The sequence below is a fragment of the Bacillus sp. UMB0728 genome (genome assembly GCF_002858875.1).
In the GTDB taxonomy this organism is placed as follows: Bacteria; Bacillota; Bacilli; order Bacillales; family Cytobacillaceae; genus Bacillus_AB; species Bacillus_AB infantis.
This window is the reverse complement of the sequence record NZ_PKLA01000001.1, coordinates 577467-631957: the sequence shown is the minus strand read 5'-3', so window position 1 is coordinate 631957 and position 54491 is coordinate 577467. Positions and strand designations below refer to the sequence as shown.

The window sequence follows — 54491 nt, the reverse complement described above, 5'->3', positions numbered from 1 at the left end:
TCAGCACTTCCTGTATCCTCCCGCAGCACTTTTAACCCGATTATTTCTTTATAAAAAAGAATCGATCTTTCAAGGTCACTGACCTTGAGTGTTATTTGGGAAGCATAAGTGAGTGGTGCTTCATGGAAATTCATAATAGTAGCTCCTTTGTAATCTACTTACTTTATGTAAGTTAGTGTATGAAAATAACTTCATTCAGTCAAGAAGAATGCCATACGAAAAGCAAAAATTTTATAATTGTTTTTTTTTATGTATACTGTAGCTATAGGAGTGAATTCAGATGAACGCTTCAAAGATTTGCCCCAGATTTGAAAAGGCTATGAGCATACTCAGCCAGAGGTGGACAGGGCTGATCATATATCAGCTTTCACAAGGGCCGCAAAGATTCTGCACTATAGAATCTTCTATTTCTATAAGCGGCAGAGTTTTGTCTGAGCGGCTGAAGGATTTGGAGAAGCAAGGTGTAGTCCATCGGCAGGTATTTCCGGAAAAACCCGTCAGGATAGAATACTCGCTGACCCAAAAAGGGGAGGCGCTTAAACCAGTACTCTATGAAATTGAACAATGGTCTCAGAATTGGATAGAGGAAACCGGGGGCGAATAAAAGCCATGCTTAACCGCATGGCTTTTATTAAATGGAGTATAGATCATAGTAAACTCAGCAATTGGCTGTTTTCTATTTTTCAGCAGAAGAGAGGAAAAGCATGGACCAAGCATATCGATGCCTGTCCCAAATTCAGCTAGACCGCTAAAACTGCCTGTTTTCCTCCCAGGCTGAATAAAGCCCGCTTCCGCTGCAGCCAGGGCATTCTAGTGAATTGGTATAATACACATATTCATTTGCATGGAACGCATTGAACCCGCGGCCAAAGCAGTCAGGGCATTTGTCGACCGCCCGCATCCCGGCAATCCGGTTTTCTTCCCTTGCAGCCAGCCAGTCCTGGAAGGATTGTAGAAGACCCATGCTGTTCACCTCCTTTTCTTTACATATTGTTATAGCATCGGCATGTTTTTATACCTTATTTTTCTATATTATATTCAGAATATTTAGAAATGTTAAGGGATTTTTGTATTTTACATAAAAAATTACTTGTCAGCACATTCATTTTTGCCTCAATTCGAAAAAGGAGGTAGTATGCTGATAGGGATTGGATACCCAATCTTGATAATCCCTAATAGGAGGAGCTATATACCCAGCATGGCTCCTCTTTTTAGGATATCAGTTTCCTGAATGCGGTTACATGCGGCAGCCTGATACAGGTGCCGTTTTTCTTTGATCTTGGCTTTGCTGAAATACATATTAACCATAGTTTTACGATAATGAGTTCAAAACAATCTGATGCACTGATAGACCTTGTTCATAATGGTTTTTGATTAGAAAAAATTTGTGGTAATCTTATATAGAGATTTCAAAGAGAAGGGAAACACGAAAGATGATAGTGAAAACTGAAGAAGATATTAATGGAATTAAGGAGATCGGCAGCATTGTTGCAAAAATCCGAGATGAACTGATTGAGAAGACAGTGCCTGGCATTACTACAAAAGAGCTTGATGAGCATGCCGGCAGGCTTTTCGAACAATACGGGGCCATATCCGGTCCAAAGGGAGAATATGACTTTCCCGGCTACACATGCATCAGTGTAAATGAAGAGGTTGCTCACGGAATACCGGGCAGCCGCATCATCAAGGACGGTGATCTGGTCAATATAGATGTCTCGGGATCAAAGAATGGCTATTTTGCGGATACAGGCCTTTCTTTTGTGGCAGGAGACGAAGCTGATGACACCTTGAAAAAGCTTTGCAGGACAGCCCAGCTGGCATTTGATGCCGGCCTTAAAAAAATCAGGCCGGGAAAAAAGCTGAACGGAATAGGAAAAGCTGTTCATCAGACAGCTGTCAATGAAGGATTTACAGTTATCATGAACCTGACTGGCCATGGAATCGGCCGTTCACTGCATGAAAAACCTGACCATGTCCTTAATTATTTTGATTCATGGGATACAGGGCTTCTCAGGGAGGGGATGGTCATTGCGTTTGAGCCGTTCATTTCAACAGCAGCTGAGGAAGTAGTGGAGCTTGGTGATGGATGGACCTACGTTACCGAAGAAAAAAGCTTTGTCGCTCAAATCGAGCATACCCTTATAGTGACCAAAGAAGGCCCGGTCATTGTTACATTATAGAAGAATAGGAAAATCCCCCGGATCATCCGGGGGATTCTTCGCGCTTAATAGGTTTCTGTGTTTACAGTAACTTCTATATTGCCTCTTGTAGCTCTGGAATAAGGGCAGACACCATGTGCCTTTTCTGTCAGCTCCTTCGCTTCCTCAAGGGATACGCCGCTGACTGCCGCATTCAAAACCACCGCAAGGGCAAGGCCGCCATCGTTTTCTTTCCCGATTGTCACTTCAGCTGTTACCTTTGATTCAATTTTCTTACGGTCCTGCCGGGCTACTAGATTAAGGGCACCATCAAAGCAGGAGGCATAGCCGGCTGCGAAAAGCTGCTCAGGATTCGTTCCATTTTCTGTTCCATTTCCGCCTAAAGACTTTGGCATGGATAGGTTAAAATCAAGATTGCCGTCATCAGTACGTACCTTCCCGCTGCGTCCGCCCTCAGCCGTTGCTTTTGCTGTGTACAATTTGTCCATGTTCCTCACTCCTGTCCATTTTCTTTCACTATATTGTTCCCTAATCACGAAAAGCGAAACCGGGGAAACATATTGAGGTTCAAAAGTGCAAGCTGAGCCTGATCATGTCCCGGCAGACTATTCCGTTTTCACAGATTTCATCAGGGTAACGTCTGGTGAAATAATCAAAATCGATTCCTGTTATCCGGAATCCATGCTTCTGATATAATCCAAGCTGCTGTACGCTTGAATTCCCTGTTCCGATTTCCAGGGTAAGGCATCCTGATGACTCTGTATATTTAATCGCATGCTTCAATAGCTGTGTCCCAATTCCACGGCTCCGCGCATGTTCATATACGGCCAAATTGATGATCTCTGCTGTTTTTGGCCTGGTAAGAAGAAGGATGCAGCTTCCTGCCAGATCTTCCCCCTCGTACGCTCCCCAGCAAATCCCTTTAGCTGCATACTCCCTGACAGCTTCAGCAGAAGGATCTGCCAGCAGCAGCAAGTCCAGCGGAGGCTGTTCCAGCATTTTTATAATAGCAGCCATCTTATCACCTTTCTTTTCAGTTTATAAATGATTATAAATTCTGTTTAGCTTTCACGATTATTTGCCAAGATGATATCAGGCAGAAAGCAGGTGAGAAAGCATGGAAAAAACAGAAGTTTTTAAAATACTAATGTTAATAGAAAGCAGCTATCCATTATGCCGCTTTAGAAATGAAACGGTCGAACAGTGGTTCAGCCAATGTAATGCCCTTATATATGAAGATGTTCTCCAGCATGTTTGCGGGCATATTCGAAGCAGGCCGTACCCGCCAAGTTTTCGGGATGCGGCAGGATTTACTGCAGAAGGAAAGTCTGCTGATTGGATGGAAGAGTACATACTGCCTAAAGAAATCTAAATACATCTTGCCGCTGTCATATCTAAAAATGTGTTCAGCTGCAGGAATCGCTGGTCCTTACTGCTTCCTTGAATTTGCGGCAAGCGGGGCTAGGATGACATGAAGGACGATATCTGCACAAAAATGGGACAGCATGGCCATTTCAATCCCATACTTCCAATATAAGTAGCCAAAAAGGATGCCGGGCACCATATTGAGGAGAATAGTCCGCAGCGTCACGATGAGTGATTTCCCGTATATCTGATAGCTTGCCGGAAGATGGCCTGCACCGAACAAGAAGGCAGCCAAGATTATTCCAGTCCAGTAGATCCAGCCTCCACTGGACAGGAATGAAAGCATATAGACAACCAATGTCATCAGAAACAGCCTCATCAGCACTTCTTCCGATATTCCGCCGTAAAAGGAAGCAAGAAAAGCTTGTTTTCTTGTCGGTGTTTCCGCTTCCGCTTGAGGCATCTTTTTGCTGAATATCCGGTCCAGCAGCAGGATTGCCAAGGCGGATGCTGCACCGCCAAGGATACTAAGCAGCATAACAGGCCATATTGAAAAAGATATCCTCGTGCCATATAAATAATAGTCCAGCAGCGGCCATTGCAAATCTGTCTTTGGAGCCAGATAGGTGCCTGTAAATGAGGCTGCCCCCAGGAGGACTCCAGTCTGCACTGCACCAATCAGTGCAAGCACCGGGAGGGGAGGCAGCTTCTTTTTCGGCTGCTTTTCTGCCGCTTCCTGGATGCGGCCATGCAATATTTTGGTCTGATAAGGAATGACAAGTATGGCTCCAAATACCGAAGCCAGCCAAAAGATATAGAATTCTGTCATCATGAACACCTCTTAAAATTTATAAGTACAAAGATAAGACGGTTCAAAACTGAATTCGTTCATTTATTTTTAAAAATCCACAAAAAAATGAGGCTATCCTGTCCGGGACATCCTCAATGAATATCCTGCTTCTTGAATCTTCCTCCCCGAACCTCGGCAATGTCTCCGACGGCAAGGAAAGCAGAAGGATCAAGCCCCTCAACTATTTCTTTCAGCTTTGCTTCTTCCAGTCTGTTAATGACACAAAATATCACTTTTTTATCATCCCCGGAATAGGCGCCTTCTCCAGAAAGATAAGTTACACCCCGCCCAAGGCGGCTGTTGATGGCATCCCCGATCTGCCTGTAGTTGTCGCTGATGACCCATACTGATTTGGATTCTTCCAGTCCTGTAATTGTAATATCAATGGTTTTGAAAGCAACAAAATAAGCAATGAGAGAATACATAGCCCGGTCCCATGTAAAGACAAACCCTGCACTTCCAAGTATGAACAGATTGATGAACATGATAATTTCCCCAACTGAAAATGGAAGTTTCTTATTGGCCAGTATGGCGAGAACCTCACTTCCATCAAGGGAGCCTCCGTACCGGATGACAATGCCGACCCCGATTCCAAGCACGATTCCTCCAAATACAGATGCCAGGAGGATATCCTGTGTGAAAGCAGGCACTGGATGAAGGAGGGCAGTTGTAATAGAAAGGATGAAAATACCGTAAAGTGTGGAAATCGCGAATGTTTTTCCGATTTGCTTGTAGCCGATAAAGAAAAAGGGGATATTGAGCAGGAAGATGATCAGTCCGAGCTTAACGCCTGTAAGATGGGACAGCATGATTGAAATGCCGACTATTCCTCCGTCAATGACCTGGTTGGGAACGAGGAAAATCTCCAGCCCGACTCCCATAAGGATTGCTCCTATCGTAATGAGGAGAGCACGTTTGAGAATTTTTCCTTTTGTCATTTTCCGGTGTGATTCTCTCAATAGAACTGCCTGCTGTCCAATTTCCAATTCCGTCACCCGCATCCCTCCTTTTCTTTCCTGGCAGCTGGCTGTACTGCCGGCAGCAGGATTATACACTCATATCTTAAACAGTATATTCAATTGTGTTCATCCTAAAACCTTTGAGCAGAATAATAAATAGTATTCTAATCGCCTGTATTTATTATATCCTCATTGGCGTAATATTCACACTATTTAACCTTCAGGCTGATAACAAAAATGCCCGGCTTTTTGGCCGGGCGGGAAAATCCTTAACAGAAGGATAAGGGAGGTATTCATTTGCTTGCCCGCCTCTATATCCGTTAGCAAAGATAAAGAGGCAGGGCCATATTAAAAAGGGGAAAAGCAGGCGGCCTGCAGCCACAAGATCAGTGTATCGTTAAAGTATGAACAAAATATGACCCTTTTAAGACGAAGCCATGAATATGAAAAAAATATAATCTTAACTGATCCAAATTCCTTTTCTTTTCGTTTTTTGCATAGAGCGGGCAGATTTGATTTACTTCCTGCACAGTACTTTCCGATATAATGATAGAGCTAACCTGAAAAGAAGGAGGAATACGATGAGCAGAAGCAATGACAGCTTGCTTTATGAAAAGATACTTCGTAAAGATAAGCAGGCACTAGAGGATCTGTATGACAAATACGAGAAAATCCTATTCTCTTTCTTATATAAAATGACAGAAGACAGAGATTTGTCAGAGGAAGCCCTTCAAGAAGTGTTCTTAAAAATCTGGCGAGGCAAGGGACATTATACCGAAGACAAAGGAAAATTCAGTTCATGGCTGTTTACAATGGCGCGCAATACAGCTATTGATATCATCCGGAAAAAGGAGAAGGGTCCTGTTCCTATTGACGAAATTCAGCCGGCCGCCAGCCTGGAAAGCTCGGCGGAAGAGCAGACAGAGTGGAAAGAAGAAAGAATGAAGGTACATAGTGCAGTCTCAAAACTGTCTGAAGACCAAAAAGGGATTATTGATCTTATTTATTTTAAAGGTTTCACACAGCAGAAAATTTCTGAATCCTGCAATATTCCACTTGGAACTGTCAAAAGCAGGGCAAGGCTGGCACTTAGGAATCTCCGAAAATTTCTTGATGCTGCGGAAGGGAGGGAGAAGGCATGAACAAAGATTATTGCGAACTATCAATTGACTACTTTAATGGCACACTCTCAGAGGAAGAAAAACAGGCATTCGAACAGCATCTGCTGACTTGCGAAGAATGCAGGGCAGAAATGGAGGATTTGAAAATGCTATCCGGCCATCTTCCCTTCCTTTCAGAGGAAGTCCAGCCTCCAAAGGGCATGAAAGACCGTATATTTAAAGAAATATTCCCAAATGAAGAAAAGCAGACAGCAGCTAAGGAAGACAAAGTTGATGAGCCGGCAGGACTGACTTCAAAACAGAAGAGAAAATGGCAGATGCCAGCATTAGCTGCGGCACTCCTTCTATCTGTCATTGGAAATGGCTATGCAGTAATAAAGCTCTCTGAGAAAGAGCCTGTACAAAGGGCGGAAGAAAAAATCTCTTCTATTGCCCTGCAGCCTGGGGAAAACTTCGACGGCAATGCTGAAGCCTATCTCATACAGGAGAGTAATGGCTTGAAAGTCATTGTTAATGCAGAAGGGCTAGAACAGACTGAAGGAGAACAGGTATACCAGGTGTGGCTGATTAATGGCGGCAATCCTGTTCCAGCAGGTTCATTTGTACCAGACAGCACCAGTAAAGGTACAGCCTTTTATCAAGCAGCAGACAGCAGCAGTGAAAACTGGGATACCATAGCAGTGACATTGGAGCCAAGAGCAGGCAACTCCCTGCCAGAGGGGCAGATCGTCTTAAGCTCTGAATTATAGCAATAAAAGGCCGGCTTTCCGAATAGGGAGCCGGCTTTCTTTATATGCCGGTGGGCAGGTTGAAGCATCCGGCTTCTTAGATAGAAATGAAGTGTAAATGGCTCTATAAAAACTTCCTGCATGTTTTCATATTGAGAAAATATTAAAAAATGTCTCTATAATGTGATCCAAAAGAAAATCCGCTGCGTTTAGTAGATGTAATCAAAAAAATAACTTATGAAAAGGAGAGTGCATCACATGAATTTGAAACAAAACCTGAAAAAAATGATTATTCCTGTACTGGGGCTTTCACTTTTATTCCCTTCTGCAGGATCTGCCGCAGAACAGACACCAACGGTAAAAACACCAGCAGCCGATCTAAGGGCAGCACTTGATCAGCTTTTATCAGAGCATTATATACTTGCCGTTTCGTCCATGACCAAATCCTTTGAAGGTGCCACGGATGCGGAAGCACTTACAAAAGCGCTGGACCAGAATGCACTCGACATGACACCGGCAATTGCCTCCATATACGGTGAGGAAGGAGCTGCTGAGTTTGAAAGGATTTTCCGGGGACATAACGGCTATGCATACACCTTCGTGCAAGCAGCTAAGAATAATGATGAAGCTGCCAGACAGGAAGCAGAAAAGGAAGTGGAAGAATTTGTTGAGGAATTTTCCACCTTCCTAGGCAAGGCAACAGAAGGGAAGCTGCCGGCAGAAGCCGCTGCAAAAGCAGTCAGCCTCCACGAAGACCAAGTCATTCAAACCTTTGATCATTATGTTGAGGGTGAATACGAGGAAGCATACAAAAGCTTCCGTGAAGGGTACAAGCATATGTTCTCCATCAGCAAAGCACTTTCATCAGCCATCACAGCTCAAATGCCGGAAAAGTTTGCAAATTCTTCTTCTGACACGCCAGCGGCCGATTTGAGGTCAGCCCTTAATAGCCTCGCTTCCGAACACTTTGCATTGGCAGTCATGGGAATGGAAAAAGGATATACTCAGTCAGAGGATTATGATTTCATCACTTGGGCAGAAAATGCCAACACTGCAGACTTCAAGGCGGCCATAGGCAGCATTTACGGTGAAGCTGGTGCACAGCAGTTTGAAAAAGTTTGGCAGACTGACCACATTAATGCCCAGGGCAAAATTGCAGCAGCAGAGCTTGAAGGAGATAAAGAAGCTGCCGAAGCAGCCAGGGCACAGCTTGACAAATTTGCAAAAGATTTCGGCGGATTCCTCGGTGCGGCAACAGATGGCAATCTTCCTGCAGCTGACGCTGAAGCAGCTGTAAAAGCCCATGAAAACCAGGTCCTCATGGCTTTTGACCAATATAAAGCCGGCAATTATGAGGAGTCAGCAGGAACTTTCCGTGAAGGATTTGCTGCTATGTTCACGATCGGGGAAGTACTGGGAAATGCAATTGTCACACAGATGCCTGATAAGTTTGCAGAAGCAGCCATGCCGGAAACTATGCCCAAGACAGGCTTGGGCGGAGCAAGCAATCCTGCAGATGCAGCCACAATTTTATGGAGTGTACTCGGTGTGATGCTTGCAGCAGGAGGAGTATTTTCTCTTAGAAAAAAAGCAGTAAAATAATTGCAGCAAAATTGGGAAGTTCGCTGGCCTCTTCCCGGTTTTGATTTAACCGCGACATAGAGAGGTGAAGCCATGAAAAAACCAGCCGTATTGCTTGCCGGCAGCCTGATCTGTTTTATCATCGGAGGCTTTAGCTATAAGGACAGCAATGAATTAGAGGATCCCCCCATAATTAAACAAAAGCAGGAGCTGGAACTAAAAAAGTCACAAATTAAAAACGAATTCCATTCAGTAGATATAAAGATTCAAACCAAGGAAGAAGAGAATTTGAAAGGGATAGAACCAGCAGCAATAAAAATCCCTTCTCTGGGAATCGAGGCCCCGGTCGGCAAGGTAGGCGTCCTGGAGAATGGCGCAATGGGGGTTCCTGATGACAACGAATCCGCCGGATGGTTCGAACCGGGAATAAAACCTGGAGAAAAAGGAAGCAGTGTCATAGCTGGGCATGTAGACAGTAAAGCAGGACCCGCAGTTTTTTTCTATTTAAAAGATCTTGTAAAAGGGGATGCAGTGATTGTAACAGCACAGGATGGACTAAGCTATACGTTTGAGGTTCAGGAATTAAAAAGCTATCCTTATGACCGCGCACCCATCAGCGAAGTGTTTGGTCCTTCAGACGAACGGAGGCTTAACCTTATAACGTGCACAGGTACTTACAATCGTAAAACAAACACGCATGAAGAAAGGCTTGTTGTTTACACAGTACTTAAGTCAGGACAGGAAGACAAAGCAGAAACCTTGGTAGTACCGCCACCGCCTGAACATGTAAAAATAAGCGGGGGCCTGCTTACCTGGCATGCAGTCAGAAGCGGTGAGATTTCAGGATACCGCATTTACAGCAGCACAGAAAATGGAGACTTCATCCATGCAGCCAGTATTTCATCTCATGACAGAAAGAGCATGGTTATTGATAATGAAGAAGCAACATCCTTCTATATCACAGCAGTCAGCTCATCCGGCAATGAATCTAAACCATCTGAGATTGTCACAAAATAGTATCCATTCAGTATATTTGCTGAGATTATATTAATGAGGAAGATCAATACTTTCTTTTCCGATGTTAGTTTTTCAGCGAATCAGGGAATAAATGAACGAAAGATTTTATTCCTGGGAGAGATTATAATGGCAGAAACAGCAGAGAAAAACCTGTCTGAGCGCTTTGAAGCTGCGTTCAATCGTATTCACAAAGCATTGAAGCAATCAGTTAAAAACGCGCGCACTGACAAATTCCATAAGCTGGTCGATTTGGGGAAAAGCCATTCACTTGTAAGAAGTTACGAGGTTGATCTTTTCCAATTCGCCAAGCTGAGAAACGCAATCGTCCATGAAAAAATAGATCTTGGCTATTATATTGCAGAGCCCCATCTGGAAACAGTTGAAAAGATCGAAAAGATTGCCGATTATTTTGAAAAGCCTAAAACTGCAATCTCGGTAGCAGCCAAGCCGGTCTTTTATTTTTATGAAGAAGGGAAGCTTTCAGATGTGCTTTCGGTTATCAATAGTTTCTCGCATTCACAATTCCCAATTTATAACGAAAAAGAAGAATACAGCTGGCTCCTTACTTCAGCAGAAATCGTAAAATGGATGTCTGAGCATTTCTCTGAGGATACTGTCAGCCTTAAGGAAGTGAAAATCAAGGAACTGTATAACAAGAAATTCAAGCATCAAATCGCCTTTGCTCCAGCAGATTTAGATATCTTTGAAATTGAAAATATGTTCGAGGACCATCATGCAAAGAATGAAAAGCTGGAAGGGATCATTGTTACAGAGCATGGCGGATATAATGAAAAACCGCAAGGCTTCATTACTTCCTGGGACCTCCTTGAAGTGGATTCATTTGAATGAGGAAAGAACGGGCTCCTAAATAGCCCGTTCTTTATTTTCGTAAAATTTAGTACCAGATACTAATAATTGGTGTTAAAATAATGATAAATCTTGTCAACAAGGGAGGGTCAGCATGATGTATAATTTTTTTGCCCGGCTGGCTAATGCAGTTTTTAAATCAAGAGGGAAGTTCATTATAGAAGGGAAGGAAAATCTGCCGGATGAAAAAGGGTATGTAATTGCCTGTACACACAGGAGCTGGGTCGATGTAGTCGCACTTGGTGCTGGAGTTTTCCCGGAGCAGATTCACTTCATGGCAAAAAAAGAACTGTTTGAAAAGAGTTTGGCAGGCAAGTTCTTGACAAGCATCAATGCTTTTCCTGTTAATAGGGAAAACCCTGGCACAAGCACACTGAAGATTCCTCTCCAGCTTCTGAGAAAGGGGAAGACAGTCGGGATTTTTCCATCAGGCACAAGGTCGAGCGAGGAGGCATCCCTGAAAAGGGGGGCTGTCACAATTGCAAGCATGGCAAAGACGGTGATCGTGCCTGCTGCCTTTTATGGACCTGAAAGCGTCAAAGCACTGCTGTCAGGCAAGCCTATCCTGCTTAAAATCGGACAGCCTATCGACCTGAGCAGCGGCAAAAAAGATAAAGATGAACTGTCGCAAATTACGATGCAGCTCTCTGAAACGATGCTGGCTTTGGAAGAAGAGCTGAAATCCAATAAAATAAGCAGCCGGAAATAGTTTCCGGCTGCAATTCAATTTACTATTCCAAGCTCTTTCAGCCCATTAAAAATGCCGGAATCTGACACTGTGGTCGTCTTTTTGTCTGCATACTCCAACAGGTCAGGATGTGAATTGCCCATTGCGATTCCTACACCGGCATATTTCAGCATTTCTTTATCATTCATTCCGTCGCCAAAAGCAATCGAGGCCTCCCGGGGGATGCCAAGCTCTTTCATGACGACCTCCAGGGCATAACCTTTATTGACTGTATCGCGGATCACGTCATAACAGTCGCGCATTCCATCTACATTAACCTGGGAAAGGTGAATTCCATTCCTTTCATAAAGATGCTGTTCTCCTTCTTTAAGAGAGAGGACTGTCATTCCAAGAATCTGATCGAAGTGCTCAGGCTTGATCAGTGCGTTTTTGTTAAGATGGAACTTGGCAAGGAAGTCTTTCATTTTACCGGCATCTTTGTCGGTCAATAAGTTTTGTTCACTCGAATAAAGCACTGCTTGATGATTATACTCTATTGCCGTCTGCAAATACTCTTCAATCACTGGCCGGTCCATCGGCTTATCCAGGACCGTTTTGCCTTTGTGGACGGCAAAGGCCCCATTATATCCGATAAAAGAGGAAATGTTCAGCTCTTTTCCGATTTCTGCTATTTCATGCAATGGCCTGCCGGTGGCAAGGAACACTTCGATGCCTTTTTCTTTTGCCTGTGCGACTGCATGCCTGGTCGATTCCTGTATGGTATCATCAGGACGAAGAATGGTGCCGTCAATATCCAAAAAAATAATTTGATAAGCTGTCATGTCAATACTCCTTGCGGCTGGTTATTTAAAGGGGATTCTAGCACAAAAAAGGGGAGAAATCCATTTTTCCGGCATAAAACAAAAAGCGCCGGATTCTGCCGGCGCTTTCTGCTCCTTACCGTATTATCATATAGCGGCCATAGAACTGCGGACCCTTTGACCGGTAAGCAAAATTGATCTTTCTCTCAATGCCAAACGATAAACGAGAAGTCGCTGTTAACCGAATCATCGATACCAGTCCCTCCTGATTAGTTTTGGCCTTGCCTCGATGTCACGGAGGATGGGGATTAAAAGGCAAAGACAGCTTCGTAATAGCCATTAACGAGAAAAAGCGTCAATTCCCTGAATAGGCGCTTTTTCTCAATCCTCCAAAAGGATCATGGAAACCAGACATCAAAGCCGAATCGATGTTTACGTATATCGATTCAGGACAAGTGTCCCAATTGACCTGTCTGTAAAAGTTTCCTCTTGTGCAGCGCCAAATACCAATTTTGAAGTCGCTGTTCTGCGATCCATCGCTTCCAGTCCCTCCTTTAATATTTTGGCTTGCATTATTTATATACCACGTGTCTCATGCATCAAACATTTTTATTAAGAAAAAGAGAATCAATCTTTTATAGACTCATATATTTATGGTAGAATAAAACCTGTCATTTTCGACAACTGCATAAAAATCCGTTCTTGAAACGGTAGAGGTTCTAGCTACCCTCTCAAAAAAACTAAGGAAAACAGCACCGCTTTCTTAGTGGTGCTGTTTTTCTGTTAAAGGAGATCAAACCATGAAAAACGAAAAAGCAATCGTCGTCTTCAGCGGCGGCCAGGACAGCACGACCTGCCTTTTTTGGGCTAAGAAGAACTTCAAAGAGGTGGAGGCAGTCACCTTTGATTACGGCCAAAGGCATATTGCCGAGCTCGAATGCGCCAGAAAAATTGCCGCTGACCTAGCTATCCAGCATCATGTCCTTGACATGAGCCTTTTAAATCAGCTGGCTCCTAATGCTTTGACAAGGAAGGATATCAAGGTAGAGGAGAAGGAGGGGGAGCTTCCTTCAACCTTCGTCCCAGGCCGGAACCTGCTGTTTTTATCTTTTGCAGGGGTGCTTGCCAGCCAGGTTGCAGCGAAGCATATCATTACAGGCGTATGCGAAACAGATTTCAGCGGCTATCCCGACTGCCGCGACCAGTTTGTTAAATCGCTTAATGTCACATTGAATCTTTCAATGGATAGCCAATTTGTCATTCACACACCGCTCATGTGGCTGAATAAGTCGGAAACATGGAAGCTGGCTGACGAGCTGGGGGCGCTTGAATATGTAAGAAAGCAGACTCTGACTTGCTATGAGGGTGTTATCGCTGACGGCTGCGGGGAATGTCCTGCCTGCAGGCTGCGCAAGCGCGGATTGGAAGACTATCTTGCTGAAAGGCAGGGAGTCTGATATGTATGGCTTCCGGATCGTCGACAAGCTTCAGAAGATAAATGAAGATATAAAGCAAAACCAGCTAAGATATCATAGAAAAAGAGTATTAGTAAGCAAGGAATTCACTTTTGATGCTGCCCATCATCTCCATTGCTATGAAGGCAAATGTAAAAACCTTCACGGGCATACCTACAAGGTCATCTTCGGAATCAGCGGGTATGTGGATGAAATTGGCCTTTTGATAGACTTTGGAGATATTAAAGAAATATGGAAAAAACAAATTGAAGTCCACCTTGACCATAAATATCTGAATGAAACACTTCCTCCGATGAACACCACAGCTGAAAATATGGTTGTCTGGATTTATGAGCAAATGTCTGCCTGCCTAAAGGATTACTCGCCGCAGCAGGATGCAAAGGTCGAATTCGTGAGATTGTTTGAAACTCCGACCAGTTATGCAGAGGCGAGGAGGGAGTGGATGGAGAATGAGTAAGATTCCAGTCATGGAGATTTTCGGGCCTACCATCCAGGGTGAGGGGATGGTCATCGGCCAGAAGACAATGTTCGTCAGGACCGCCGGGTGCGACTATTCATGCTCGTGGTGTGATTCTTCCTTCACTTGGGATGGAACAGGCAAGGAGCTGATCAGACAGATGGATGCAGAAGAAATCTGGAATGAACTTAAGGCAATCGGCGGGGAAGGCTTCTCATTCGTCACGATTTCCGGCGGCAATCCTGCCCTCCTTAAAAATCTCGACAAACTGATTAGCCTGTTAAAAAAAGAAAATATTCAACTCTGTCTGGAAACACAGGGCAGCCGCTGGCAGGACTGGTTCTATTCCATAGATCAGCTGACAATCTCGCCAAAGCCGCCAAGCTCTGGCATGATAACAGACTTCGAAATTCTTGATGATATTTTTGAAAGACTGGCAGATCGCTTTACACACCAGGTGAGCTTGAAGGTGGTTATTTTTGACGAGAATGATTTTGAATACAGCAAAAAGGTAATGAAGCGATATCCAGGAATTCCACTTTACCTGCAGGCAGGCAACGAACATTTGTCTGCTGCAAATAATGACGAATTCCTGAGCCAGCAGCTGAAGAAATACAGCTGGCTGATCGAAAAAGCAATGCTTGAAGAAGAAATGAAAGAAGTCAGGGTTCTGCCCCAGCTGCATACATTTGTGTGGGGGAATATGAGAGGGGTATGATTGGTGCGGTTATAGTACAGCCGTAATCGGCTAGAAGTATGGAGAAAAAATAATAGAGAACAGTTGATGGCAGTGCAAGGCACGTAGACTCCTGCGGGAGATAGCGGCAAGGCTGAGACCCCGCATGAGCGGAGCGAAGAGGGCTCAGCGCCGCCCCGCGGAAAGCGAAGTGCCTGGAACGGAAATCAACACCCCTATTACTGGTAAACCAAAATAGAAGCAGACCACACTGGCTTTCTTTACCAGGTATCTTATCTTCAACGATCTATATCATTCCAATGTGGAGTATTGATAAAGTCTAAAGATTCTTTTTCTAAATCCTATCTCACACAAATATAAAAAGCCAAAAGCAGCAACCCTGCTTTTGGCTTTCTTCCTTATACCTGCTTCAATGCTTCCTTAATCGGTGTTTCCCCGTTCAGGATTTCAAATGTTTTCTTATAGGTATTCTCAAGGTCAACCGCTTCTGCCAGGACCGCTGCGACATCTTCACGGGTGATCTCCCTTGAGCTGAATTCCTTGATCTTTTCTTCCAGCAGAATTTTCCCCGTCGCAGGCTCATTAAGAAGTCCGCCCGGACGTACGATTGTATAATCCAGCCCTGATGAACGCAGATGATCGTCAGCAAGTTTCTTAGCCACAAAATAATGCTTCATGGATTCTATCCCTGTATCAGGAGTGTCCGCATTCATGCTGCTGACAAGAAGAAAGCGGCTGATATTATGCTCTTTCGCCTGATCAATCGTCTTGATTGCACCCCAAAGGTCTATGAGTATGGTCTTATCCGCACCTGTGTGCCCGCCGGAACCCGCAGTGAATATAACACTGTCCACTCCTTCGAAAGCGTGCGAGAAGTCTTTTTCCAAGTCACCAATGACCACTTCATCGGCACCGAGTTCTCTCAATTCGCTTTCCTGCTCTTCTTTACGAACCATGGCAACTGACTTATGTTCAGTTTCTGCCAGTTTCTCAATCAGATGTCTGCCTATTTGCCCATTTGCTCCAACAATCAGGATTTTCATGTTACATTCTCCTTTCCAAGTACACATTTGTATAATAACAATCTACCCTGATAGACCCAAAACATTCCGCCTGCAGCATATCCCCTAACAGGAAATAAGAAATATTTCTTGGGAAAGCGCATAATCTGACACGCCTGCCCTTTTTCTTACCGAAAAAATAAGCATGCTGGCGTTTTATGGCGCATCAGCTCGAAAGACGACTTATTGGGTGCGATTTGTTATAATAGAACCCAGACGAAACCTCATGTACTATTGGATGGTTTCGGTTTTGGAGGTGTAATATTCATGCTGCAAACAGCCAAAACACTTATAAATGCAGATGAAATAGAGGATATGCTGTTAAAGATGGTGGAAAAAGCGTATTTGGACATCAAGGACGACCCGATGCTGCTCTGCATAGACTGCAGCGATGTAGACCTGTATGTAGCTTCTTCAGGCAATCTGGAATTTGAAGAGCTGATAAAGGCCAATTTTAAGCTGGATGAATACGGAGACCCCTTAGACAATAAAGAATACCAGACATTAATGTGTGAGCTTCATGACTGTTTTATAGAGCTTCATAAATCGAGCGGAATGTTCGATTATTTCCCTGAAGGTGAATATGAGGTAAAAGGAGAAAAAAGAGATTCAGAAACAGATATGCTGGGGCCAAAAGGAGTCTTTTTTGCTCCGTTTGAGGACGCACTGCTTATATAAAAAGGAACGCTGCCTTATTGGGCAGTATTCCTTTGGTTACAATGGCTGATTTGGATGCTGTCCGCTGGATTCTCTTTCAGCTGCAGGGAAAATCAGTATAAATTCAGTCCCTTTATTCTTTTCGCTGATGATTTCGTAATGCCCGTCAAGCCGTTTGATGATATCAAATGAAATAAGCAGCCCCAGGCCAGTGCCTTTCGTTTTAGTTGAATAATAGGGGCTGCCCAGCTGTTTGAGCTGTCCAGGTGAAAGACCTGAGCCCTCATCTTTTATTTTTACGGAAACTTGCTTCTGATCCTGCTCTGCGGTCACAATGATAGAACCTCCGTCAGGCATTGATTCTACCCCATTTTTTATAAGATTGATCATCAGCTGCTTAAATTCATTTGCATTGCCATATATATATAAATCATCCTGGGTACGACATCTGATTTCTGCTTGGGATAAAAGGGCAAAAGGCCTGATGAATTCGGAAATTTCCCTCACTAGATCTGTTACCGGCAGCTTTTCCTTTGAGGATATCGAAGGTTTTGCGAGCGAAAGGAAATCTGAAATAATATGATTCGCCCTGTCAAGCTCTTCAAGTGAAGTTGCTACATATGACCGCTGGCCGTCCGTCAGGTTTTGCTCTTCCTTCATAAGCTGCAGAAATCCTCTGATTGTCGTCATGGGATTTCTGATTTCATGGGCAACAGAGGCTGCAAGCTGGCTGATCGCATTGGATTTGTCTGCTGTTTGTAGTTTCTCAGCCATTTCTGAGTGCAATCTGTACATTTCCATAATATAAATGGCAGCACAAAGGCTTATAAATGATAAAAGAAAGAAAAGGGCAAGGTTCACTGCATGCTGAATATGGCCAGTCTGCAGGAAATATATCAGCCTGGTAAACGTGATTAAAAAGTAAAAAGCAAAAGCAACCAAGGTTTTACCAAGGATGTTGATCTTCTGATATTTTTTCCGGATAAACAGCATCGGTATTGATATAATAAAATAATTTATGAGAGTTACATAAAGATTATCTATATTAAAAAGGGCCATGAGAATCAGAAGGGCCGCGATTGACAAATACCCTCCGACAGGTCCAAGATAGAAAAAACAAAAAAATACAGGTATGAACTTCATATCAAATTCAAGGCCATTGGACATTCTCACAGGAAATGCCAGTGTCAGCACCAGGGAGGCAGCAGCAGCAAAAAACATGACCCATGCTCTTTTTTCATGCTTTATGCTAACATTGTGCATAAGCGGGATGATCATCATGATAAAAAAATGAAGAAATAGATTTTCAGCAAACTCCCGCAACTTCATCAGCCTCCACACTTAAAGTCCTGTCAAAAACATTATAGCAAATATTTTGAAAATGGATAGACGGCATTTTAAAGAGCCTGCAAAGGACTTTACACATTACAAAAAACAAAGGAATGGTAGTTATGGACAGCCAGGACAGAAAAATGATTAGAATGAAAGACATTGTCAGAGAAGGAGATCCTATACTTCGGCAAAAAACAGCTGAAGTGGCGGTCCCTCTCAATCAGGAAGACCATGTTATCATGGAGATGATGATGGAATATCTAAAAAACAGCCAGGATCCTGAATTGGCCTACAAATATCAGCTCAGGCCCGGAGTCGGCCTTTCAGCCAACCAGATAGGGGAGGATAAGAGAATGTTTGCTGCCTTCTTCAGGGATGAAAAAGGGGAAGTAAAAGAGCTGAGGGTCTTTAACCCTAAAATCATCAGCCACTCTGCTGCAATGGTTTATCTTCCGGAGGGTGAGGGCTGCCTCTCTGTTGACAGGGAGGTTAAAGGCTATGTTCCCCGCTATGAAAGAATCAAGATCAAATATTCCGATGAAAAAGGGGAGCAGGTAGAGATGCGCCTAAAAGGGATTGCGTCTGTCATCGTCCAGCATGAAATTGACCATCTGAACGGCATCATGTTTTATGACCGCATCAACAAAGAAAATCCATTCGAGCTGCCTGCAGGTGCATCAGCTGCTGAATTGTTTTAAGATGGAGAAAAACAGCAAAAAAGGAGCGGAAACGCTCCTTTTTTTTAATATGGGTCGTTATCTGTGAAAGAAACCGAAGAAATGGCCTGTTCAATTGCCCGGTACGCCTGGCCGAAGGCTGCTGATGAGGAAGGGGTCCCTTCATTCAGAAGCTCTTTACTGCTGTTTCGGGCATGGGTCAGACTGTTGATGAGATCCTGGATCATAATCTTTTTATTCCCGGCTGTTTCTTTTAGTGCTTCAAGTTCTTGGATGCACGAATCCAGATCCAGTGACTCAGGATGATCAAAATTTTCCTCCAGCAGCTGTTTAATGTGCTCTAATTGTTCTTTCATATTGAATTCTCCTTTCAGACTCTAAATAGAAACAGCATCAACTTATTCTTCATCAATGAACGAATGAGGCATGGCTTATAGGGACTGTACCCGGCAGGAGCCTCTATTTTTTCTGATAAACCTTTGCAATTCCTACACCGCTAGTATGGCTGTTCTTCAATGCTTTATACTGGAATATAGGCAAAGCGTTTTTTATCAAAAAAAAGAAAGCAGCCGAGGGCTGCTTTCTGCTGATTCTATACTGTCACAAGTTCTGCCTCATGCTGCTTCGATGGTTCGCCAACAATTTCCTGAACCTCTGCACCTTCCAGTGTCTCTTTCTTCAGAAGGGCCGCAACCAGGCATTCAAATTCATATTCATTCGTTTTAATGAGCATTTCTGTTTTAGCTAGAGCCTGCTGGAACAGCTCTTGCATCTTGGCTTCCTTTTCCGCTTTGACAAAGGTCAGGTTGAAACCGTCCTGGAATAAGCCGATTTCCACCATTTGCTCAAGTATATGCTTGGCCTGCTGGACATCGCCGCTGACACCGATGCTATGCTCGCCGAGATACAGCCTTTCTGCAACTCCGCCAGCAAGAATCATGCTGACCTGGTCAAGCAGCTCACTGCTGGTGGACAGATGAAGCTCCTTTGGTATGGGTGCAACATATCCGAGCGCCTGTCCACGTGGTATGATTGTTGCTTTTCTTACTGAGCCAGGCTTGGTGATGGCGGCAATCAAGGCATGTCCGGCTTCATGGATGGCAACCCTCTTTTTAGTCTCGGGGTCCTGAAGCGGGCGTGTTGTGCTTCCAAGCACCGTCCGGTCAATGGCAAAATCAAGGTCTTCTTTATCTATTTTTTCTTTCCCGTTCCGGATGGCTCTTCTGCTGGCTGTCTCAAAGAGAGAGCTGATGTCAGCCCCTGAGAAGCCGGAAGTGCTTTCTGCCAGTGCAGGCAGGGAAGCTGCTACATCTTCTGCCAGAAGCTTGCCTTTTGTGTGAATGCTGATGATTTCCTGCCTTCCTTTTGTATCCGGAAGCGGAACTAGGAAAGAGAAGTCAATCCTGCCTGGACGGAGGAATGCATCATCCAGCATATCCTTGCGGTTTGTAGCAGCGATGAACAGGATGCCGTCATTTGAATGGCCGCCGTCAAGCTGGACAAGCAGCTCAGTCAATGTTTTCTCGCTTTCGTCCCCGCCATGCTGCTTCCGCTTGCCTGCAAGGGCATCGACTTCATCAATGAAGACAACTGCAGGTGAGTGCTTTCTGGCGTTCTGGAATAAGCTTCGGACCCTTGAGGCGCCTACGCCGACGAACATTTCATTAAAAGAAGATCCGCTGGTTGAAAAGAATGAAGCGCCGATTTCCTTGGCAATCGCCTGGGCAAGCAGCGTCTTGCCTGTACCCGGAGGTCCATAAAGCAGGATTCCCTTTGGCGGCTTCACACCAAGCTGGATTGATGCTTCCCTGTCTTTAATGATGGAAAGTGTCTGGAGGATTTCCTCCTTCATTTCATCCTGAAGGCCGCCAATATCATCCATTGTGATGGAAGGAAGGGGCTTTGCCTTGCTGGCGCTGTTTTTCATCGAATTGGCGGTGGATATTCCTTTGCCGGATTTATGAAGGTAAAGGCCAATCCCTGCAAAAAGGATCAGTGTTCCACCCAAAATCCAGAATGTAAATGGATTTGCGGAAGAATAGCTGTACTGGATATTGTAATTTTCAATCAGTTTAGCAACCATTTGGCTGTTTGGAGGCACCTGTGACACATACTCAGCTGTACCTGCGGTCAAATGGAGAGTGCCATTTTTCATTTCTTTTAATAGGACAGTTTCACTAGGATGATCCTGAATGATATTTTCTATGGAAGAAAAGGGAATGGTAACTTCTTTGCTGCCGGATAGGCTGAACCACAGCGCAGCAGCAGCAATTAGAATGGCCAATGAAATAAGGGGGACAGGTTTCGAAATTTTTTTGAAAGTGGATTTCAACAATTTCCCTCCTAAATGAATCTATCTCCATTATAGGAAAACTTGTTCGGACTGTATAGATTTATGCAAGGGAAAAAACATGTAATTTTTGGTAAAGGGTTTTAAATTCTATTATACAGGGTATTTAAAAAGCTTTTTCATAAGGAAGCCGAGTACCGGCTTGTTAACAGCCGACACTCCCATGATGATCAGAACTCCGCCGATGCTGCTGTATAATGGGATTTTTTCCCCGAGAATAAGGATTGCTGCCAGCAGTGTAAACAGCGGTTCCAAATACATCATGACCGAAACCTGTGTCGCTTCGAGCACCTCAAGCGCCCTTCCCCAGTACCAGTAGCCCAGGGCCGATACAAAAATGCCTAGAAACAGCAGGTGCAGCCACCCGTCCAAAGGGAGGGTATACAGTAATTCATACCCCCGATTTCTCAAAAGGAATGGCAGAGTCGCCAAACAGCCTATCAGGCTTGTCCAAAAGGTGACAGCAAGAGAAGAATAGGGAAGTGCAAATTTCTTGGACAAAATCGAATAAACAGCCCAATTAAAGGTACTGAAAAGCAGGAGGAAATAACCAAGACCAGGGCTGAATTGAAGCGTACCCCCTGAATTTTCTGCAGAGATAACCAGAACCCCTGTAACGGCAATCATCATTCCCCCAATTTTAAGGAGCGAAAGCTTTTCAGATAAGAAAAGGAAGGAAAGCAAACTAGTAAAAACAGGTGTGAAAGAGATCATCCAGCCGGCAGCAGAGGCATCCAGGGTGAGCATGGCAGAAGCTTGTACCATTTGATGGATGAACACCCCAAGTACCGAAAGAATAAAAACATGGGCGAAATGCTCTTTTTTTATGTAAAAGGATTCTTTGAATATTGTGAGAAGGCAGCCCAGGAAGATGGCAGCAATCATAAATCTTAAGGAAACCAGGGCACCCGGTGCCAAATAATATACCAGCCATTTGACTGAAACAAATGAAACACCCCAGAACGCAATTGCCAGAAGGGCGTACCATAAAGATAGAATGCGATTGCCCTGCATCATTCCCACCTCCCATATACCTTCTATTATTCTTATTCAAGAAGAATAGAAAATAGACTGAAAGAAGTGATAGACTGTTGCTTTCGCTTCAAGAGATTTGCCTTTGAATATGATGACTTCATCCAAGGGTTTAGACTCCATATGGATGTAACTGAAAAAGAGTTCTCCTGGTTTCCGATGTTCCAGAGGGGGCATTATATATACACTCATGCCGTTAAAATCGGGACCTGTGATTTGCATTTCACTTTCGGACAGGAAACCTATTGGCTATATCAGCTGAATAAAAAGCTGAACAGGAAATTGCAGCAGTACATCTTGACAATCAAAAGAAATTAGCGTATATTTAATTCCAACAAAACTTATAGGAATACTCTTATCCAGAGAGGCGGAGGGAATTGGCCCTATGAAGCCTCGGCAGCAGACTCCTTGCGAGAACTGTGCCAAATCCAACAAGCGGAAGCTTGGAAGATGAGAGAAGCGGCAGCCATACGCGCATAAAGCCTCTTCTGCTTCCGGGCCACCGGTCAGAAGGGGCTTTTTTAATGAAGGAAGAAACTATAATGATAAAAGAAGAAGAGAAAAAGGACCAGCTGATTTCAGAGCTGCTGTCCATGGGTATATACAAACAAGAAGGCCGCCAGCTATTTCAAGTGCCGTACGAAGAACTGTTAAAACTTTATCAGGAAAACAGATCACATATTAATGAATAGAGGGAAGGGACTATATATGTCAGAAAGTATTCTAATACCCTGGAAGGATAAGCACTTGTGCGGATCGCTGGATTTTCCTGCAGGATTCAGCAAGAACCGCCGCTATCCCCTGGTCATCATCTGCCATGGGTTTACAGGAAGCCGTATTGGTGTCGACAGGCTATTTGTTAAAACTTCCAATCGTCTTACTGCAGAGGGGTATCTTGTCCTCCGCTTTGATTATGAGGGCTGCGGGGAGAGTCCGGGTGAGTACGGAGAAACAGGTCTTCCCGATTTGCTGGAGCAGACTTTATCTGCTATCGATTTTGCAGTGAAGCTTGATTATGCAAATCCTCATTCAATTTCTCTCATCGGCCATAGCCTCGGCGGAGCCGTTGCCGTGCTGGCTGCTGCAAAAGATGTCCGCATCCGGAAGCTTATCATATGGTCGGCTTCTGCAAGACCATATCAGGATATCGTCTGCATTGTCGGCAGTGAAAAGGTAAAGGCACTGGACAAGGGAGCTTCACTTGATTATTTGGGCTATCAGCTAACGGACAATTACTTTTCTTCGCTGAAGAGATATGAACCTTTGGAAGAGCTTGCGGCATACAGGGGCGATGTCCTGATTGTACATGGAACAGCAGACCAGGATATTCCGGTATCCCACTCAGGAAGATATGCGGAAGAATTCAGGAAGCGGAAGGAAGGATCATGTTCCTTGCATTATGTTACAGGAGCCTGCCATACCTATTCAGCCGGCCGCTGCTTTGCGGAGCTGATCGAATGCACATCAGAATGGCTCAAAGCTTTCAGGGAGCAGCAGTCATATGCATCTTCATGAACTGAATCAATGCTGAAAATGACCGGATTTTAAAAGATCCGGTCATCTGTGGTCATTTTAGGATTCTATCCAGGTAGCGGCGGAGAGTTTTTTCTATTCTGTCCGGTTTCAGACGTTCAGGCTCGAGCATACTGTGCAGGGCCAGCCCGTCAATGAAACTGTATAACATTTCAGTCTCAAGATCATGATCCTGGCCATCCTTCAGCTCTCCATGGGACTTTAGAAAATCCATCATCTGAACAATCCCCGTATATATTCCCTGCTTCAGGATGCGAAATTCTTCCTTTTGCCTGCTGTATGCAACAAACGCAAACCACACCTCCATTTCTGCCATTTTCTCATCAGTGGTTGGAACAATTTCAAGCAGGACTTGATAAACCTTTTCCCTTGGGGGCAAATCCTTCAATGCAATCTCCGAAACCCTGTTTATCACATTTTCATTTACCAGTTTCATTGCATAGACAAGCAGTTCATCTTGTGTGGAAAAATAGTGGCGCAGGGCGCCAAGAGAAACACCGGCTTCCGCTGCAATATTGCGGACAGACGCACCTTCCACCCCTTTATCCAAAATAACCTGCCAGGTGGCCTGGACGATTCTTTTTTTCCTTTGTTCATGATCAACTATTTTAGGCATAGTCTCAGTGTAGCAGACCGTAAAACAGGTTTCAATTTTTAATAATACACTTGTATCACTAAAAGTGTGGTGTTATGATGAGTTTAAACAACAATAGTACTGGAAGGGGAAAGTATGAACTGGATATTGTGGGTTATCATAGGGTGTGAAATCGGCTTTTGGGTTTTAATCCTGGCCGGTCTTTGTATGCGTTATCTTTTCGGAAAAAAGAAAACCGGTCTCATCCTGCTCGCGATGACTCCTGTTGTAGATCTGATCCTGCTGGCAGCAGCGGGTGCGGACTTATACAGAGGCTCAGAAGCAACACAGGCACATGCATTGGCTGCCGTATATATCGGTGTGTCGATAGCCTTTGGAAAAAGTATGATCCAGTGGGCGGATGAAAGATTTTTATATTACATCGCCAAAAAGGGGAAACGGCCGGAAAAAAGATATGGTATGGATCATGCAAGGCATAATATAAAAGGCTTTGCGAGGCATGGGGCCGCATATCTTATCGGAGCTGCCTTGCTGATGGGAACCGTGCTAATCATAGATGATCCTGGGAGAACGGAAGCACTATCCGGTGTCGTGAAAATATGGTCGATTGTTCTAGCAGCAGATTTGATTTATTGCATTAGTTATTTTATCTGGCCAAAGGCCCCTAAAAAAAGCAAAGAGATGAATATATGAAAAGAATATCCCGCCTCAATCAGCGAGGAGGGATATTCTTTTATATGTTTTCTTTTTCCAGTTCTTCCTCAACAACCAGAATCGGTATTTCCCTTTTCTCCAGCTCTTCAATGAATTCCTTCCGTTGTTTAAGGGAATTCATACTAATATTAAAAGGTGGAAAACCGGTTCCTTGATTGATCTTCACCAATCTTTTCTTTCTCGCTGGAAGCCTTTCAATGTATTTTTCTTCATCCTTCACGATAACCCCAAGGAAAGCATTGCCTTGAACCTCATATGGAAAGATACCCTCAAAATCTTCCCAGACGATGAGCCCGGGGCCGCCTGGACCATTGACTTCCAGACCTTCTGTGCTGAAAGAAACCAAGGGGGCTTTGTCATAAATCATTCCTGCAAAAAGCAGGGCACATCCAAACAATAAAACAGCAAACAGTAAATAGATAATCAGCATAAAAGTTTCCCTGTTTTCTTCATGTAAAACCATATCTGCAGCCAGCCAGGCAAAAAATACACCTGCAGCCAATACAACCAGCATAAACAGAAAGAATTTTCCTTTCGCGGCATAAAATTGTTTTTCCATCTTGTCCTCCTTATTGATTGATTAGTAGATACCAAATGGAAAATTCCCCCTTATACCGAAATATAAACCAAAAAATTCCATGGTGAAGCAATAATCCGATATTCGAAACGTTTGAGTAGAATTTATACATAAAAAGAGAAATAATAGAAGCAATCATTATTGAAGGTGTGGTTTTTATGTCCCAGCAAGACTTTACACAAGGGAATATTCTGAAGCAGATGTTTATTTTTTCTACTCCCATCATGCTGACGAACTTGCTGCAGGTTTCTTACCAGTTTGTTGACAGCCTCTGGGTGGGAAATCTGCTTGGAGCCGCGTCACTCGGCAGCATTGCGGTTTCAAGCACCGTCATATTTACGGTGCTGTCATTTATTATCGGTATCAATAATGCAGCTTTGACAATCTTGTCGCAGCAAAAAGGAGGAGATGATGAGAAAGGTCTGAGGCAATATCTAAACAGTTTTGTGATTATCCTCACACTGCTTTCCCTTGCGCTGGGAGCGGCAGGCTATTTTGCTTCAAAGCCTATTCTCCAGTGGCTTGATACCCCAGAGGCGATGATTGCTGAAGCAGACTCGTATTTAAAGATTAATTTCCTCGGCATCCTTTTTTTGTTCGGCTACAATTTTATCGGGACGATTCTTCGTTCTCTGGGGGACAGCAGGACGCCGCTGATTTTTGTACTGGTCGCGGTGGTACTTAACAGCATATTGGACCCTGTGTTCATTTCTATCCTGGGATGGGGGATCGATGGAGCTGCCTATGCCACTCTTGCCGCCCAGGGGATCGCATTCATATCTGGCATGTATATTGTTTTAAAAAGAAAACTCGCACCTTTTTCGATACCGTTCATGCCCGGTAAAGATGAAGTGTGGACGATACTAAAATTAGGCATACCATCAGGACTCCAGATGATGGTGATCTCAGCGGGTGTAATGGCCATTATGAGTGTGGTGAATTCCTTCGGAGCGGACACGGTTGCAGGCTTTGGGGCAGCCCAGAGGATTGACAGCCTGATCATGCTGCCGGCTTCGGCGCTCGGCACAGCCGTCAACAGCATGGCAGGACAGAATATTGGGGCAGGCCGGTGGAAAAGGGTCCATAAGATTGCGCTCTATGGTTCACTCTACAATTTAGGCATAATGCTCTTGATTGCCGGAGCGGCTGTGCTATTAGCAAAAGCGGGAATATCCCTGTTCATTACCGAGCCTGGAGCCGTTGAGTTTGGTACAGGCTATCTTGTATCAATTGCTTTCTTTTATCCGTTCCTCGGGCTTAATTTTGTATTAAATGGCATAGTAAGGGCTGCAGGTGCCATGTTCCAGGTGCTTGTGCTCAATATCATCTCCTTTTGGGTGCTGAGATACCCTTTGACCTGGCTGTTCTCACAATGGATGGGGGAAGAGGGGATCGCATACGGAATGGGAACAAGCTTTATGATCAGCAGCGTGATTGCTTTTTCGTACTATAAATACGGCAGATGGGACAAGAAAAAGCTGTTTTCAACTGAAAAATGACACGCCAAAAGACACTCCCTGTGCGGAGTGTCTTTTGGCGTGCGGAAAAAAGGAAAGCCATATATCGATCAGGCTCGTGGAATACATGAGTGGGGAGAAAAAAAGGAGAGTCATGTATCCCATCACGTTCCCGGAATACATGAGTAGGGAGAAAAAAGGATGGTCATGTATCCCATCATGCTCCTGGGATACATGAGCATGGAGAAAAAAGGATGGTCATGTATCCCATCATGCTCCTGAGATACATGAGTAGGGAGAAAAAAAGAAAGTCATGTATCCCATCAGGTTCCCGGAATACATGAGTAGGGAGAAAAAAGGATGGTCATGTATCCCATCAGGTTCCCGGAATACATGAGTAGGGAGAAAAAAGGAGAGTCATGTATCCCATCAGGCTCCTGAATACATGAGTAGGGAGAAAAAAGGATGGTCATGTATCCCATCAGGCTCCTGGGATACATGAGTAGGGAGAAAAAAAGAAAAGTCATGCATCCCATCAGGTTCCCGGAATACATGAGTAGGGAGAAAAAAGGATGGTCATGTATCCCATCAGGCTCCTGGGATACATGAGTGGGGAGAAAAAAAGAAAGTCATGTATCCCATCAGGCTCCTGCGATACATGACTAGGAAGAATAAAAGAAATCATGTATCCATCGTGGGGATACATGACTTGGCTGCACGTTGATGTGTCATTAACTTTTTTCAAGCCTTACCGTTTTTAGAAAGTCCTCTTCACTTTTTCCCAGAACGAGTTTTCCCCTTAAATTCCCAGTTTTAATTTTGCCGCTCAGTTTGGCTTCATTTTTTTTTAGATGCTGAGACACTCCACCAAAGAGTGTCTTTTTTCAGCTCTCCGGTCTCTTCTCTCTCTCCCGCAAACTATACAAATATCGCTCCAGCTTTTCTTTAATCTCTTCGTTCTTAAGCGCAAACTCGATTGAAGCCTGAAGAAAGCCGAATTTATCCCCGGTATCATAGCGATTGCCTTCTATCAGACATGAATACATGGGCCCTTTTTTCAGAAGCTGCGAAAGAGCTTCAGTCAGCTGGATTTCTCCAGAAAAGTCAGGCTGAAGGGACTCCAGTACAGTAAATATCTCTGGTGTAAGAACATAGCGCCCGATGATAGCCTGATTGGTCGGAGCAGAGTCCTTCGAAGGCTTTTCGACCAGCTGCTCGATTTTACAAAGATTGCCTGCTTTGAAGGAATAGTCGATGATCCCGTATTTGGAAACGTCCTCCCAGGGAACTTCCTTTGCACCGATCATGCACGTTCCAGTTTCTTTGAATTGGCTGATCATCTGCAAGAGAGCAGGGGTACCGGAATCAACCAGGTCATCACCGAGGAGGACAGCAAAAGGCTCATTCCCGATGAATTGTTTTGCACAAAGAACTGCGTGCCCGAGTCCCAATGGTTCCTTTTGCCTTACATAATGGATTGAAGCAAGATTCGAAGCTGCTTCCACTTTTTCTAAGAGTTCGGTTTTGCCGGTTTTCTTCAGTATCAGTTCAAGTTCGATAGACTTATCGAAATGGTCTTCAATTGCACGTTTGTTTCTTCCCGTAATGATGATAATATCCTCAATGCCGGAAAGAATGGCTTCCTCCACGATGTATTGGATGGCAGGCTTGTCGGCAACCGGCAGCATTTCCTTTGGCTGGGCTTTGGTGGCGGGCAGAAAACGGGTGCCAAGGCCTGCCGCCGGAATGACCGCTTTTCTGATCATGCTTGATACCTCCCAGCAGAATTTTAGCTGAATTAAGTGCACTCAACTGAACATATGAACAGGGACAAACGGGATATGCACCTTTTAATCAGGAAAAAAAGGAATAGTTCTCCTGATGCCCGCACAATTTAATACCAATGCAAGAGTTGGCGGGGTGTATGAATTGACCGGAAATCTATTCCTGAAAGACCGAAAAAATATCATCATGGCGCTTGCTGCCATTGCCTTGTATGTAAGTCCCTTATTCATTCTCGGGGAAGATGCGCATATACGAGTCCATGACAACCTGGATTCTAACCTGGCATGGTATAAAGTCCTCAGAGAAAGCGGGCAGACTTATGGAACGGCAGAGGCTGTCATCCCGCAGGTCATCAACGGCCTGCCGCGCAATGCCTTTGGCACTGAACTCAGCGGCATCGTTTGGCTGTTTTCTATTTTTCCGACCATGACAGCCTATGCCCTTAATCAGCTTCTTACAAGATGTGCTGCATTCATGGGCATGTATCTTTTGCTGAAAACTCATTTTATCAGATCACCTGAATGGTCAGCCATCAGGGTGGGGGCAGCACTTGCATTCGCTCTGACTCCATTTTGGCCATCCGGAATGCTGAGCACTCTCGGTATGCCCCTTGCCTTATGGGCATTTTTGAATATACGGAAGGGGGAGTCAGACTGGAAAAGCTATCTGGCGCTCACCCTGCTTCCTTTCTACTCCAGCTTTGTTCTCGGATTTTTCTTCTTCCTTGCAGCAATGGGAGGATTATGGCTCGTTGACCTTTTCAGGGGAAAAGGCACAAATCTGCGATTTCTTGCGGCTATTGCAGGCATGACATTTTTATATCTGCTGGTTGAATACCGCCTTGTCCACTCATTTCTTTTTCTGGAAGAAGACAACAGCCGTGATGAATATTTTCATGCGCGGCTTACGTTCGCCCATTGCGTAAGGCTTGCCTTTAAAAACTTCGTTCTGGGCCATACCCATGTCATGACAGTTCACGGGCTCATTATCCTGCCTGTCACCCTTTATGCTTTATTCCTTGTCTGGAAGAATAAAAGCTGGAGGCAGGAGAGAATTTACGTATGTTTGTTTGCCTTTAATTTTCTTTTGTCCTTCTGGTACGCTTTCTGGTTTTATAAAGGATGGCTTCCATTGACAGAGCGGTTTCATTTTATGGACACCTTCAATTTTGCCAGGTTTCACTTTTTGCGGCCGCTTGTCATTTATATAGGATTTGCGCTCGCTTTAAGGATCGTCTGGACATCGTCGAAAAGCAGAAAAAGCATCCTTGCCGTCATTATCGCTCAGATTCTTTTGCTTGGAGCTTTCAATGACGAAATTATTTACAGCAGAAAGCCCTCGGTGAAAGAATTCTACGCAGAAAGTTTATTCGATGAAATAGGAAATTACATAGACAGGCCAAAGGAGGATTACCGGGTTGCAAGCATAGGCATCCATCCGGCAATTGCCCAGTATAACGGCTTTTATACGCTGGACACGTATAATAATTTCTACCCGCTCACCTATAAGCACCAGTTCAGGAAAATAATTGCGGAGGAATTGGCAAAAAATAAGACCATTCGCCGCTATTTTGATGAATGGGGAGGAAGATGCTATATCTTTACAGCAGAACTGGGGAAGCATTATATGTTCAAAAAAACTTCTGATAAAAAGCTCAAAAATCTCAAATTGGATACTGCTGTTTTCAAAGAAATGGGAGGTGAATATTTTTTTTCTGCCGTGCCGATTATGAACAGCATGGAAAACGGTCTGGAGCTGGAGAGAGAATTCACATCCGGGGATGCTGCCTGGAAGATTTATTTGTATAAGGCAATATAGACATCTAGGAGGAAGCAGAATGACTGAAACTATATTAACTATCGTTGTACCCTGCTATAACGAAGAAGAGATGCTGGCATATACGATGGCGGAACTTGGCAGGCTTCTGGAGGACCTTGAAACTGAAGGACTGATTTCCAGCTCGAGCAAGCTTCTGTTTGTTGATGACGGGAGCAGGGATAGGACATGGAATCTCATCCATAAAGAAAGCCTGAAATCTGAACGGGTGACAGGGCTTAAGCTGTCCAGGAACTCAGGGCACCAAAATGCCCTTTTAGCAGGAATTTTCACCAGCATGAAATCTTCGGACTGCATTGTCACGATCGATGCAGACCTTCAGGATGATCCCTGTGCCATCAGGGAATTTCTGGTTAAATATCATGAAGGCTGTGATATAGTCTACGGAGTTAGGAGTAAAAGGGAAAAGGATACTTTTTTCAAACGGGCGACTGCCCAGGGTTTTTATAAACTGATGGCAAAGCTTGGCGCCAGCCTGGTCTATAATCATGCTGATTTCCGCCTCTTAAGCAGGCGCGCTGCCGAGGAGCTGGCACATTTTGGGGAGGCAAATATGTTCCTGAGAGGCATTATACCCCTGATCGGCTTCCGCTCAGACCAGGTTATGTATGAGCGGAAAGAGCGGATGGCCGGGGAGACGAAGTATCCGCTGAAAAAAATGCTATCCTTTGCCCTTGATGGATTGACTTCCTTTTCGGTGACACCGATCCGGCTCGTTTTAATGGCAGGTCTTGTATCTTCTGTAATCAGCATCCTTTTTGGGACTTATTTTCTTTTTCTAAAGTTTACCGGCAGCACTGAAGCCGGCTGGACATCTCTCATTTCATCCATCTGGCTCATAGGCGGAGTGCAGCTTACCGCAATAGGAATGATCGGGGAATATATAGGGAAGATCTACAAAGAAACTAAAAGGCGGCCAAAATTCATAGTCGAAATTGATACCTACACACTGCCTGCGTCACTTCAGCTGAAAAACAGGGAGATGGAGCAGGATGAAGGATTCAGCATCAAGTATCGCCAGCTTCCTGAAACCAACTGATACACTTGTCCGGTTCCTCCTTGTCGGCCTAATCAATACACTGATCGGGCTAGGCAGCATTTATATTCTATTGTTGGCAGGGACAGGATACTGGTTCTCCACGCTCCTCGGAAATGCTGCTGGTGCTGTGACAAGCTATTTTCTTAATAAAGCTTATACATTTAAAAGCTCACAGCCTTTTATAAAAAGCGGTCTTCTCTTTGCGAGCCTTGCGGCAAGCTGCTATTTTATTTCCTACAGCCTATCAAAGAAGCTGGTATTGATTTTGGACAATCATCTGGCATTCTATCCAGAAACGGCGGCAGTCCTGTTGGGAACTGTATTATATACAGTGTTGAATTATTTGGGACAGAAATATATTGTATTTAAAAGGTAGGCAGCTTCCATTAAGTAAGCTGTCTATTTTTTTCCCTTATATAACTCCCTGAATGTTTTGATAATTATGGTAATATTAAGTGAGGGAAAGGAGGACTACATGAAACCATATTCGCTTATTATTTTTGACCTTGATGGGACCCTTTCAGATCCATATCCGGGAATAGCACGCTCGATCAGGTATGCTTTAGAAAAGATGGGGCGGCCTGTTCCGCCCGTGGAGATTCTCAAACTTTTCATCGGCCCGCCTCTTCACCATTCCTTTCAGGAACATAGCCTTTTCAGCAGAGAGGAAGCAGACGAAGCGGTGCAGTTTTACAGGGAGAGATACACAGAAAAAGGATTATATGAAAACGAATTATATCCCGGAATATCAGAATTGCTTTTATCATTAAAAGAAAAAGACTGCAAACTGGGCGTCGCCACCTCAAAGCCTATAGCGTTTGCTGAAAGAATTTTATCTCATTTTCAAATCTCACATATTTTTGATTACATAGAAGGCGCTTCGCTTGATGGCAGCTATTCGGATAAAAAGGATATCATATCATCCGTGCTTCTGCATTTCAGGGAATATGAAAAGAAAAATATTTTAATGATTGGTGACCGGAAATATGATGTGATCGGCGCAAATCACTCAGGCATTGATTCAGCTGCTGTCCTTTACGGATATGGAACCGAGGATGAATTCTTTCAAACTGCTGATTCATCGCCGACTTATTTGATTCGGACGGTTGAAGAACTATATAGCAGCTTCGGTGTTGAAAGAAAATTTAACATAAAGCAGAGGCGTGAAAGTGATGTTCATAGTAAATGTTGAAGGAGCAGTCCACAGAGGAGGTAAATGGCTGATCGGAAAAAGAAGCAGCCAGGAAAGCCATGCCGGGGGAATGCTGGCTCTGATCGGAGGCAAGGCGGAGAAGGAGGGTCATTCCACAGATGTATTGGAAAGAACAGTAAAAAGAGAAATCCTGGAGGAAACAGGTGTACTGATTAAAGATGGAATGGAGTATGTATGCAGCAGTTCTTTCATTACGGATGACGGATATCATGTGATTGACATTGTTTTTCTGTGTGAATACGAAAGCGGTGAAGCCAGTCCAGTCTGTCCTGATGAAAACGAGGAAGTGATGTGGATGAGCATCAGAGAAATCCTTGAACAGCCGGATGCACCTGAATGGCTGACGCGGAGCATTACGGCTGCAGAAGATTTATTGCGGAAAAAAGAAATGTCTAAAAGAGGCAGGCGGATTTAGCAGTGAAAGAGAGCTATTCTCATATCAAAGGAGGTGGACCTGATGGAATTTAAAGTAAATGGTGAGAGTATTTTTAAAAGCATCAGTGAGGCGGCAAGAATCGCAGGGGGAAGCCATAGTGCTGCTGGCAAACTCGTTATGATAGAAGCACACAGCGGAGGCCTTTCTGTCTCTTCCGGAAACGGGGACCACTCTGTGATCTTTGAGCACCCATTAATAAACTGCAGGGATTCTGGCCTTGATATATTGGAATATGGAAAGCTGGCAGCCGATGGAAGAATGCTTTCTGAAGTCATCAGGAAAATACCTGGCCGTTTAAGCATCAAAGCTTCCACTTCACATAAAATCCTGATTAATTCAATGGACAAGCAGATTTCCGCAGCGATTGCGGGTTTCCCGCTAGACCAGTTTCCTGATAGAGCACATGTAGAGTTTCCTTATATATATCCATTGGAAGCATCTGATCTTGCAGCAGGATTGAGGAATACAGCTGCATCTGCGGCCAGAACAAGCTCAAGGCCAATCCTGGAAGGCATCAATCTGGCATTTGATGAAAACGGGCTGACATTCACGGCGACAGATTCAAGCCGGCTTGCCATGTGGAAAGCTGACGGCTCTGCTGGGTTCAGCCAGTCATTTACTCTCCCGGCAAGAAATGCAGCAGAATTGCTCAAATTGATAGGCAAGTCACCAAGCGGAGAAGCAGCCATTTATATATCTGATTCACAGGCCGTATTCGCCACATCAACATTCCGTTTCTGCTCTTCGCTTTTGACCGGCAGATTTCCCTCTTCTGAGAAACTGAAGCCGGAAGGGTGCAAAACAGAGTTAGTCATCAATAGGAAGCACCTTCTTCAAGGTGTCAAGCGGACAATGATATTTGCTGGAGAAAAAAGAAGCTCTCTTGTTTCCATCCAAGCCAAGGATGAAAACTCCATCACTATATCTTCCCCAATGTCTGAAATGGGCATGATCGAGGAGGTGCAGGAATTGCAGAGCATCAGAGGAGAAACAGAAGCTTCAGCAGTAATAAATGGGAGTTATCTGGCGGATGCGCTGATAGGAACAGAGTCAGAATATATTAAAATAAGGCTTTATGGGACAATGAAGCCAATCCTGATCTCTTCCCCTGGGGAGGCAAACTATTTTCACCTTATTTCTCCTGTCAGGACTGCATCAGGGATGTTCCTTGGCAAGGGACAGGTTCAGAATCAAGATTAAAACTGAAAGGTGAGAAAATCAAATCTGAAGGGGATCTGAATACTAGTAGAATATTATTAAAAGAGGGAAATCTGTTGCGCTGTATCAAGTAATCCAGCTGGAAAACGGCCAAAGCGGGGAGGGCTAAGCAGAGGTATTTCCTCCCATCCAGGCTTTTTAGCTGAAAGGAGGCATACCGCGGCCGATTTCCTTAATGATGCTGGTAATGGATTCAATATCCTGCGCTTCAAGTCCGAACGCATTTTTAATCTTTTTTTCTATATTGTCTGAAACATTGCGTTTCCCGATTTCAATCAAAGCAACCAGTGAAAAGCTGCAATTAATCATTTTGGCGAATTCACGCTGTGAAAGATTATAATTCTTTCTGATAAACTTAATGATTTCTTTATCCAAGGTTAAATCTCCTTTTTTCTTTTATTTTCATATTATAAAAGAAAGTGAAGAACATCACTAGTGAAATATAAAAATAAAAGAAGGAAGGAGAAGAAAAAAGCGGCTTTTGAGTTAAAGCGGCTGCTTGGCTGGCTGATCTGCGCGTGGTATCCGGCTATAGACAAACCACATGTTCAGAAACTCGACTTTGAGCTTCTCGCCGGGCTTCAATTTTTCAGTTTCATTGACCACAACAAGCTTCTGACCTTCCAATTCTACTGTTTTCTCATCCACTGCGTCAGCGATATAAACCTTGAAAATAACTTTATTGAACCAATATGGATTCAGCCTGCCTTTAATATCAAGGATATTCTTCATCTTAAAGCCTCCTTCCTGTATGCATGTAAATTCTTATTATTTGAAAATTTAAACAATTAAAAGAATACTTCATATATTAATTGAATACCCGATTAGATCATATAAAAACCAGTAAAACTGATGAATTGAATAGAACATACGTTCTGTAATATACTAAAGTATGGACGGGAAACAACTTTTCCTGCCTGGAGCTTAATCTGTACTTAGAGGAAGGATCATATGAAAAAATGCCTTTATTGCCAGGCAGCGGGGGACCTGATCCCCCTCAAGGAGTGGAACAGGGACCGGACGATTTATTATTGCAGCAAGCATTATGAACAGGTGCTTAAGTTCCAGGAGAGAGAACAAAGGGAATTTGTCGACTATTTCAGACAGCACCCTAAGCTGCTGGAGTATCTCAGCAGCAAAAGTCTTGAACTTTATGAAAAGCTCGAAAAAGAGAAAGGAGGACCGGCATGACAAAACGATTTTTCAGAATATGCTCTTTTCCTGCCTGATGGAATGAGATATAATGCATTATAGTATTAATTACATAACGTAACCACAAGGGGAGCTTAATGCTGAGAGTGAACTTTTGTTCTGACCCTTTGAACCTGTTAGATAATTCTAGCGCAGGGATGTGGATGGATGGGTGAAGGTATGCCCGCTTCCTGATCAGTTCTCCCTTGAGGTTTGCGTTAATTCGGACAAAAGGGGAGAATTTTTTATGAAAAAATTAGGGCTGGTTGCCTTGATTGAAGCATCTTTTTTTGCAGCATTCGCTGTTATTCTTGATCTGCTTCCTTCTATTAAACTAACGCCTGCAATATCCATTTCCATTGCAATGGTGCCCATCTTCATACTTTCATTGCGATGGGGCTGGAAAGCGGGCTTCATTTCCGGATTCTTATGGGGGATTCTCCAGATTGTCATGGGCGACGCCTGGATAGTGACGCCCCTGCAGACTTTCATTGAATACTTCGTTGCTTTCGCCTTTATTGGCTGTGCCGGCTTCTTAGCTCTTGCCCTCCAAAAAAGCCTTGCTGAAGGCAAGAAGGGTAAGGCTCTGGGATGGGCAGCTGCAGCCATTTTCCTTGGCAGTGCGGGCAGATATTTCTGGCACTTTCTTGCAGGTATGATTTTCTTTGGAAGCTATGCACCTGAAGGGATGTCTCCTTTTGTATATTCTCTCATGATTAATGGGATAACGATGCTCGGGTCAGCTGTCTTATGTACAGCCGTATTGTGGCTCCTCCTTTCTGCAGCGCCGCGCCTGGTACAGAGGAAACAGGAATATTCCGCTGCGGAAGAGCATAAATTGGCGAACTGATAACCATGTGCACAAAGCAGTCCCTTCTGGCGAATCGGCCAGAAGCGACTGCTTTTGTTTTAAAAAAAGGGAAATTGAAGAGAATTGCTGAAAAATGCTTTCATTCGACAAATTTTGGTATATAATAAGTTACGCTATTATACTAAAGTGATAAACTGGCCTACAAGGCTTAACTTCTAGAGGTACATCGACTATTAATATAGTAAAGGAGATTGAAATGACAGATAAGTTTATTATCCGCTTTGAAGATGTTACAAAACAATATGACAATGACAGTCCGGTTCTGGACGCCGTCAGCTTTGATATAGAAAGGGGAAAGTTCTACACGCTCCTTGGTCCTTCAGGCTGCGGAAAAACGACGATCCTGCGCCTGATTGCGGGTTTTATCGAACCGACAGAAGGATCCATTTTCTTCAATGGACAAAAAATCAATAAAGTGCCTGCCAACAGGAGGCAGGTCAATACCGTGTTCCAGGACTATGCACTTTTCCCGCATTTGAATGTATTTGAAAACGTGGCATTCGGATTGCGCATCAAAAAAATGAAAAACCAGGAAATCAATGAGCAGGTGAAAGAGGCGCTCAAGTTTGTCAACCTGGAAGGATATGAACAGAGGGAAATCAAAGAGATGTCAGGAGGGCAGAGGCAGCGTGTCGCGATTGCGAGGGCGATTGTCAATAAACCGGAAGTCATCCTGCTGGATGAGCCCCTTTCTGCACTGGACCTGAAGCTGCGTACAGAAATGCAGTACGAGCTGCGGGAGCTTCAGAGAAGGCTTGGCATTACGTTTATATTTGTCACCCATGACCAGGAAGAGGCGCTTGCTCTTTCTGATGAAATCTTTGTGCTGAACAAAGGCCGGATTGAGCAGAGCGGAACGCCAACTGATATTTATGATGAGCCTGTCAACCGGTTTGTGGCCGACTTCATCGGTGAGTCCAACATCGTCGAAGGGACCATGCTAACCGATTATCAGGTTGAATTTGCAGGCAGGAAATTTGAATGTGTAGACGCCGGCTTCGATTTGAATGAAAGGGTTGAAGTGGTCATCAGGCCGGAGGATATGGAAATTACTCCGAGCGAGCAGGGCAAACTTCAGGTACGTGTAGATTCACAGCTATTCAGGGGAGTTCATTATGAAATTTCCTGCTTTGATAAAGATGGGAATGAATGGCTTGTCCATTCTACACGAAAGGCAAAAGTAGGGGATGAAATAGGCCTTCATTTTGATCCGGAAGCCATCCATGTCATGAGGCCGGGAGAATCTGAGGAAGAATTTGACCGCAGGCTGGAGGCTTATCAAGAGGAAAGCCATGAGAACTAATCAGACACGCAACCTGTATCTGATCCCATATTTGCTGTGGATCGTTTTATTTGTCGTGACCCCTTTGTTTTTGGTGCTGTATTATTCATTTTTTGATATAGAAGGGCAGTTCACATTCGGGAACTACCAGAAATTTTTCACGCCCGTTTACCTGAAAATGACTTTGAGCTCTTTCTGGTATGCGTTCCTGATCACTGCCTTTTCTTTACTGATTGCCTATCCGACTGCCTACCTGCTTACGAAGACCAGGCATAAGCAGCTCTGGCTTCTGATGATCATCATTCCTTCTTGGATCAATCTGCTGCTCAAGGCTTATGCTTTTCTCGGCATTTTTGGAACTTACGGGGCAGCCAACAGCTTCCTTGAGGTGATTGGAATAGGTTCAAGGCAGATTCTGTTTACCGATTTCAGTTTTGTTTTTGTATCGGTATACATCTTCCTGCCTTTTATGATTTTGCCGATTTTCAATTCGCTTAACGAATTGAATTCATCGCTCATCGATGCATCCAATGATTTGGGGGCATCACCCTGGACTACTTTTACACGGGTTATTTTCCCGCTGACGCTGGATGGCGTCAAATCCGGCTGCCAGGTTGTATTCATCCCTGCACTTTCCCTCTTCATGCTTACCCGCCTGATTGCAGGGAACAGGGTCATCACCCTGGGCACGGCCATAGAACAGCATTTCCTTGTCACTCAGGATTGGGGGATGGGCTCCACCATTGCCGTATTCCTGATCCTTACGATGGTGATCATCATGCTGCTGACCGGAAATCGCAGGAGGGGGGCATAGCATGGGGAAATTATCTAAATGGTCATCACTTTATCTGATCCTTGTATTTTTTGTTCTTTATGCGCCAATATTTTATCTAATGTTTTATTCTTTTAACAGCGGCGGGACAATGTCACATTTCGAAGGGTTCACGCTGGACTGGTATAAAGAGCTTTTTGCTGATGCAAGGCTATTGATAATTGTGCTGAACACCATCATCATTGCCCTGTTGTCGGCTGCCATATCAACGATCATCGGAGTGGCCGGTGCACTTGCCATTTTTTATGTAAGAAAGCGGCAGGTCAAGAGCACACTCTTATCTTTGAACAATATTCTGATCGTCAGCCCCGATGTTATCATCGGTGCTTCCTTCCTGATTTTGTTTACGATGATCGGAATCAAGCTCGGATTTACATCGGTCCTGCTCTCTCACATTGCTTTCTGCGTTCCGATTGTAGTTATAATGGTGCTGCCTAAAATCCAGGAAATGAGCCCTACACTTGTGGACGCTGCGAGGGATCTAGGGGCAAGCCGCTTTGATGTTCTGTCCAAGGTCGTTCTGCCATATATCACACCAGGCATTTTTGCGGGCTTTTTTATGGCCCTAACCTATTCACTTGATGATTTTGCAGTTACTTTCTTTGTAACAGGGAATGGCTTCACCACTTTATCGGTTGAAATCTACTCTCTGGCCCGGCGCGGGGTTTCGCTGAACATCAATGCACTTTCCACGCTGCTGTTCCTGTTCACACTTATACTGGTGATCGGCTATTATTTCATCACCCAGAAAAATGCGAAGCCGACTGGAATGGGGGTCAAAAAATGAAACAGCTCGGTAAAGCCCTGCTGGTCATTGCTGTCATTTCTGCACTTCTGCTGTATGCAGTCTCCCGGCTTAATTCCTCACAAGGCTATTCCAGCGGAAATACGCTGACGGTCTTTAACTGGGGAGACTATATCGATGCAGAACTCGTGGACCGCTTTGAAAAAGAAACAGGCATCAAGGTGATTTATGAAACCTTTGACAGCAATGAAGCCATGATGACCAAGATTGAACAGGGCGGGACAGCCTACGATATAGCGGTTCCGTCTGAATATGCAATTGAAAAAATGAAAGAAGAAGATTTGCTTTTACCGGTAGACCATTCAAAAATTCCAAACTTGAAATATATCGACCCGAGGTTCATGGACTTGGCATTCGATCCAAAAAATGAATACTCTATCCCTTATTTCTGGGGGACGGTCGGCATAGCCTATAACACAGATCTGCTTGGGGACAAAGAAATTACAAGCTGGAATGACCTTTGGGATGAAGATCTGCGAAACCAGATTCTCCTAATTGATGGTGCAAGGGAAGTAATGGGAATGGGCTTGAATTCCCTCAATTATTCCCTTAATGATCAAAATAAGAAGCATCTGAGGGAAGCGAAGGAAAAGCTTGATACCCTTACTCCGAATATCAAAGCCATTGTCGGGGATGAAATCCGGATGCTGCTTGAAAACGATGAAGCAGCCATAGGTGTTGTCTGGTCAGGAACTGCTTCAGAGCTGATGTGGAAAAAGGACAATATTGAGTATGTTCTCCCTGAGGAAGGGACGAACCTGTGGTTTGATAATATGGTCATTCCAAAAACGGCAAAAAACGTGGATGCCGCCCACCAGTTCATGAACTTCATGCTTGATCCGGAAGTCGCTGCCCAGAATACCGAATATGTAGGCTATTCGACGCCGAATAAAGAGGCGCTGAATTACCTGCCGGAGGAAATTGTCAGTGACAAGCGCTTCTATCCAGACCCGGTAATGACCGAAAAGCTGGAAGTGTACGAGAACCTTGGGAAAAAAATGCTCGCACATTATAATGAACTGTTTTTGGAATTCAAAATGCATAGTAAATAATAGCAGCGGCTGGAGGAGTCTCCGGCCGCTTTTTTGCATTCTAGCATGATTTCCGTCCTGTCAGGGGATCCTAGTCTTAAAAACAGGAGGAGGCAATCATGTATTATATCAGCGGAAACATCATTTCAGGGGAATATGATGATCAGGCAGAACAGTTTTCCATCAGCATGATCAAACACTTTAAGACTCAGTCCATTTTGACCAAGGATCAGGCTAGCCAGCTTCTTGACTACCTCTACAGGCATAGGGACGAAGAGGGAGGCCAGGTCATCACCTTGAATGACCAGATGCCGCTGCGCATCTCTTCCGAGGAGATCAATTCCCTGATACTTGATCTTGAAAAGATTGAATCCCATTTTTAATGTTCTCCGAAATCTATATCCGATAATGATAGAATATGATATGATTTCTTTAATTGAATAAATGCTTTATGGTGCTTTGCAGCATGCTGCAAGCTTAAAAGGGAAGCCGGTTGAATTCCGGCGCGGTCCCGCCACTGTAATGCGGAGGCTCCTCCCTCGATGCCACTGTTCCTTAGCGGACGGGAAGGCGGAAGGAGTCTGTGATGCTGAGCCAGGAGACCTGCCATAAAGAAGTACACAACCGTCCTACGGGTGATAGGAGAGTGATGCGCTTTTAATATGGCAAAGTTTTGTTATTTGTTAAATTTTTTATGTGCAGGCATCCTCTATGAAGGATGCCTTTTATTTTTTTCATACAATAAGCCCGAGGAGTGAAACCTATGAAAAAAGCTTATCCAGCAGACCGTTCCCGCACCATTCAGACCAGGCTGGTGCTTCCGCCGGATACAAACCATCTTCAGACAATTTTCGGCGGCAAAGTGCTATCCTATATTGATGAAATTGCTGCCATTACTGCAATGAAGCATTCCGGCAGCATGGTAGTAACAGCTTCGATCGACTCTGTGGATTTCCTGTCTTCAGCTTCAGTCGGTGACGCCCTTACTCTTGAAGCCTTTGTTGCCTCAACAGGGAGAACCTCCATGGAAGTCTATGTGAAAGTGCATGCAGCCAATCTTTTAACAGGGATTCGAACGCTGACGACCGAATCCTTTTTAACCATGGTTGCCGTGGATGAAAGCGGCAAGCCCATTCCAGTATCCGGGGTGCTGCCTCATTCTGAGGAAGAAATCAGGCTGTTTGCTTCAGCAGGGGCACGAAAGGAGCATAGAAAAAACAGAATGCTTATACGATAAAAGGTGGCTTTCAGCCACCTCTGTATTCATGAAATAAGGCACCTTCTTCAGCAGCTATTTCCTACGGGCTGCTTCCAGCCTATCCAGCTCCTCTGGGATCCTTCCTTCTTCTATGCGGCTGAAAAGGGGGGCGATAGTGCCGAGCCTTTTCTCTGCAGCCCGAACCTCTTTCCATTCCAGCGTATGCGCATTCACCTGCAGCATGTTATTTATCTTCCTGCTGGAGAAAGGGAGGAAGGGGTTCAGAAGCCTTGCCAGATTTTTGATGATGTACACACAGGTCTGCAATGCATCTGCACATTTTTGCGGGTCGCTTTTAATTGTTTTCCAGGGCTCTTCACTGTTAAAATATTTATTGGCCGAGCGTACGAAGGCGAATATATCCTCAAGCGCTTCTTTTAGCTTTGCGCCTTCGATCTTTTCTCCGGTTTTCTCATATAAATGCTTAATATCCTCCTGTACAGCTTCACTTAATTTTCCATCCGGTATCATGCTGTCATAATATTTTTCGATAAACTTAAAAGTTCTGTTGACCAGATTGCCATATGCCCCAAGCAGCTCACTGTTATGGCTGTAAACGAATTCCCGCCAGGAAAAGTCAGCATCCCTGTTCTCAGGAGCATTGACAGCAAGGAAATACCGGATTGAATCCGGTTCATATCTTTCAAGTATGTCAGGGACCCAGACTGCATAATTCCTGCTTGTTGAAAGCTTCTTTTTCTCTAGTGTAAGATATTCGCCGGAAACCATCCGCGCTGGTTCCCCAGGCAGCCCTATCCCCATTTGAATAGCTGGCCAGATGATGGTATGGAAAGGGATATTGTCTTTCCCATGCACATAATAGGATATAACATCACTACCCCAGAACCTGCTGCCATCCTTGCCGTGCTGGCGGGCCCATTCCCTGCTGGCAGAAAGATAGCCAATCACCGCTTCAATCCATACATAAATTTTTTTCTTCTCCATTCCTTCAATAGGGACTGGCACCCCAACATCCAAATCCCTAGTTGCAGCCCGGTCCAGAAGCCCCTCAGTTAAATATCTTCTTGTCAGGCTGCTGCTGTTGTCCCTCCACAAATGGCGGGAGCGTGCCTCCTCGGACAGCTCTTCAAGCTGCTTCTGAAAATGGCTCAGCCTGAAATAATAATGATCAGTTTCTTTCATTTCCGGCGGTGTCCCGCATATTTTACAGGATTTATCCAGAAGGTCGGCCGGCTCAAGGATGGCTGAGCAGGCATCGCATTGATCCCCGCGTGCTTGGCTGCCGCAGGAAGGGCAGACTCCCTCTACATACCTGTCAGGCAGAAACTGGACACATGTCCGGCAATAAGTTTGTTCTATCGTTCTTGGAACAAGATGGCCATTTTCCAAGAGCGACAGAAATACTTCCTGTACAGTCTGATGATGATGCGGGGCATCTGTCCTTGTATATAAATCATAAGTAAAACCCAGCTGTTCAAAGCTTGCTGCGAAATCCCTGTGATAGCGGTCAGCAATTTCTTTCGCTGATTTGCCTTCATGTTTTGCCCTGATCGCTATGGGTGTTCCGTTGCAGTCGCTCCCGGAAACATACAGGACTTCTTCGCCCTTCATTCTGTAATATCTTGCAAGGATATCTCCGGGCAGCAGACTTGCAATGTGCCCAAGATGAAGGGAACCGTTTGCGTAGGGCCATGCCCCGCCAATAAAAATTGCCATGTTCAATCTCCTCCTCATTTTTCCATTGGCAGATCTTAGGATAAAATAAAAAAGCCCCGTCCTTTTCTATACATATAGAAAAGGACGGGGCTTGCCCGCGGTACCACCTTTATTCGCCTTTCGGCCTCTGCAAGTACGGGGCATATAGATGCCCTTATACTGTGGGTTTGATAACAAGTACCACTACTTGCCGCAGCCTACTGGCGAAGATCGCGTTCAGTACGGGGCTCGGAGACCATTGTTCAAACAGCCGCTTTTGCTTCTTTTCACCTGCCGAAGCTCTCTGGGAAAAACGGATCTGTTTTACTTTTTCTCTTCAATGCCTTTGTATAAGAGTTAATATCTGCCAATGATTTAAAGATTATTATATTCACGGGCAGCATAAATGTCCAGCAAAATTTAACAGGGGAAGGGAAAAAATCTGGCTGTATCAGCATGATGCCCATTGCAAATATTTGACTGTTTAAAAGCAAACCTTTATCATACAAAAGGCAGATAATGATAATATTCATATAGAATAGTCCAGATAAAGGGAAGGCTGATTATGCAGAAAAACCAAATGTTATTTGAATATCTCAGCAATAATTCTCAGAGAATTACTGACAAATGGCTGAGCACCAGGGCAAAAGATAAAGGATCGATTTATTCAGCAGAAGCGGATATAAAGATTGAAAGAATGCTCCGTGAGCAAAATGCCTTCACTAATAAGACCGTTTCGACCATTCTTTTGGATGACCGGTCTTTATTCGAAAAATTGGTCCAGGAATGGGCGAGCACAGTTGCTGAAAGCAGGGCAGATACCGATACTCCGATCTATGAGGTAATATCAGCTTTAGGCAAGGTGAGAGATACATACTGGGAATTTGTGGAGGAATTTGCGAAAAAGAACGATGAGATTGTCAAGGAGGATATCCTCCAGTGGAGTCTGGTCATTCATTCAGCTTTTGACATTCTCACACAGAAATTTGCTGAACAGTATTACAAAATTACCAGAAACAGGCTGAGAGCACAGCAGGATCTCATTCATCAGCTTGGTGCACCCATTATCCCGATCATCGGATCCATTGGCGTTCTTCCTTTGATAGGCGATATTGATACAGAAAGAGCCAAAGCAATATTAGAGAGCGTGCCCCTTCAGTGCACAGAAGCTAAGCTTTCCTATTTGTTTATCGATCTGTCCGGTGTACCGATCGTTGATACAATGGTAGCGCAGCAAATCTATCATATCGTCCAGACGCTGGACTTGCTAGGCATCAAGACCACCATCTCAGGCATCCGCCCGGAAGTTGCCATGACATCTATCCAGCTTGGAATCGACTTCAGCAAAATCAACACACATAGCACATTGAAAAATGCCCTGGCGAAAATGGGGCTGAGCATGAAACCTGAATTATAATTAGAAAATGCACCCTGCTTTTAAGCCTGAGGTGCATTTTTTTATGCAGCAAGAGGCAAGCCGTTAGGCGCGCCCGATGCTCTGAACTCTTCTAGGCTGACGGAATGATTCCTGCAATAAGAAGGACGAAGAAGATCAAGCCGATGACAGCAAGGACGAGAGATGCAAAAAAGACCGGGCCTTTTCTGAAGAAGAAGGGTTCATCTTTCTGGATGATCCCCGTTTGGGCGCCCACCATGCTGTTGATGTGCCTCTGGGGCGAACCGCCGCTTGTTGAAAAAATAAAAGTGACTGCAGCAAATGCGGCACCAATAAAGAAGAGCACTTCAATAAACCTTACAGAAAAATATGCTGCCACTCCCCATGCGGCCAAAGCTTCAGCTGCTAAAGCAGCTATAAAGACAATCGTATTCCTGCTCATAACTATCACCTCGTCATCTATACGATGAAAGAGCTGAAAATGTTTCATCAAATATTAAAATATTCAAAATGTTATAATGAATATTCCATCATTATGATATGATATACAAAAATCTACTCTAAAAGGAGATCATAATGATTTTACAAGGAGCAGGGAAGCTGTCCATAAATGGGGTTGGGTCTTCGGACGGCGGGAGCTATGATAAGGTAAGCATCAACGGAAAAGGCACTGTCAATGGCAATATTGAATGCCGCATATTTGATTGCAATGGTTCAGGACAATTCAACGGAGACCTGCTATCTTTTGAAAAAGCTAAAATCAATGGAAATGCGTCGATTGCCGGAAGCTTCTCAGGGGCAGCGCTGTCTATCGACGGGAGCGCAGGCTTTTCCGGCGATGTGGCTGTTGCGGACGAAATTAAGGTAAATGGAAAAGGAAGAATCGGCGGAAGGCTCGCATCCAGAAAAATTATTGTTAATGGCAGGCTTACTGCAGGCGGCGGTGTGGAAACAGAGGAATTTAAATCAAAAGGCCAATTTATAATCGGCAGCCATTTGGCGGCAGAGAGCATAGAGTCTTTTATCATGGGCGAGTGCAAAGTGCAAGAGATGAGAGGAAAAAGCATTCTAATCAGGCAAAAGAAAGACAATCCGCTCAGAGGGCTGCTCCAATCTTTTTTTCCTTCCCGGCTTGAAGCAGCTTTGATAGAAGGTGAAGATATACATCTCGAAAATACGAATGTGAAGATGGTAAGGGGAAATCATATTGTGATAGGTGAAAATGCCATTGCTGATATTGTGGAGTATACAGGATCCCTCAAATATGAGGGGAACGGTACGGCTTTGGAGAGCAGGCAAATATAATCTATTACCTGGAATATACAGCTGACTGGGCGCCTGGAATAGGGCGTCTTTTTATGAGTTCATTTAGTCCTGGTTTTTGAAACAGAAGATAAAACGGTTTAAATGCGGAAAAAAGCAGGGAAAATAAATGATAGCTCCAGAAAATATTTGAACATCCTTCATACTTATAGCATAATATATGTACATATACTCATATAAGGAGGGAATGAAATGGGACACCATCATAATCATGGACACGGACATTCTCACGGACATTCAAGCAACAAACGGGCGCTCTTTCTTTCATTTATCATCATCGCTTCTTTTATGGTCGTTGAAGTTATAGGGGGCATCCTGACAAACAGCCTAGCTCTTTTATCAGATGCCGGCCATATGCTCAGCGACGCTGTCGCCCTGGGACTGAGCTTTTTTGCTATAAAGCTTGGAGAAAAGCAGGCAACTGCAGCAAAATCTTATGGCTATAAGAGATTTGAAATCATTGCAGCTGCATTGAATGGCCTGACGCTGATCGCGATTTCCATTTACATCTTTTATGAGGCCGTCCAAAGGATTATGGACCCGCCGGCAGTCCAAAGCATGGGGATGCTTGCTATCTCGGTTCTCGGCCTTATTGTCAACATCATTGCGGCCTGGATACTGATGAAGGGCGACAAAGATGAGAACCTGAATGTAAGAAGCGCCTTTCTCCATGTACTTGGCGATATGCTGGGCTCTGTAGGTGCCATCACCGCAGCTTTGCTGATTTATTTCTTTAATTGGGGCATTGCAGATCCGATTGCAAGCGTCATCGTTGCCATCCTGATCATTATCAGCGGATGGAGAGTTACAAAGGATTCCTTCCATATATTGATGGAAGGAGCACCTGAACAGATTGACGCCTCCAGCATCCGCAGCTCTCTGGAAGGCATCGCATCTGTAAAAGAAATTCACGATCTCCATATCTGGTCGATCACATCAGGAGTGCCGATGCTCAGCTGCCATATCGCTATTACAGAGGAAGGCCGTCACGATGAAGTCCTTAGGGAAGCACAGACTGCCCTTCATAACCAGTACGGAATCGACCACAGCACCATCCAGGTGGAAAGATATGAAAAAGGCTGCCCAAGTGCGCATGGCACATGCAATTAATGGTGGCTGGCATGCTCGATGGTTTGCAGGAGGATCCCCATCACATGTTCGTCATCATGGGAATAATATAAGGTAGTGCCCTCACGCCTGAATTTAACCAGCCTGAGATTTTTTAAAAACCGCAGCTGATGGGAAACCGTCGATTGAAGCAGAGTAAGTTTTTCAGCAATTTCGTTCACTGAGTGCTCCCCTTGAAAAAGCAGGTTCAGGATTCTGAGCCTGGTCGGATCGGATAATGCTTTAAATGTCTGCGATACAATGAATAAGGTTTCTTCATCCAGATCCTTCATAATGTGCGGCTGTGTCTTTTCTTCTTCTGCCATTGATTCAGCCTCCTTTTTATATCATTATAAAGAAAAAATGCACGAAGAAAAATCCCGGAGAACTTTTCCCGGATTTTTTCTTCGTGCTTCTTGCTTTTCGGGCCATATAGGTATAAATTAATGCTTATCAGCATTTTTTCTCCTATCTATCTTGGCGTCTCCTGATAGGTAATTGCTCGGATTTTTTCTGTTTTTTCATCAAAAGTTATACGGACAAAGACACCGAATTCCCGATTGTCCCTGGCAAGCCAAAGTTTGAAGGTTTCTGTACAGTTGGATCCCTGTGTTGTTCTGCCTACATGAAGATAATCAAGGATTCTTGCTCCGGGATACTTTATTTTTGTATTGGTCATCGCTAGCTTTCCCCATTTGGCATATGCTGGCGTCTGCTGTGCAGCTGAGATATGCCGGATATTTGCAGCAGAAGGGGAAAGCAGAGCAGGGAAACTTAACAATAATATAATCAGTATCGACTTTTTCAAACCGCTCACTTCCTTTATAATTAGTTAGCCTGTCATCATTGTGTATTAGTATTGAAAAAAAGAGTGCAGTCTATGCCCTTATTCGTTATTTACTTAATTACCGTTCCACCAGACATCTTGTAAAAGGCGGGAGATTGATTGAAACAACCGGAATACGTTAATGTTATGGAAGAAATTGTCGCAACACTCGTAAAAGTCCTTATGCTGAGCCCGGATTATCAAACCTTCTGCCAATGTATGAAGTGCCGCGCCGATATTATCGCCATCAGCCTCAATAATCTGCCAAACCATTATGTAACTACAGAAGAAGGCAGGAAAATGGTATTTGAACAGCTGAACACAGAGGAAAACCGGAAATGGATCAATAAAAGAATCATCAATGCGATTCATGTGGTGAGTAAATATCCGAAGCATTAGCAGTCAGTGAAGCGGAGGTATCGAGTTTCTTTTTTAATAAATTGTGGTTGATTCCTGCACATCTTACTGGAGTCACTATTTTCATTTTTCTTCAGGAAAGTGGTTCCAGTTCCTCCGGCTGGAGCCACTATTTCCATTTTTCTTCAGGATAGTGGTCCCAGCTCCTGTGGCTGGAGCCACTATTTTCGTTTTTCTTCAGGATAGTGGTCCCAGCTCCTGTGGCTGGAGCCACTATTTTCATTTTTCTTCAAAATAGTGGTCTCAGCGCTACCGGCTGAAGCCACTATTTTCGATTTTCTTCACGGTAGTGGTTTTACCTCCACCGGCTTTGACCACTATTTTTTATTTCATATCACTATAGTGGCACCAAGCACATCCTGCCCCCAATTTTAATTCACAATAATTGCACACTAACCCCATCTGATTAATAATAGTAGTAACGAGATTTGAATGGAAAAGTTAAGGAGGAGTAATGTGCGCGATTTTATCAAAGCTGCGGGTGAAGCAGATAGATACGAACTGATGAAAGAGCTGTCCGCCATCTTCAAGGAGCGGAGCCGATCAAAGGAAAATAGAGGGAGCTTCCCACATAGAAATATTTTAGACCTGAAAGCATCCGGCTACACATCCCTTACTGTTCCGGCAGACCGGGGCGGAAAGGGTATCTCATTGCTAGAAATGATCAGGCTGCAGGAAAAGCTCGCAGAAGGAGATGGTTCTACTGCACTTGCAATCGGGTGGCATATGGGGATAACGAAAAATCTGGGAGAGAAAAGGAAGTGGGATGACGAACTTTTTTCCTTTCTTTGCCGTGAAATCCTGGAAGGGAAGCTGATAAACAGTGCCGCAACGGAAAGGCAGACAGGCAGCCCGACACGGGGCGGACGGCCCCAGACTACAGCAGTCCTCAAGGGTGGAAGCTGGGTGATCAGCGGCAGAAAGACCTTTACAACGATGGCTCCGGCTCTGGATTATTTTATTGTCAGCGCCTTTATTCCAAGTGAAGACAAGACAGGAAATTTCCTTGTTCCCAGAGAGGCTGAAGGTTTGTCGATCGAGGAGACATGGGACAGTGTCAGTATGAGAGGCACCGGCAGTCATGATCTTGTGGTTGATGAGGTTTCCATTGATAAGACATTCCTGGCTGAAATATTGGGGCAGGACAAAAAGGCGAATGGCTGGCTTCTTCATATTCCAGCGGTATATCTTGGCATTGCACAAGCAGCCCAGGATTATGCGGCTGGCTTTGCTAAAAGTTATTCTCCCAATAGCATCCAGGGAACCATCAGCGATATCCCTTCTGTCCAGCAGAAAATAGGGGAGATCGAGCTTGAACTGATGCGGGCAAGAGAGTTTCTTTATGCAGCGGCAGACAGATGGGACAGGGCCGCAGAAAATGAAAGAGAGTCCATGCAGCCTCTTCTCGGTGCTGTAAAGCTGGCTGTTACAAATGCAGCATTAACAGTTGCTGACCTTGCAATTCGGGTCGTTGGCGCAAGAAGCCTTTCTGAACAGAATCCTCTGCAGCAATATTATCTGGATATCAGGGCAGGCCTTCATAATCCTCCAATGGATGATATGACCATATCGCTGCTTGCCCGCAAAGCCTTATCAAGGCTTGACTGAAAAAAGAATGGGAATTCCCATTCTTTTTTTTGTTAAGGAAAAAGTACACGAGTAAATTACCGGCAAAACTGCATAATAAAAACATCCAGCACTTAAAGAAAGAGCATAACCGGGGTGTAAGCAATGGCTTTTAAAAAGAAAAACACTACTGAAAAAAAGTATCAATGGAAGCCTGAAGAAATGCCTGAAGAGCTGGTATCCGCTGATCATGTCAGGAAGAAGATGGAAGGCTCTGATGACTTCAAGGAAAGGATCATTGAAGCAGAGGGAAGGACTCTTTATCTCTTTTTTCTTTCCAGCATGGTTGATGATGCCAGGCTTGAGGAAAGAATCATCAAGCCGCTTTCACTATCAGCAGGAAATCTCATAGAGAAACAGGCGCAAACACAGGAGGTTCAACGCACTTCTATCCTGAGTGATGCACTGAAAGGGATCCTGACAGGATATTGCTTTGCCATGGAACATGATTCTTCCGAGGGTGTGCTTCTTTCTGCAGCTTCCAGCCTTTCCAGAGAAATTTCTGACCCGGCCAATGAACATATTATCCAGGGCTCTCACGAAGGATTCATTGAGAACATCGGCAAGAACCTCCTTTTGATCAGGAAGCGCATCGAGAATCCCAATTTAAAAGTAAAATATATAACGATCGGCAAAGCGACCAATACCGCTTCTGCACTTATTTACATAGAAAACCTCACCTCCGGAAAACTGATAACCGAGATTACAAAAAGGCTTGCCAGCATTTCCATGGACAGCATTCAGAGTCCAGGATTTATCCAGGATTGCATCGAGGACCATCCTTTTTCTCCGTTTCCACAGATATTGAATACAGAAAGGCCGGACAGAGCTGCTGCACATTTGATGGAAGGAAGGGCTGTGCTCATTACGGATGGCAGCCCTTCTGTGATGATCATGCCAGTGACATTTTTTGCTTTCTTTCAATCTCCGGAAGATTATAACAACCGCTGGTACCTGGGCTCCTTTTTCCGGTTTCTGCGGCTTATCTCATTTATCTTGTCGCTGATATTGCCTGCTTTCTATGTGGCGGTTGTTTCCTATCATCATGAAATCGTTCCAATTGAACTTGTTTACACACTTCAGGCGTCATTGAATTTTGTGCCGGTGCCTCCAGTCATAGAAGCAATGTTCATGCAGCTGGCCCTTGAACTGCTGAGGGAAGCGGCAGTACGGCTGCCGCAGCCGATTGCACAAACCATTGGCATAGTCGGAGGGCTTGTTATTGGGACTGCAGTGGTGGAAGCCGGCCTCGTTTCCAATGTCATGATCATAGTAGTGGCCTTGACCGCAATTGCATCCTTTGTCATCCCATCTATTGAAATGAGCAATACCCTCCGGTTTATCGGGTTCCCGCTTATGCTTCTGGCAAGCATATTCGGCTTCATCGGCATTGTGTTCGGCCTGCTTCTGCTGGTGATCCATCTAGCTCAGCTTAAATCATTTGGTGTTCCGTATTTCAGTCCTTTTGCACCTCTCAGGCTGAAGGAGCTGAAAGACACATTCATAAGGGTCCCTGTATGGCTTATGAAGAAAAGGCCGAAGGATTCAATGGCAGCTTCTTTAACTAAACAGGGGAGCTCGAGGGGGTGGAAAAGAAATGAAAGTGAAGACACGTATTGACCAGCAGGATTTATTTTTCCTCCTGCTGCAGACCCAAATAGGGGCAGGCATACTGTCCATGCCATATTCACTTTATATGGCCGCAAAAAATGACGGCTGGATATCTTTATTGCTGGCAGCCGCTGCTATTTTCTCCTTGATTTATTTCTATTGGCTGCTTTGCAGGCGCTTCCCCCATCAGACACTGTTTGATTTCTCAGGGAAGGTGTTTGGAAAATGGGGCGGGGCTCTGATCAATCTCGGCTATATATGCTATTTTGTATCTACAGCTCTGCTGGTTTATCTGAACTTTGCCGATATCATCGGCCGGTGGGTTTTGCTTGATACACCTCGCTGGCTTCTTATTCTTCTTTTGATGTTCATAGCCGTTTCTGCCTGCAGCGGCTCCTTTAGCAGCATCGTCTCTCTGTTTTCATTCACTTCGGTATTCATTGTCTTTCTTTTCATCCTTTCTCTATTCATTTTTAAGGAGCCTGAAATTGATTATCGATATATGTTCCCTGTTGCCTCACAAGGAGTTCTCCCGATTTTAAGGGGGGCAAAAGAAGCAGTATATGGTTTTCTCGGCGTAGAAACGGCACTGTTTTTCCTGGCATTCGTCAGGGAGCCGGAAAAAAAGGGGGCAGTAAAGGGAGCCTTTTTGGCCCAGATAGTGATCAGTGTATTTTATTTATATCTGTTTATGGCAAGCATTATCATGTTCAGCCCGAAGGAGATCGTACTCATCCCGGAACCTGTCCTGTACATGCTCAAAGCCATCACCTTCAAGATCATAGAAAGGCTTGATCTCGTCTTTATAACCGTTTGGATGACGGCAGCTGCAACAACGATTATCAGCTATACATACCTGTCAGGAATGGGCCTCTCCAAGCTGCTTAAAATCAAGCACAGAAGAGCCGTCCTTGCTGCTACAGGCATCATTTTCATCCTAACCTTTATTCCGCAAGGGGAAATGGAGATAACCAGCATTGGCAGGGCGGTGTCCTTTGCCGGGCTTATTTTCAGTTCTGCCCTTCCTTTAGTCTTGTATATCGCAGCAGCATTTTTAAAGAAAGGGGGTGCGGGCCTTTGAGGACCATTAAGCTGGCATGGCTGCTTATCATAGTGCTGATTCTAGGCGGCTGCTGGGATGAAAGGCTATTGAAAAATTCCCGCCTTGTTTATATTTCCGCCTTTGATCTGACTGAGGACGGTAAATACGAAACTACTTCAATCATCCGCAATACAACCAAGGTTCCTAATCCCCAGCAGGAGGCCACCAATGAAATTGCAAAGGGAGAGGGCTTGAATATACGGGATACAAGGCTTACAATCAACCGGTCACTTGCGGGGGAATTTGACCCTTCCAAAAGCAAAGTGCTGATCCTTGGAGAAGAGCTGGCTAAAAGGGATATCTATACAGTCCTTGATATCGTCTACCGTATTCCGCGGACGCCCATCATTGCTAAAGTGGCAGTAGCTGACGGAAGTGCAGGCGCTCTGCTGGCGGAGAATCATAAAAATGAACCCTTGCTTGGGGAGTTTTTGTATGAATTGCTTCTTAACAGTGAAAAAAGCACCGAAATCCAGGAGCTGACAGTGCAGAATATTTGTACCATCCTCTTCGACGAGGGCAAAGACTTTATGGTTCCTTTTATTAAAAATAATGATGAGAATAAAAAGATTGAAGTCAGCGGGAGCGCACTGTTTCATGACAGGATATTTACCGGAAAGGTCATAACCCCTGAGCAAAGCAGTCTTTTGATGCTGTTCATGGACAAGATGAACAAAGAATGCAGGTTCGCTTATAAACTGTCAAAAGGCGAAACGGTCACTTTTGCTGTCAACAAAGTTAAAAGAGACCTTCATTATACCTATAGCTACGGCAGGGCAGTATTCAAGGCAGTTCTGTCGATTGACATTAATATTGAGGAATATCCCCTCGATCATCTGCACGAAAAAAAGATTGCCAAGGAGCTTGCCAGGGAAATTTCGCAAAAAATGTCTGATGATGCAAAGGGGGTTTTCAGTATTCTTAAAGAGGAAAAAGCTGACTTACTGGGAGTTGGAAGAGAATTAATCGCTTTCCACCCGGATATATGGGAAAACATAAAGGGGAGTGATTATTATGCAAAGGTGGATGTAAAACCGGAGGTCCGCATCCTTATTTCGGGTAACGGCATCATCAATTAATGATTGCCACCCTTTTATTTGAGAGGTTTGGTTTTCGCTCTATCATGGTAAATAAATATTAAAACAAAGACTACAAAGATAGAGGGTGATGTCACTGCTTGCGTTTTTAAAAAGAGGGAATAAGTCTTCAGGGATTGCAGCTGTAGGGAATACGGCTTTAGCCATCGCCAAAGGAGTCGCAGCAGCAATAAGCGGCAGCGGTGCCATGTTTGCTACGACCCTTCATTCGGTTGCGGATGCATTGAACCAGGGATTCGTCTTCTTCGGAAGCGCCATATCCGAGAAAGAAGCAACAAAAAGATTTCCAAGCGGATTTGGCCGTGTGGTCAATTTATTCGTTTTGATCGCGGTTATTGTGATTTCCATTATGGCATACGAAACCATTCATAAAGGATGGGACCTTATTGTCCATCCCCATGAGTCTTCTGATTTGTGGCTGAACATCATTATCATGATTCTTGCCATCTTGACAGATGGGGGGGTCCTTGTGAAGGCAATGAAAGAGATTGCCCATGAAACAAAAAGCGGGGCAAAGGGATTCAGCGTATTTACGACTTCATTTAAGAATGTCCGCCTTGCTGCACCGCCTACAAGACTTGTCTTTTATGAAGATATCATCGCGACCTTCGGGGCTCTGCTGGCACTTATTTCAATCATCCTTGCCCATTTGACAGGCTTCTATTTCCTGGATGGGGTAGGGACAATCCTGATTGGATTCCTGCTGGTGGGAATTGCCATCAAAATTGGATATGAAAATACTCTTGGACTGATTGGTGTTGCGGCACCAAAGGAAATTGAAGAC

At 44.4% G+C, this 54491-nt stretch carries 62 protein-coding genes, 4 riboswitches and 1 other annotated feature (2 of these 67 cut by a window edge); of the genes, 41 read left to right on the top strand and 21 right to left on the bottom strand.

Features of this window, described 5'->3' with window-relative positions; genetic code table 11:
* Positions 1–134: the 5' portion of a VOC family protein gene (locus CYJ37_RS03140; protein WP_101547816.1), read on the bottom strand. Its footprint begins 718 nt before the window's first position; only the first 134 of its 852 coding nucleotides appear in the window; it begins with the start codon at positions 132–134; its stop codon lies off the left edge, out of view.
* 146 nt (positions 135–280) lie between these two features.
* Between CYJ37_RS03140 and CYJ37_RS03135 the strand changes: the two genes are divergently transcribed.
* On the top strand, positions 281–604 hold the full coding sequence (locus CYJ37_RS03135; protein ID WP_009793662.1) for a winged helix-turn-helix transcriptional regulator: 324 nt from the start codon (positions 281–283) through the stop codon (positions 602–604).
* A 144-nt stretch (positions 605–748) separates the two neighbouring features.
* On the opposite strand, the gene CYJ37_RS03130 is transcribed toward CYJ37_RS03135, so the two are convergent.
* A complete protein-coding gene (locus tag CYJ37_RS03130) occupies positions 749–964 on the bottom strand; it encodes a hypothetical protein (RefSeq protein WP_009793663.1) in 216 nt (71 codons plus the stop codon).
* 469 nt (positions 965–1433) lie between these two features.
* Between CYJ37_RS03130 and map the strand changes: the two genes are divergently transcribed.
* The gene (map, locus tag CYJ37_RS03125; protein WP_009793665.1) at positions 1434–2180 is read left to right on the top strand and encodes a type I methionyl aminopeptidase; all 747 of its coding nucleotides are present in this window, start codon (positions 1434–1436) and stop codon (positions 2178–2180) included.
* A gap of 44 nt (positions 2181–2224) precedes the next feature.
* Here the strand turns inward: map and CYJ37_RS03120 are convergent, their stop codons facing one another.
* The gene (locus CYJ37_RS03120) at positions 2225–2647 is read right to left on the bottom strand and encodes an organic hydroperoxide resistance protein (protein ID WP_009793666.1); all 423 of its coding nucleotides are present in this window, start codon (positions 2645–2647) and stop codon (positions 2225–2227) included.
* Between the two features lie 79 nt (positions 2648–2726).
* Entirely contained in the window at positions 2727–3176 is a 450-nt protein-coding gene (locus CYJ37_RS03115) for a GNAT family N-acetyltransferase (RefSeq protein WP_101547815.1), read from the bottom strand.
* Positions 3177–3276: 100 nt separating this feature from the next.
* Between CYJ37_RS03115 and CYJ37_RS03110 the strand changes: the two genes are divergently transcribed.
* Positions 3277–3531, top strand: a complete 255-nt coding sequence (locus CYJ37_RS03110; protein ID WP_101547814.1) for a hypothetical protein — start codon at positions 3277–3279, stop codon at positions 3529–3531.
* Positions 3532–3588: 57 nt separating this feature from the next.
* Here CYJ37_RS03110 and CYJ37_RS03105 read toward each other — a convergent pair whose 3' ends face one another.
* Together CYJ37_RS03105 and CYJ37_RS03100 are read right to left on the bottom strand one after the other, a co-directional pair.
* Entirely contained in the window at positions 3589–4356 is a 768-nt protein-coding gene (locus CYJ37_RS03105; protein ID WP_009793669.1) for a CPBP family intramembrane glutamic endopeptidase, read from the bottom strand.
* 110 nt (positions 4357–4466) lie between these two features.
* Positions 4467–5312 carry a YitT family protein gene (locus CYJ37_RS03100; RefSeq protein ID WP_374703147.1) on the bottom strand — a complete coding sequence of 282 codons (846 nt, stop codon included), beginning with the start codon at positions 5310–5312 and terminating at the stop codon, positions 4467–4469.
* Between the two features lie 602 nt (positions 5313–5914).
* On the opposite strand from CYJ37_RS03100, the gene CYJ37_RS03095 reads away from it, so the two are divergent.
* From CYJ37_RS03095 to CYJ37_RS03070, 6 genes are all read left to right on the top strand, one after another.
* The gene (locus CYJ37_RS03095) at positions 5915–6475 is read left to right on the top strand and encodes an RNA polymerase sigma factor (RefSeq protein ID WP_009793671.1); all 561 of its coding nucleotides are present in this window, start codon (positions 5915–5917) and stop codon (positions 6473–6475) included.
* Positions 6472–7203 carry an anti-sigma factor gene (locus CYJ37_RS03090; RefSeq protein WP_101547813.1) on the top strand — a complete coding sequence of 244 codons (732 nt, stop codon included), beginning with the start codon at positions 6472–6474 and terminating at the stop codon, positions 7201–7203. Before CYJ37_RS03095 ends, CYJ37_RS03090 begins: the two co-directional genes overlap by 4 nt.
* A 237-nt stretch (positions 7204–7440) precedes the next feature.
* A complete protein-coding gene (locus tag CYJ37_RS03085; RefSeq protein WP_180827230.1) occupies positions 7441–8784 on the top strand; it encodes a copper amine oxidase in 1344 nt (447 codons plus the stop codon).
* 72 nt (positions 8785–8856) lie between these two features.
* Entirely contained in the window at positions 8857–9780 is a 924-nt protein-coding gene (locus CYJ37_RS03080; protein WP_101547812.1) for a class F sortase, read from the top strand.
* Between the two features lie 126 nt (positions 9781–9906).
* A complete protein-coding gene (locus CYJ37_RS03075; protein WP_022543894.1) occupies positions 9907–10629 on the top strand; it encodes a CBS domain-containing protein in 723 nt (240 codons plus the stop codon).
* Between the two features lie 115 nt (positions 10630–10744).
* Positions 10745–11356: a lysophospholipid acyltransferase family protein gene (locus CYJ37_RS03070; protein ID WP_035402537.1), complete on the top strand. Its 612-nt coding sequence runs from the start codon at positions 10745–10747 to the stop codon at positions 11354–11356.
* A gap of 14 nt (positions 11357–11370) precedes the next feature.
* On the opposite strand, the gene CYJ37_RS03065 is transcribed toward CYJ37_RS03070, so the two are convergent.
* Entirely contained in the window at positions 11371–12156 is a 786-nt protein-coding gene (locus CYJ37_RS03065; RefSeq protein ID WP_101547811.1) for an HAD family hydrolase, read from the bottom strand.
* 686 nt (positions 12157–12842) lie between these two features.
* Positions 12843–12885: riboswitch (PreQ1 riboswitch) on the top strand.
* Positions 12886–12935: 50 nt separating this feature from the next.
* Here CYJ37_RS03065 and queC point away from each other — a divergent pair.
* From queC to queE, 3 genes are read left to right on the top strand one after another with little or no spacing between them, the layout of a single operon-like run.
* Positions 12936–13592: a 7-cyano-7-deazaguanine synthase QueC gene (gene queC / locus CYJ37_RS03060; protein WP_101547810.1), complete on the top strand. Its 657-nt coding sequence runs from the start codon at positions 12936–12938 to the stop codon at positions 13590–13592.
* Between the two features lies 1 nt (position 13593).
* Positions 13594–14067: a 6-carboxytetrahydropterin synthase QueD gene (gene queD, locus CYJ37_RS03055; protein ID WP_101547809.1), complete on the top strand. Its 474-nt coding sequence runs from the start codon at positions 13594–13596 to the stop codon at positions 14065–14067.
* Positions 14060–14785, top strand: a complete 726-nt coding sequence (queE, locus tag CYJ37_RS03050; RefSeq protein WP_009793682.1) for a 7-carboxy-7-deazaguanine synthase QueE — start codon at positions 14060–14062, stop codon at positions 14783–14785. Before queD ends, queE begins: the two co-directional genes overlap by 8 nt.
* Positions 14786–15162: 377 nt before the next feature.
* Here the strand turns inward: queE and CYJ37_RS03040 are convergent, their stop codons facing one another.
* Entirely contained in the window at positions 15163–15807 is a 645-nt protein-coding gene (locus tag CYJ37_RS03040) for an SDR family oxidoreductase (RefSeq protein ID WP_009793683.1), read from the bottom strand.
* 285 nt (positions 15808–16092) lie between these two features.
* On the opposite strand from CYJ37_RS03040, the gene CYJ37_RS03035 reads away from it, so the two are divergent.
* The gene (locus tag CYJ37_RS03035; protein WP_240684124.1) at positions 16093–16503 is read left to right on the top strand and encodes a hypothetical protein; all 411 of its coding nucleotides are present in this window, start codon (positions 16093–16095) and stop codon (positions 16501–16503) included.
* Positions 16504–16539: 36 nt separating this feature from the next.
* Here the strand turns inward: CYJ37_RS03035 and CYJ37_RS03030 are convergent, their stop codons facing one another.
* On the bottom strand, positions 16540–17811 hold the full coding sequence (locus CYJ37_RS03030) for an ATP-binding protein (protein ID WP_101547807.1): 1272 nt from the start codon (positions 17809–17811) through the stop codon (positions 16540–16542).
* Between the two features lie 122 nt (positions 17812–17933).
* On the opposite strand from CYJ37_RS03030, the gene def reads away from it, so the two are divergent.
* Entirely contained in the window at positions 17934–18512 is a 579-nt protein-coding gene (gene def / locus CYJ37_RS03025) for a peptide deformylase (RefSeq protein ID WP_009793686.1), read from the top strand.
* 44 nt (positions 18513–18556) lie between these two features.
* On the opposite strand, the gene CYJ37_RS03020 is transcribed toward def, so the two are convergent.
* The 3 genes from CYJ37_RS03020 to CYJ37_RS03010 form a co-directional block, all read right to left on the bottom strand.
* Entirely contained in the window at positions 18557–18847 is a 291-nt protein-coding gene (locus CYJ37_RS03020) for a hypothetical protein (RefSeq protein WP_101547806.1), read from the bottom strand.
* Between the two features lie 236 nt (positions 18848–19083).
* Positions 19084–20823 (bottom strand): AAA family ATPase, encoded by a 1740-nt coding sequence (locus tag CYJ37_RS03015; protein WP_009793688.1) that lies wholly within the window; start codon positions 20821–20823, stop codon positions 19084–19086.
* Positions 20824–20934: 111 nt separating this feature from the next.
* The gene (locus CYJ37_RS03010) at positions 20935–21858 is read right to left on the bottom strand and encodes a DMT family transporter (RefSeq protein ID WP_101547805.1); all 924 of its coding nucleotides are present in this window, start codon (positions 21856–21858) and stop codon (positions 20935–20937) included.
* 367 nt (positions 21859–22225) lie between these two features.
* Positions 22226–22330: riboswitch (SAM riboswitch) on the top strand.
* Between the two features lie 67 nt (positions 22331–22397).
* On the opposite strand from CYJ37_RS03010, the gene CYJ37_RS03000 reads away from it, so the two are divergent.
* Together CYJ37_RS03000 and CYJ37_RS02995 are read left to right on the top strand one after the other, a co-directional pair.
* Positions 22398–22565 carry a Fur-regulated basic protein FbpA gene (locus CYJ37_RS03000; RefSeq protein WP_084520832.1) on the top strand — a complete coding sequence of 56 codons (168 nt, stop codon included), beginning with the start codon at positions 22398–22400 and terminating at the stop codon, positions 22563–22565.
* Between the two features lie 16 nt (positions 22566–22581).
* Positions 22582–23388 (top strand): alpha/beta hydrolase, encoded by an 807-nt coding sequence (locus tag CYJ37_RS02995; RefSeq protein WP_257964156.1) that lies wholly within the window; start codon positions 22582–22584, stop codon positions 23386–23388.
* A gap of 52 nt (positions 23389–23440) precedes the next feature.
* Here the strand turns inward: CYJ37_RS02995 and CYJ37_RS02990 are convergent, their stop codons facing one another.
* Positions 23441–24022 (bottom strand): TetR/AcrR family transcriptional regulator, encoded by a 582-nt coding sequence (locus CYJ37_RS02990; protein ID WP_009793694.1) that lies wholly within the window; start codon positions 24020–24022, stop codon positions 23441–23443.
* A 114-nt stretch (positions 24023–24136) separates the two neighbouring features.
* On the opposite strand from CYJ37_RS02990, the gene CYJ37_RS02985 reads away from it, so the two are divergent.
* Entirely contained in the window at positions 24137–24694 is a 558-nt protein-coding gene (locus tag CYJ37_RS02985; RefSeq protein WP_101547802.1) for a hypothetical protein, read from the top strand.
* Positions 24695–24734: 40 nt separating this feature from the next.
* Here the strand turns inward: CYJ37_RS02985 and CYJ37_RS02980 are convergent, their stop codons facing one another.
* A complete protein-coding gene (locus tag CYJ37_RS02980) occupies positions 24735–25274 on the bottom strand; it encodes an STM3941 family protein (protein WP_101547801.1) in 540 nt (179 codons plus the stop codon).
* Between the two features lie 176 nt (positions 25275–25450).
* Between CYJ37_RS02980 and CYJ37_RS02975 the strand changes: the two genes are divergently transcribed.
* Positions 25451–26791 (top strand): MATE family efflux transporter, encoded by a 1341-nt coding sequence (locus tag CYJ37_RS02975; protein WP_094769491.1) that lies wholly within the window; start codon positions 25451–25453, stop codon positions 26789–26791.
* Positions 26792–27633: 842 nt separating this feature from the next.
* Here the strand turns inward: CYJ37_RS02975 and galU are convergent.
* Entirely contained in the window at positions 27634–28515 is an 882-nt protein-coding gene (galU, locus tag CYJ37_RS02970; RefSeq protein ID WP_101547800.1) for a UTP--glucose-1-phosphate uridylyltransferase GalU, read from the bottom strand.
* 205 nt (positions 28516–28720) lie between these two features.
* Here galU and CYJ37_RS02965 point away from each other — a divergent pair, with 205 nt between their 5' ends.
* From CYJ37_RS02965 to dnaN, 6 genes are all read left to right on the top strand, one after another.
* A complete protein-coding gene (locus CYJ37_RS02965) occupies positions 28721–30352 on the top strand; it encodes a DUF6044 family protein (protein WP_101548409.1) in 1632 nt (543 codons plus the stop codon).
* 19 nt (positions 30353–30371) lie between these two features.
* A complete protein-coding gene (locus CYJ37_RS02960) occupies positions 30372–31409 on the top strand; it encodes a glycosyltransferase family 2 protein (RefSeq protein WP_022543885.1) in 1038 nt (345 codons plus the stop codon).
* Positions 31363–31785, top strand: coding sequence for a GtrA family protein (locus tag CYJ37_RS02955; protein ID WP_009793701.1), 423 nt, complete (start codon positions 31363–31365; stop codon positions 31783–31785). Before CYJ37_RS02960 ends, CYJ37_RS02955 begins: the two co-directional genes overlap by 47 nt.
* A 99-nt stretch (positions 31786–31884) precedes the next feature.
* Positions 31885–32601, top strand: a complete 717-nt coding sequence (locus tag CYJ37_RS02950; protein ID WP_101547799.1) for an HAD hydrolase-like protein — start codon at positions 31885–31887, stop codon at positions 32599–32601.
* Positions 32582–33037: an NUDIX hydrolase gene (locus tag CYJ37_RS02945; RefSeq protein ID WP_101547798.1), complete on the top strand. Its 456-nt coding sequence runs from the start codon at positions 32582–32584 to the stop codon at positions 33035–33037. Before CYJ37_RS02950 ends, CYJ37_RS02945 begins: the two co-directional genes overlap by 20 nt.
* A gap of 42 nt (positions 33038–33079) precedes the next feature.
* A complete protein-coding gene (gene dnaN, locus CYJ37_RS02940) occupies positions 33080–34258 on the top strand; it encodes a DNA polymerase III subunit beta (protein WP_101547797.1) in 1179 nt (392 codons plus the stop codon).
* Between the two features lie 156 nt (positions 34259–34414).
* On the opposite strand, the gene CYJ37_RS02935 is transcribed toward dnaN, so the two are convergent.
* Together CYJ37_RS02935 and CYJ37_RS02930 are read right to left on the bottom strand one after the other, a co-directional pair.
* Positions 34415–34651: a helix-turn-helix transcriptional regulator gene (locus CYJ37_RS02935; protein ID WP_009793705.1), complete on the bottom strand. Its 237-nt coding sequence runs from the start codon at positions 34649–34651 to the stop codon at positions 34415–34417.
* 111 nt (positions 34652–34762) lie between these two features.
* Complete coding sequence (locus CYJ37_RS02930) at positions 34763–35008, bottom strand: hypothetical protein (protein WP_009793706.1); 246 nt, start codon at positions 35006–35008, stop codon at positions 34763–34765.
* 219 nt (positions 35009–35227) lie between these two features.
* Here CYJ37_RS02930 and CYJ37_RS02925 point away from each other — a divergent pair, with 219 nt between their 5' ends.
* The 8 genes from CYJ37_RS02925 to CYJ37_RS02890 all read left to right on the top strand — a co-directional run bounded on the left by CYJ37_RS02925 (position 35228) and on the right by CYJ37_RS02890 (position 41525).
* A complete protein-coding gene (locus tag CYJ37_RS02925; RefSeq protein ID WP_009793707.1) occupies positions 35228–35467 on the top strand; it encodes a hypothetical protein in 240 nt (79 codons plus the stop codon).
* Positions 35468–35544: 77 nt separating this feature from the next.
* Positions 35545–35643, top strand: a riboswitch (TPP riboswitch).
* Positions 35644–35714: 71 nt separating this feature from the next.
* Entirely contained in the window at positions 35715–36317 is a 603-nt protein-coding gene (thiT, locus tag CYJ37_RS02920) for an energy-coupled thiamine transporter ThiT (protein ID WP_094769939.1), read from the top strand.
* A 217-nt stretch (positions 36318–36534) separates the two neighbouring features.
* On the top strand, positions 36535–37641 hold the full coding sequence (locus CYJ37_RS02915) for an ABC transporter ATP-binding protein (protein WP_009793709.1): 1107 nt from the start codon (positions 36535–36537) through the stop codon (positions 37639–37641).
* On the top strand, positions 37631–38434 hold the full coding sequence (locus CYJ37_RS02910; protein ID WP_009793710.1) for an ABC transporter permease: 804 nt from the start codon (positions 37631–37633) through the stop codon (positions 38432–38434). Before CYJ37_RS02915 ends, CYJ37_RS02910 begins: the two co-directional genes overlap by 11 nt.
* Position 38435: 1 nt before the next feature.
* Positions 38436–39239 (top strand): ABC transporter permease, encoded by an 804-nt coding sequence (locus CYJ37_RS02905; protein ID WP_009793711.1) that lies wholly within the window; start codon positions 38436–38438, stop codon positions 39237–39239.
* Positions 39236–40309, top strand: a complete 1074-nt coding sequence (locus tag CYJ37_RS02900; protein ID WP_101547796.1) for an ABC transporter substrate-binding protein — start codon at positions 39236–39238, stop codon at positions 40307–40309. The genes CYJ37_RS02905 and CYJ37_RS02900 overlap by 4 nt, the downstream gene beginning before the upstream one ends.
* 98 nt (positions 40310–40407) lie before the next feature.
* Entirely contained in the window at positions 40408–40671 is a 264-nt protein-coding gene (locus tag CYJ37_RS02895; RefSeq protein ID WP_101547795.1) for a hypothetical protein, read from the top strand.
* A gap of 52 nt (positions 40672–40723) precedes the next feature.
* Positions 40724–40913: riboswitch (cobalamin riboswitch) on the top strand.
* Between the two features lie 138 nt (positions 40914–41051).
* Positions 41052–41525 (top strand): acyl-CoA thioesterase, encoded by a 474-nt coding sequence (locus CYJ37_RS02890; RefSeq protein WP_101547794.1) that lies wholly within the window; start codon positions 41052–41054, stop codon positions 41523–41525.
* A 54-nt stretch (positions 41526–41579) separates the two neighbouring features.
* Here the strand turns inward: CYJ37_RS02890 and metG are convergent, their stop codons facing one another.
* Positions 41580–43223, bottom strand: coding sequence for a methionine--tRNA ligase (metG, locus tag CYJ37_RS02885; protein ID WP_101547793.1), 1644 nt, complete (start codon positions 43221–43223; stop codon positions 41580–41582).
* 77 nt (positions 43224–43300) lie between these two features.
* Positions 43301–43552 (bottom strand) — a binding site (T-box leader).
* A gap of 215 nt (positions 43553–43767) precedes the next feature.
* On the opposite strand from metG, the gene CYJ37_RS02875 reads away from it, so the two are divergent.
* Complete coding sequence (locus CYJ37_RS02875; protein WP_009793718.1) at positions 43768–44619, top strand: STAS domain-containing protein; 852 nt, start codon at positions 43768–43770, stop codon at positions 44617–44619.
* Positions 44620–44710: 91 nt separating this feature from the next.
* On the opposite strand, the gene CYJ37_RS02870 is transcribed toward CYJ37_RS02875, so the two are convergent.
* Positions 44711–45040: a hypothetical protein gene (locus tag CYJ37_RS02870; protein WP_101547791.1), complete on the bottom strand. Its 330-nt coding sequence runs from the start codon at positions 45038–45040 to the stop codon at positions 44711–44713.
* Between the two features lie 134 nt (positions 45041–45174).
* On the opposite strand from CYJ37_RS02870, the gene CYJ37_RS02865 reads away from it, so the two are divergent.
* Positions 45175–45903 (top strand): polymer-forming cytoskeletal protein, encoded by a 729-nt coding sequence (locus CYJ37_RS02865; protein ID WP_094769943.1) that lies wholly within the window; start codon positions 45175–45177, stop codon positions 45901–45903.
* Between the two features lie 210 nt (positions 45904–46113).
* Complete coding sequence (locus CYJ37_RS02860; protein ID WP_009793721.1) at positions 46114–47031, top strand: cation diffusion facilitator family transporter; 918 nt, start codon at positions 46114–46116, stop codon at positions 47029–47031.
* Here CYJ37_RS02860 and CYJ37_RS02855 read toward each other — a convergent pair.
* Together CYJ37_RS02855 and CYJ37_RS02850 are read right to left on the bottom strand one after the other, a co-directional pair.
* Positions 47028–47321 (bottom strand): ArsR/SmtB family transcription factor, encoded by a 294-nt coding sequence (locus tag CYJ37_RS02855; protein WP_165352571.1) that lies wholly within the window; start codon positions 47319–47321, stop codon positions 47028–47030. The genes CYJ37_RS02860 and CYJ37_RS02855 overlap by 4 nt on opposite strands.
* 179 nt (positions 47322–47500) lie before the next feature.
* Positions 47501–47836 carry a YqzG/YhdC family protein gene (locus tag CYJ37_RS02850; protein ID WP_022543881.1) on the bottom strand — a complete coding sequence of 112 codons (336 nt, stop codon included), beginning with the start codon at positions 47834–47836 and terminating at the stop codon, positions 47501–47503.
* Between the two features lie 138 nt (positions 47837–47974).
* Between CYJ37_RS02850 and CYJ37_RS02845 the strand changes: the two genes are divergently transcribed.
* From CYJ37_RS02845 to CYJ37_RS02820, 6 genes are all read left to right on the top strand, one after another.
* The gene (locus tag CYJ37_RS02845) at positions 47975–48253 is read left to right on the top strand and encodes a late competence development ComFB family protein (protein WP_232217719.1); all 279 of its coding nucleotides are present in this window, start codon (positions 47975–47977) and stop codon (positions 48251–48253) included.
* 450 nt (positions 48254–48703) lie between these two features.
* Positions 48704–49879: an acyl-CoA dehydrogenase family protein gene (locus CYJ37_RS02840; protein WP_094768971.1), complete on the top strand. Its 1176-nt coding sequence runs from the start codon at positions 48704–48706 to the stop codon at positions 49877–49879.
* A gap of 123 nt (positions 49880–50002) precedes the next feature.
* Positions 50003–51517, top strand: a complete 1515-nt coding sequence (locus tag CYJ37_RS02835) for a spore germination protein (protein ID WP_022543879.1) — start codon at positions 50003–50005, stop codon at positions 51515–51517.
* The gene (locus tag CYJ37_RS02830; protein ID WP_101547789.1) at positions 51495–52589 is read left to right on the top strand and encodes a GerAB/ArcD/ProY family transporter; all 1095 of its coding nucleotides are present in this window, start codon (positions 51495–51497) and stop codon (positions 52587–52589) included. The genes CYJ37_RS02835 and CYJ37_RS02830 overlap by 23 nt, the downstream gene beginning before the upstream one ends.
* Positions 52586–53689, top strand: coding sequence for a Ger(x)C family spore germination protein (locus CYJ37_RS02825; RefSeq protein ID WP_009793731.1), 1104 nt, complete (start codon positions 52586–52588; stop codon positions 53687–53689). The genes CYJ37_RS02830 and CYJ37_RS02825 overlap by 4 nt, the downstream gene beginning before the upstream one ends.
* An 88-nt stretch (positions 53690–53777) precedes the next feature.
* On the top strand, positions 53778–54491 hold the 5' portion of the coding sequence (locus CYJ37_RS02820) for a cation diffusion facilitator family transporter (RefSeq protein ID WP_009793732.1). The gene runs 243 nt beyond the window's last position; only the first 714 of its 957 coding nucleotides appear in the window; its start codon is at positions 53778–53780; the stop codon falls past the right edge of the window.

What these genes read in the sequence shown, in the direction of transcription:
- CYJ37_RS03135 (WP_009793662.1), top strand. Translation starts at nt 281, where the DNA reads ATGAACGCTTCAAAGATTTGCCCCAGATTTGAAAAGGCTATGAGCATA.
- CYJ37_RS03130 (WP_009793663.1), bottom strand. Translation starts at nt 964, where the DNA reads ATGGGTCTTCTACAATCCTTCCAGGACTGGCTGGCTGCAAGGGAAGAA.
- map (WP_009793665.1), top strand. Translation starts at nt 1,434, where the DNA reads ATGATAGTGAAAACTGAAGAAGATATTAATGGAATTAAGGAGATCGGC.
- CYJ37_RS03120 (WP_009793666.1), bottom strand. Translation starts at nt 2,647, where the DNA reads ATGGACAAATTGTACACAGCAAAAGCAACGGCTGAGGGCGGACGCAGC.
- CYJ37_RS03115 (WP_101547815.1), bottom strand. Translation starts at nt 3,176, where the DNA reads ATGGCTGCTATTATAAAAATGCTGGAACAGCCTCCGCTGGACTTGCTG.
- CYJ37_RS03110 (WP_101547814.1), top strand. Translation starts at nt 3,277, where the DNA reads ATGGAAAAAACAGAAGTTTTTAAAATACTAATGTTAATAGAAAGCAGC.
- CYJ37_RS03105 (WP_009793669.1), bottom strand. Translation starts at nt 4,356, where the DNA reads ATGATGACAGAATTCTATATCTTTTGGCTGGCTTCGGTATTTGGAGCC.
- CYJ37_RS03100 (WP_374703147.1), bottom strand. Translation starts at nt 5,312, where the DNA reads ATGACAAAAGGAAAAATTCTCAAACGTGCTCTCCTCATTACGATAGGA.
- CYJ37_RS03095 (WP_009793671.1), top strand. Translation starts at nt 5,915, where the DNA reads ATGAGCAGAAGCAATGACAGCTTGCTTTATGAAAAGATACTTCGTAAA.
- CYJ37_RS03090 (WP_101547813.1), top strand. Translation starts at nt 6,472, where the DNA reads ATGAACAAAGATTATTGCGAACTATCAATTGACTACTTTAATGGCACA.
- CYJ37_RS03085 (WP_180827230.1), top strand. Translation starts at nt 7,441, where the DNA reads ATGAATTTGAAACAAAACCTGAAAAAAATGATTATTCCTGTACTGGGG.
- CYJ37_RS03080 (WP_101547812.1), top strand. Translation starts at nt 8,857, where the DNA reads ATGAAAAAACCAGCCGTATTGCTTGCCGGCAGCCTGATCTGTTTTATC.
- CYJ37_RS03075 (WP_022543894.1), top strand. Translation starts at nt 9,907, where the DNA reads ATGGCAGAAACAGCAGAGAAAAACCTGTCTGAGCGCTTTGAAGCTGCG.
- CYJ37_RS03070 (WP_035402537.1), top strand. Translation starts at nt 10,745, where the DNA reads ATGTATAATTTTTTTGCCCGGCTGGCTAATGCAGTTTTTAAATCAAGA.
- CYJ37_RS03065 (WP_101547811.1), bottom strand. Translation starts at nt 12,156, where the DNA reads ATGACAGCTTATCAAATTATTTTTTTGGATATTGACGGCACCATTCTT.
- queC (WP_101547810.1), top strand. Translation starts at nt 12,936, where the DNA reads ATGAAAAACGAAAAAGCAATCGTCGTCTTCAGCGGCGGCCAGGACAGC.
- queD (WP_101547809.1), top strand. Translation starts at nt 13,594, where the DNA reads ATGTATGGCTTCCGGATCGTCGACAAGCTTCAGAAGATAAATGAAGAT.
- queE (WP_009793682.1), top strand. Translation starts at nt 14,060, where the DNA reads ATGAGTAAGATTCCAGTCATGGAGATTTTCGGGCCTACCATCCAGGGT.
- CYJ37_RS03040 (WP_009793683.1), bottom strand. Translation starts at nt 15,807, where the DNA reads ATGAAAATCCTGATTGTTGGAGCAAATGGGCAAATAGGCAGACATCTG.
- CYJ37_RS03035 (WP_240684124.1), top strand. Translation starts at nt 16,093, where the DNA reads ATGCTGCAAACAGCCAAAACACTTATAAATGCAGATGAAATAGAGGAT.
- CYJ37_RS03030 (WP_101547807.1), bottom strand. Translation starts at nt 17,811, where the DNA reads ATGAAGTTGCGGGAGTTTGCTGAAAATCTATTTCTTCATTTTTTTATC.
- def (WP_009793686.1), top strand. Translation starts at nt 17,934, where the DNA reads ATGGACAGCCAGGACAGAAAAATGATTAGAATGAAAGACATTGTCAGA.
- CYJ37_RS03020 (WP_101547806.1), bottom strand. Translation starts at nt 18,847, where the DNA reads ATGAAAGAACAATTAGAGCACATTAAACAGCTGCTGGAGGAAAATTTT.
- CYJ37_RS03010 (WP_101547805.1), bottom strand. Translation starts at nt 21,858, where the DNA reads ATGATGCAGGGCAATCGCATTCTATCTTTATGGTACGCCCTTCTGGCA.
- CYJ37_RS03000 (WP_084520832.1), top strand. Translation starts at nt 22,398, where the DNA reads ATGAAGGAAGAAACTATAATGATAAAAGAAGAAGAGAAAAAGGACCAG.
- CYJ37_RS02995 (WP_257964156.1), top strand. Translation starts at nt 22,582, where the DNA reads ATGTCAGAAAGTATTCTAATACCCTGGAAGGATAAGCACTTGTGCGGA.
- CYJ37_RS02990 (WP_009793694.1), bottom strand. Translation starts at nt 24,022, where the DNA reads ATGCCTAAAATAGTTGATCATGAACAAAGGAAAAAAAGAATCGTCCAG.
- CYJ37_RS02985 (WP_101547802.1), top strand. Translation starts at nt 24,137, where the DNA reads ATGAACTGGATATTGTGGGTTATCATAGGGTGTGAAATCGGCTTTTGG.
- CYJ37_RS02980 (WP_101547801.1), bottom strand. Translation starts at nt 25,274, where the DNA reads ATGGAAAAACAATTTTATGCCGCGAAAGGAAAATTCTTTCTGTTTATG.
- CYJ37_RS02975 (WP_094769491.1), top strand. Translation starts at nt 25,451, where the DNA reads ATGTCCCAGCAAGACTTTACACAAGGGAATATTCTGAAGCAGATGTTT.
- galU (WP_101547800.1), bottom strand. Translation starts at nt 28,515, where the DNA reads ATGATCAGAAAAGCGGTCATTCCGGCGGCAGGCCTTGGCACCCGTTTT.
- CYJ37_RS02965 (WP_101548409.1), top strand. Translation starts at nt 28,721, where the DNA reads ATGGCGCTTGCTGCCATTGCCTTGTATGTAAGTCCCTTATTCATTCTC.
- CYJ37_RS02960 (WP_022543885.1), top strand. Translation starts at nt 30,372, where the DNA reads ATGACTGAAACTATATTAACTATCGTTGTACCCTGCTATAACGAAGAA.
- CYJ37_RS02955 (WP_009793701.1), top strand. Translation starts at nt 31,363, where the DNA reads ATGAAGGATTCAGCATCAAGTATCGCCAGCTTCCTGAAACCAACTGAT.
- CYJ37_RS02950 (WP_101547799.1), top strand. Translation starts at nt 31,885, where the DNA reads ATGAAACCATATTCGCTTATTATTTTTGACCTTGATGGGACCCTTTCA.
- CYJ37_RS02945 (WP_101547798.1), top strand. Translation starts at nt 32,582, where the DNA reads ATGTTCATAGTAAATGTTGAAGGAGCAGTCCACAGAGGAGGTAAATGG.
- dnaN (WP_101547797.1), top strand. Translation starts at nt 33,080, where the DNA reads ATGGAATTTAAAGTAAATGGTGAGAGTATTTTTAAAAGCATCAGTGAG.
- CYJ37_RS02930 (WP_009793706.1), bottom strand. Translation starts at nt 35,008, where the DNA reads ATGAAGAATATCCTTGATATTAAAGGCAGGCTGAATCCATATTGGTTC.
- CYJ37_RS02925 (WP_009793707.1), top strand. Translation starts at nt 35,228, where the DNA reads ATGAAAAAATGCCTTTATTGCCAGGCAGCGGGGGACCTGATCCCCCTC.
- thiT (WP_094769939.1), top strand. Translation starts at nt 35,715, where the DNA reads ATGAAAAAATTAGGGCTGGTTGCCTTGATTGAAGCATCTTTTTTTGCA.
- CYJ37_RS02915 (WP_009793709.1), top strand. Translation starts at nt 36,535, where the DNA reads ATGACAGATAAGTTTATTATCCGCTTTGAAGATGTTACAAAACAATAT.
- CYJ37_RS02910 (WP_009793710.1), top strand. Translation starts at nt 37,631, where the DNA reads ATGAGAACTAATCAGACACGCAACCTGTATCTGATCCCATATTTGCTG.
- CYJ37_RS02905 (WP_009793711.1), top strand. Translation starts at nt 38,436, where the DNA reads ATGGGGAAATTATCTAAATGGTCATCACTTTATCTGATCCTTGTATTT.
- CYJ37_RS02900 (WP_101547796.1), top strand. Translation starts at nt 39,236, where the DNA reads ATGAAACAGCTCGGTAAAGCCCTGCTGGTCATTGCTGTCATTTCTGCA.
- CYJ37_RS02895 (WP_101547795.1), top strand. Translation starts at nt 40,408, where the DNA reads ATGTATTATATCAGCGGAAACATCATTTCAGGGGAATATGATGATCAG.
- CYJ37_RS02890 (WP_101547794.1), top strand. Translation starts at nt 41,052, where the DNA reads ATGAAAAAAGCTTATCCAGCAGACCGTTCCCGCACCATTCAGACCAGG.
- metG (WP_101547793.1), bottom strand. Translation starts at nt 43,223, where the DNA reads ATGGCAATTTTTATTGGCGGGGCATGGCCCTACGCAAACGGTTCCCTT.
- CYJ37_RS02875 (WP_009793718.1), top strand. Translation starts at nt 43,768, where the DNA reads ATGCAGAAAAACCAAATGTTATTTGAATATCTCAGCAATAATTCTCAG.
- CYJ37_RS02870 (WP_101547791.1), bottom strand. Translation starts at nt 45,040, where the DNA reads ATGAGCAGGAATACGATTGTCTTTATAGCTGCTTTAGCAGCTGAAGCT.
- CYJ37_RS02865 (WP_094769943.1), top strand. Translation starts at nt 45,175, where the DNA reads ATGATTTTACAAGGAGCAGGGAAGCTGTCCATAAATGGGGTTGGGTCT.
- CYJ37_RS02860 (WP_009793721.1), top strand. Translation starts at nt 46,114, where the DNA reads ATGGGACACCATCATAATCATGGACACGGACATTCTCACGGACATTCA.
- CYJ37_RS02855 (WP_165352571.1), bottom strand. Translation starts at nt 47,321, where the DNA reads ATGAAGGATCTGGATGAAGAAACCTTATTCATTGTATCGCAGACATTT.
- CYJ37_RS02840 (WP_094768971.1), top strand. Translation starts at nt 48,704, where the DNA reads ATGGAAAAGTTAAGGAGGAGTAATGTGCGCGATTTTATCAAAGCTGCG.
- CYJ37_RS02835 (WP_022543879.1), top strand. Translation starts at nt 50,003, where the DNA reads ATGGCTTTTAAAAAGAAAAACACTACTGAAAAAAAGTATCAATGGAAG.
- CYJ37_RS02830 (WP_101547789.1), top strand. Translation starts at nt 51,495, where the DNA reads ATGAAAGTGAAGACACGTATTGACCAGCAGGATTTATTTTTCCTCCTG.